The 57671-nt window shown below is 70.4% G+C and carries 49 protein-coding genes; 23 read left to right on the forward strand and 26 right to left on the reverse strand.

Translation table 11 applies throughout. From position 1 onward, the window contains the following. Window positions 1–68 precede the first annotated feature (68 nt). On the forward strand, window positions 69–830 hold the full coding sequence (locus tag VGS97_RS19405; protein ID WP_326855003.1) for a sulfotransferase family protein: 762 nt from the start codon (window positions 69–71) through the stop codon (window positions 828–830). 165 nt (window positions 831–995) lie between these two features. After that, complete coding sequence (locus VGS97_RS19410; RefSeq protein WP_326855004.1) at window positions 996–1745, forward strand: sulfotransferase family protein; 750 nt, start codon at window positions 996–998, stop codon at window positions 1743–1745. A gap of 121 nt (window positions 1746–1866) precedes the next feature. Here the strand turns inward: VGS97_RS19410 and VGS97_RS19415 are convergent, their stop codons facing one another. The 3 genes from VGS97_RS19415 to VGS97_RS19425 form a co-directional block, all read right to left on the reverse strand. Continuing rightward, on the reverse strand, window positions 1867–3255 hold the full coding sequence (locus tag VGS97_RS19415; protein ID WP_326855005.1) for an adenylyl-sulfate kinase: 1389 nt from the start codon (window positions 3253–3255) through the stop codon (window positions 1867–1869). A gap of 818 nt (window positions 3256–4073) precedes the next feature. After that, entirely contained in the window at window positions 4074–6245 is a 2172-nt protein-coding gene (locus tag VGS97_RS19420) for a cellulose binding domain-containing protein (RefSeq protein ID WP_326855006.1), read from the reverse strand. A gap of 442 nt (window positions 6246–6687) precedes the next feature. After that, entirely contained in the window at window positions 6688–7161 is a 474-nt protein-coding gene (locus VGS97_RS19425) for a hypothetical protein (RefSeq protein ID WP_326855007.1), read from the reverse strand. A 191-nt stretch (window positions 7162–7352) separates the two neighbouring features. Here VGS97_RS19425 and VGS97_RS19430 point away from each other — a divergent pair, with 191 nt between their 5' ends. Continuing rightward, window positions 7353–7736: an STAS domain-containing protein gene (locus VGS97_RS19430; RefSeq protein ID WP_326855008.1), complete on the forward strand. Its 384-nt coding sequence runs from the start codon at window positions 7353–7355 to the stop codon at window positions 7734–7736. Between the two features lie 11 nt (window positions 7737–7747). On the opposite strand, the gene VGS97_RS19435 is transcribed toward VGS97_RS19430, so the two are convergent. Beyond that, window positions 7748–9199, reverse strand: coding sequence for a condensation domain-containing protein (locus tag VGS97_RS19435; protein WP_326855009.1), 1452 nt, complete (start codon window positions 9197–9199; stop codon window positions 7748–7750). 109 nt (window positions 9200–9308) lie between these two features. Here VGS97_RS19435 and VGS97_RS19440 point away from each other — a divergent pair, with 109 nt between their 5' ends. The 3 genes from VGS97_RS19440 (at window position 9309) to VGS97_RS19450 (ending at window position 13278) form a co-directional block, all read left to right on the forward strand. Then, complete coding sequence (locus tag VGS97_RS19440; protein ID WP_326855010.1) at window positions 9309–10460, forward strand: Xaa-Pro peptidase family protein; 1152 nt, start codon at window positions 9309–9311, stop codon at window positions 10458–10460. A 94-nt stretch (window positions 10461–10554) separates the two neighbouring features. Then, entirely contained in the window at window positions 10555–12057 is a 1503-nt protein-coding gene (locus tag VGS97_RS19445) for a serine/threonine protein kinase (RefSeq protein ID WP_326855011.1), read from the forward strand. A 171-nt stretch (window positions 12058–12228) separates the two neighbouring features. Further along, the gene (locus VGS97_RS19450) at window positions 12229–13278 is read left to right on the forward strand and encodes an ATP-dependent DNA ligase (RefSeq protein WP_326855012.1); all 1050 of its coding nucleotides are present in this window, start codon (window positions 12229–12231) and stop codon (window positions 13276–13278) included. A 266-nt stretch (window positions 13279–13544) separates the two neighbouring features. Here VGS97_RS19450 and ligD read toward each other — a convergent pair whose 3' ends face one another. From ligD to VGS97_RS19465, 3 genes are all read right to left on the reverse strand, one after another. Beyond that, on the reverse strand, window positions 13545–14564 hold the full coding sequence (gene ligD, locus VGS97_RS19455; RefSeq protein ID WP_326855013.1) for a non-homologous end-joining DNA ligase: 1020 nt from the start codon (window positions 14562–14564) through the stop codon (window positions 13545–13547). A gap of 361 nt (window positions 14565–14925) precedes the next feature. Continuing rightward, window positions 14926–15654: an alpha/beta hydrolase gene (locus VGS97_RS19460; RefSeq protein WP_326855014.1), complete on the reverse strand. Its 729-nt coding sequence runs from the start codon at window positions 15652–15654 to the stop codon at window positions 14926–14928. A 372-nt stretch (window positions 15655–16026) separates the two neighbouring features. Next, window positions 16027–16368: a hypothetical protein gene (locus VGS97_RS19465; protein WP_326855015.1), complete on the reverse strand. Its 342-nt coding sequence runs from the start codon at window positions 16366–16368 to the stop codon at window positions 16027–16029. A gap of 246 nt (window positions 16369–16614) precedes the next feature. Between VGS97_RS19465 and VGS97_RS19470 the strand changes: the two genes are divergently transcribed. After that, window positions 16615–17109 (forward strand): PaaI family thioesterase, encoded by a 495-nt coding sequence (locus VGS97_RS19470; protein ID WP_326855016.1) that lies wholly within the window; start codon window positions 16615–16617, stop codon window positions 17107–17109. A 13-nt stretch (window positions 17110–17122) separates the two neighbouring features. Here the strand turns inward: VGS97_RS19470 and VGS97_RS19475 are convergent, their stop codons facing one another. From VGS97_RS19475 to VGS97_RS19500, 6 genes are all read right to left on the reverse strand, one after another. After that, window positions 17123–18127, reverse strand: a complete 1005-nt coding sequence (locus VGS97_RS19475; protein ID WP_326855017.1) for a sugar phosphate isomerase/epimerase family protein — start codon at window positions 18125–18127, stop codon at window positions 17123–17125. Window positions 18128–18158: 31 nt separating this feature from the next. Beyond that, entirely contained in the window at window positions 18159–19337 is a 1179-nt protein-coding gene (locus VGS97_RS19480) for a Gfo/Idh/MocA family oxidoreductase (protein ID WP_326855018.1), read from the reverse strand. 28 nt (window positions 19338–19365) lie between these two features. Next, window positions 19366–20466, reverse strand: coding sequence for a Gfo/Idh/MocA family oxidoreductase (locus tag VGS97_RS19485; RefSeq protein ID WP_326855019.1), 1101 nt, complete (start codon window positions 20464–20466; stop codon window positions 19366–19368). Next, on the reverse strand, window positions 20451–21116 hold the full coding sequence (locus VGS97_RS19490; protein ID WP_326855020.1) for a ThuA domain-containing protein: 666 nt from the start codon (window positions 21114–21116) through the stop codon (window positions 20451–20453). The genes VGS97_RS19485 and VGS97_RS19490 overlap by 16 nt, the downstream gene beginning before the upstream one ends. Before the next feature lie 208 nt (window positions 21117–21324). Continuing rightward, on the reverse strand, window positions 21325–21819 hold the full coding sequence (locus VGS97_RS19495) for an SRPBCC family protein (protein WP_349262194.1): 495 nt from the start codon (window positions 21817–21819) through the stop codon (window positions 21325–21327). Beyond that, entirely contained in the window at window positions 21803–22162 is a 360-nt protein-coding gene (locus VGS97_RS19500) for a metalloregulator ArsR/SmtB family transcription factor (RefSeq protein ID WP_326855022.1), read from the reverse strand. The genes VGS97_RS19495 and VGS97_RS19500 overlap by 17 nt, the downstream gene beginning before the upstream one ends. Window positions 22163–22483: 321 nt before the next feature. On the opposite strand from VGS97_RS19500, the gene VGS97_RS19505 reads away from it, so the two are divergent. Further along, window positions 22484–25738: a fibronectin type III domain-containing protein gene (locus VGS97_RS19505; RefSeq protein ID WP_326855023.1), complete on the forward strand. Its 3255-nt coding sequence runs from the start codon at window positions 22484–22486 to the stop codon at window positions 25736–25738. A gap of 18 nt (window positions 25739–25756) precedes the next feature. On the opposite strand, the gene VGS97_RS19510 is transcribed toward VGS97_RS19505, so the two are convergent. Continuing rightward, entirely contained in the window at window positions 25757–28171 is a 2415-nt protein-coding gene (locus tag VGS97_RS19510) for an ABC transporter permease (protein ID WP_326855024.1), read from the reverse strand. Then, window positions 28168–28896, reverse strand: coding sequence for an ABC transporter ATP-binding protein (locus tag VGS97_RS19515; RefSeq protein ID WP_326855025.1), 729 nt, complete (start codon window positions 28894–28896; stop codon window positions 28168–28170). The genes VGS97_RS19510 and VGS97_RS19515 overlap by 4 nt, the downstream gene beginning before the upstream one ends. A gap of 274 nt (window positions 28897–29170) precedes the next feature. Here VGS97_RS19515 and VGS97_RS19520 point away from each other — a divergent pair, with 274 nt between their 5' ends. Further along, window positions 29171–30472 (forward strand): sensor histidine kinase, encoded by a 1302-nt coding sequence (locus tag VGS97_RS19520; RefSeq protein WP_326855026.1) that lies wholly within the window; start codon window positions 29171–29173, stop codon window positions 30470–30472. A gap of 152 nt (window positions 30473–30624) precedes the next feature. Further along, window positions 30625–31311, forward strand: a complete 687-nt coding sequence (locus VGS97_RS19525; RefSeq protein WP_414641755.1) for a response regulator — start codon at window positions 30625–30627, stop codon at window positions 31309–31311. 16 nt (window positions 31312–31327) lie between these two features. Here VGS97_RS19525 and VGS97_RS19530 read toward each other — a convergent pair whose 3' ends face one another. The 3 genes from VGS97_RS19530 to VGS97_RS19540 form a co-directional block, all read right to left on the reverse strand. Beyond that, window positions 31328–31813 carry a hypothetical protein gene (locus VGS97_RS19530; RefSeq protein ID WP_326855028.1) on the reverse strand — a complete coding sequence of 162 codons (486 nt, stop codon included), beginning with the start codon at window positions 31811–31813 and terminating at the stop codon, window positions 31328–31330. 242 nt (window positions 31814–32055) lie between these two features. Continuing rightward, window positions 32056–33582, reverse strand: a complete 1527-nt coding sequence (locus tag VGS97_RS19535; RefSeq protein WP_326855029.1) for a CYTH and CHAD domain-containing protein — start codon at window positions 33580–33582, stop codon at window positions 32056–32058. A 129-nt stretch (window positions 33583–33711) separates the two neighbouring features. Next, window positions 33712–34500, reverse strand: coding sequence for an SAM-dependent methyltransferase (locus VGS97_RS19540; protein ID WP_414641756.1), 789 nt, complete (start codon window positions 34498–34500; stop codon window positions 33712–33714). 437 nt (window positions 34501–34937) lie between these two features. On the opposite strand from VGS97_RS19540, the gene VGS97_RS19545 reads away from it, so the two are divergent. Beyond that, the gene (locus VGS97_RS19545; protein ID WP_326855031.1) at window positions 34938–35675 is read left to right on the forward strand and encodes a PhzF family phenazine biosynthesis protein; all 738 of its coding nucleotides are present in this window, start codon (window positions 34938–34940) and stop codon (window positions 35673–35675) included. Window positions 35676–35691: 16 nt separating this feature from the next. On the opposite strand, the gene VGS97_RS19550 is transcribed toward VGS97_RS19545, so the two are convergent. Then, on the reverse strand, window positions 35692–37224 hold the full coding sequence (locus tag VGS97_RS19550; RefSeq protein ID WP_326855032.1) for a hypothetical protein: 1533 nt from the start codon (window positions 37222–37224) through the stop codon (window positions 35692–35694). A gap of 70 nt (window positions 37225–37294) precedes the next feature. Continuing rightward, window positions 37295–39688 carry a Tex family protein gene (locus tag VGS97_RS19555; RefSeq protein ID WP_326855033.1) on the reverse strand — a complete coding sequence of 798 codons (2394 nt, stop codon included), beginning with the start codon at window positions 39686–39688 and terminating at the stop codon, window positions 37295–37297. A 138-nt stretch (window positions 39689–39826) separates the two neighbouring features. Between VGS97_RS19555 and VGS97_RS19560 the strand changes: the two genes are divergently transcribed. From VGS97_RS19560 to VGS97_RS19575, 4 genes are all read left to right on the forward strand, one after another. Beyond that, window positions 39827–40399, forward strand: a complete 573-nt coding sequence (locus VGS97_RS19560; RefSeq protein WP_326855034.1) for a GNAT family N-acetyltransferase — start codon at window positions 39827–39829, stop codon at window positions 40397–40399. Window positions 40400–40543: 144 nt separating this feature from the next. Then, the gene (locus VGS97_RS19565) at window positions 40544–41848 is read left to right on the forward strand and encodes an ATP-binding protein (RefSeq protein ID WP_326855035.1); all 1305 of its coding nucleotides are present in this window, start codon (window positions 40544–40546) and stop codon (window positions 41846–41848) included. After that, window positions 41845–42903 (forward strand): tetratricopeptide repeat protein, encoded by a 1059-nt coding sequence (locus VGS97_RS19570; protein WP_326855036.1) that lies wholly within the window; start codon window positions 41845–41847, stop codon window positions 42901–42903. Before VGS97_RS19565 ends, VGS97_RS19570 begins: the two co-directional genes overlap by 4 nt. Window positions 42904–42955: 52 nt before the next feature. Beyond that, a complete protein-coding gene (locus VGS97_RS19575; protein WP_326855037.1) occupies window positions 42956–43891 on the forward strand; it encodes an LLM class flavin-dependent oxidoreductase in 936 nt (311 codons plus the stop codon). A gap of 31 nt (window positions 43892–43922) precedes the next feature. Here the strand turns inward: VGS97_RS19575 and VGS97_RS19580 are convergent, their stop codons facing one another. From VGS97_RS19580 to VGS97_RS19590, 3 genes are all read right to left on the reverse strand, one after another. After that, the gene (locus VGS97_RS19580) at window positions 43923–44624 is read right to left on the reverse strand and encodes a (Fe-S)-binding protein (RefSeq protein WP_326855038.1); all 702 of its coding nucleotides are present in this window, start codon (window positions 44622–44624) and stop codon (window positions 43923–43925) included. Window positions 44625–44750: 126 nt separating this feature from the next. Beyond that, a complete protein-coding gene (locus VGS97_RS19585; protein ID WP_326855039.1) occupies window positions 44751–45605 on the reverse strand; it encodes a GNAT family N-acetyltransferase in 855 nt (284 codons plus the stop codon). A gap of 94 nt (window positions 45606–45699) precedes the next feature. Next, window positions 45700–46695, reverse strand: coding sequence for an NAD(P)-dependent oxidoreductase (locus tag VGS97_RS19590; protein WP_326855040.1), 996 nt, complete (start codon window positions 46693–46695; stop codon window positions 45700–45702). A 358-nt stretch (window positions 46696–47053) separates the two neighbouring features. Here VGS97_RS19590 and VGS97_RS19595 point away from each other — a divergent pair, with 358 nt between their 5' ends. From VGS97_RS19595 to VGS97_RS19610, 4 genes are read left to right on the forward strand one after another with little or no spacing between them, the layout of a single operon-like run. After that, on the forward strand, window positions 47054–48184 hold the full coding sequence (locus tag VGS97_RS19595) for an ABC transporter substrate-binding protein (protein ID WP_326855041.1): 1131 nt from the start codon (window positions 47054–47056) through the stop codon (window positions 48182–48184). Between the two features lie 28 nt (window positions 48185–48212). After that, complete coding sequence (locus VGS97_RS19600; protein ID WP_326855042.1) at window positions 48213–49004, forward strand: ABC transporter permease; 792 nt, start codon at window positions 48213–48215, stop codon at window positions 49002–49004. Further along, a complete protein-coding gene (locus tag VGS97_RS19605; protein WP_326855043.1) occupies window positions 49001–49864 on the forward strand; it encodes an ABC transporter ATP-binding protein in 864 nt (287 codons plus the stop codon). The genes VGS97_RS19600 and VGS97_RS19605 overlap by 4 nt, the downstream gene beginning before the upstream one ends. Continuing rightward, window positions 49864–50991: a phosphotransferase enzyme family protein gene (locus tag VGS97_RS19610; protein WP_326855044.1), complete on the forward strand. Its 1128-nt coding sequence runs from the start codon at window positions 49864–49866 to the stop codon at window positions 50989–50991. Before VGS97_RS19605 ends, VGS97_RS19610 begins: the two co-directional genes overlap by 1 nt. Here VGS97_RS19610 and VGS97_RS19615 read toward each other — a convergent pair. Beyond that, window positions 50985–52409 carry a sigma-70 family RNA polymerase sigma factor gene (locus VGS97_RS19615; protein WP_326855045.1) on the reverse strand — a complete coding sequence of 475 codons (1425 nt, stop codon included), beginning with the start codon at window positions 52407–52409 and terminating at the stop codon, window positions 50985–50987. The genes VGS97_RS19610 and VGS97_RS19615 overlap by 7 nt on opposite strands. 203 nt (window positions 52410–52612) lie before the next feature. Here VGS97_RS19615 and VGS97_RS19620 point away from each other — a divergent pair, with 203 nt between their 5' ends. Both VGS97_RS19620 and VGS97_RS19625 read left to right on the forward strand, forming a co-directional pair. Then, window positions 52613–53020, forward strand: coding sequence for an SsgA family sporulation/cell division regulator (locus VGS97_RS19620; protein WP_326855046.1), 408 nt, complete (start codon window positions 52613–52615; stop codon window positions 53018–53020). Window positions 53021–53227: 207 nt separating this feature from the next. Next, complete coding sequence (locus tag VGS97_RS19625; RefSeq protein WP_326855047.1) at window positions 53228–54445, forward strand: D-alanyl-D-alanine carboxypeptidase; 1218 nt, start codon at window positions 53228–53230, stop codon at window positions 54443–54445. A 39-nt stretch (window positions 54446–54484) separates the two neighbouring features. Here VGS97_RS19625 and VGS97_RS19630 read toward each other — a convergent pair whose 3' ends face one another. Together VGS97_RS19630 and VGS97_RS19635 are read right to left on the reverse strand one after the other, a co-directional pair. Continuing rightward, window positions 54485–55228, reverse strand: coding sequence for a metallophosphoesterase (locus tag VGS97_RS19630; RefSeq protein ID WP_326855048.1), 744 nt, complete (start codon window positions 55226–55228; stop codon window positions 54485–54487). Next, window positions 55225–55857, reverse strand: coding sequence for an AAA family ATPase (locus tag VGS97_RS19635; RefSeq protein ID WP_414641757.1), 633 nt, complete (start codon window positions 55855–55857; stop codon window positions 55225–55227). Before VGS97_RS19635 ends, VGS97_RS19630 begins: the two co-directional genes overlap by 4 nt. A 175-nt stretch (window positions 55858–56032) precedes the next feature. Between VGS97_RS19635 and VGS97_RS19640 the strand changes: the two genes are divergently transcribed. Together VGS97_RS19640 and VGS97_RS19645 are read left to right on the forward strand one after the other, a co-directional pair. Continuing rightward, window positions 56033–56689 carry a ThuA domain-containing protein gene (locus VGS97_RS19640; protein WP_326855050.1) on the forward strand — a complete coding sequence of 219 codons (657 nt, stop codon included), beginning with the start codon at window positions 56033–56035 and terminating at the stop codon, window positions 56687–56689. Between the two features lie 215 nt (window positions 56690–56904). Next, complete coding sequence (locus VGS97_RS19645; protein WP_326855051.1) at window positions 56905–57615, forward strand: hypothetical protein; 711 nt, start codon at window positions 56905–56907, stop codon at window positions 57613–57615. Window positions 57616–57671: the final 56 nt, after the last annotated feature.

Here is a 57671-nt window from a genome sequence, read left to right on the forward strand (position 1 = left end):
TGGAGCCCGGTGATATCGGGCAAGGCCAGAGAAGTTGAGGCTCCTCACCCGCGCCTACTTTCACTGGCATGGAAGTAATTGGGGTCGGCATGGGTCGCACCGGCACGTTGTCGCTCAAGCTCGCGCTTGAGGAACTCGGCTACGGGCCCTGTTATCACATGAAAGAGGTGATGGGCCGGCGCGATCGGATCAAGACCTGGCGAAAGGTCACCGACGGCACCGGCATGCCCGACTGGGACGAGGTGTACAGCGGTTTCCGGTCGACGGTGGACTGGCCGGGCGCCGGCTACTGGCGGGAACTGGTGGACACCTACCCGAAGGCGAAGGTCATCCTGAGCGTCCGCGACCCGGAGGGTTGGGCGGACAGCATGTTCAAGACCATCATCCGTTTCCCGCTGCACCGCCTCTCCGGCATAGAGCGCTTCATGTACAACTTCATCAGCCTGATCAACCCGCCGGCCATGGCGGAGCCGCGGATGCTCGACAAGGTGTTCCGGCGGGTGTTCGGCGGCCACGAGTTCGGGCGCGACCGACCCGCCGACCGCGAGTACGCCATCGAGTCCTTCCACAAGCACAACGAGGACGTGAAGGCGTACGTACCCGCCGACCGGCTGCTGGTGCACGACGTCAAGGAGGGCTGGGAGCCGCTGTGCGCCTTCCTCGGCGTGCCCGTCCCGGAGACGCCGTTCCCGCGAGTGAACGACACCGAGGCCTTCCAGAAGGACATCGTCGCCCGCCGCAACAGGTCGACGTTCCAGGTTGTCGCCAGCACCACGGTGATCATGACGGCCGCCCTCGGGGTCGCTCTGCTGACGCATCTGCTGCCCTGACGCGCCCCTCCTGCAATCGTTTTCACCCTCGCATTCACACCATCGCGCCCGGCCGATCTCGTCATCGGCCGGGCATTGTGATCAAGTATGTGATAATCAGCTGTCGATGGATACCGGGCAAGCTCGGAGAAGGTCGAGCCCTGACCCGACCATAGCCTTGCGACCATGGATGTCATTGGGGTCGGCATGGGCCGGACCGGAACCAACTCGCTCAAGCTGGCGCTTGAGGAACTCGGCTTCGGGCCCTGCTATCACATGAAGGAAGTGCAGGACCACGCCGAGCGGCCTGCGGCCTGGATCCGCATCCTCGACGGCGCCACCCCCGACTGGGACGAGGTGTACCGCGGCTACGGGTCGACGATGGACTGGCCCGGGACCGCGTTCTGGCGTGAGCTGGTCGACGCCTTCCCGAAGGCGAAGGTCGTCCTGAGCGAGCGCGACCCGCAGCGGTGGGTCGACAGCATGGCCAAAACCCTCTTCCGCTGGCCGCTGCGCCGCCGCAACGGCTTCCAGCGCGCCATGTACCGCTTCTTGTGCGTGATGACCCCGGGCGCCGCGCGAGTGCCCCTGATGCTTGACAGGGTCCTGACTCGGACGTTCGGGGACGTCCACTTCAGCCGGCCCGGCGACCGCGACGTCGCGATCAAGGCGTTCCTCAAGCACAACGAGGACGTCAAGGCGTACGTACCCGCCGACCGGCTGCTCGTCTTCCAGGTCTCGGAAGGCTGGGAGCCGCTGTGCGCCTTTCTCGGCGTACCGGTCCCGGAAACGCCCTTTCCGCGCGTCAACGACACAAAGGAATTCCAGGACGACATCGCCGCCCGCACTCGCAGGGTGGCCATTCAGACTGTCGTCGAGATGACTTTGATCATGGCGGCCATCGTCGGGGCCGTCGCCCTCACCGGCGTGTTGTGACCACGAACGGCGTGAAGACAACGGCGGCCGGATCGTCAGAGGATCCGGCCGCCGTCCTGATTTGACACGGTGTCAGATCAATACCGGGTCAGATCGATGCCGCGTCAGGCTCGATACCGCGTCAGACCGGAACCGCCGCCGTCCACGGCGCGGCTTCGAGCCAGCCCCGGACCAACAGCTCGTCACGGATCCGCTGGATGGCCTGTTCCGGCGGGCTCTGGCTCAACCCGACGCGCATGTCAGCGTCAATCGGCTCTTCATAGTCGTCGTCGACGCCTGTCAGGCCGGACAACTTGCCCGCGGCGGCGGCGGCGTACAGGCCCTTCGGGTCACGACGCTGGCACTCCTCCACCGGGGTCGCCACGTGTACGAGCAGGAAGTCCGCGACGTCGTGGACGATGCGGCGGAACAGGTTGCGGCCCTGGGCGTGCGGCGCCACTGGGGCGCATAGAACGACGCCGCCGTGCCGGCAACACTCCGCCGCGACGGTGGCCAGGCGCTCCAGGTTCTTCAGCCGGTCGGCGCGGCTGAACGACAGGTCCGACGACAGCGTCGCGCGCACGATGTCGCCGTCGAGCAGCGTCACGGTGCGCGTGGTGCCCGCGACGATCCAGTCGCGCAGCCCGCGTGCGATCGTCGACTTGCCGGAGGCCGGCAGCCCGGTCATCAGCACCACTAGCCCGCGGTGGCCGCGGCCCGACGTGATCTCGGCGACCCGCTCCAGGCCGTCGGCCAGCGGGCCGGCGAGCCCCGGAAGCTGCGGACTGCGCATGATCCGCGCGGTGCCCGGCGCGATCGGCAGGTCGACGTGCTCCCGATCGACCAGCAGGGTCTCGACGCCGAAGGCGTGGGCCGTCTTCGCGGCGAGCCACAGTCCGGGCGGCTCGTCCAGTTCGTCCGGGCAGATCGGCAGGGCCGCGACCTCGACCCGGTCGCCCAGTGCTTCCTGCAACGCCAGCGTGGTCCGCGCGGCCGCCACGGTCGACTCGCCGTATCCGTACTCCCCCGCGCCCACCATCGGCATGAGCAGAAGCGGACCGCCGTCGTCGGCCGCGACCCGCAGCGCACCCGCCACCGCGGCCGGGGAAACCGGGCCGGCCACCGCCAGAGCCGTCCTCGACCCGCTGCCGGCCAGCGACGACGGCTCGCGGTGCATACCGCGGAACATCCCGGTCTGGGGAGCGCGGGCCAGCCGCACCTCGCCGGCGACGTGGTCCAGACCCGCCGCGCTCCACACCTCGGTGACGTCCGTCGTGCCGATCAGGTGGCCCTCGGGTTCACGCAGCTCGACGGTCTGGTTCGTGCCCACCGCGCCGTTGGGCCGCAGCACCCACGGCAACAGCCAGGGCGTGCCGTCCGCGAGCCGGCCCCGGCTCTGCACGCTGTCGAGGTCGGCGCGCGACAGGTAACCGCGTAACGGTTCCAGCCCGCCCCACCAGTAGATCTCGTGGGTATTGCATTCAGCCGGGGTCAGGCGCACCGTCGCCGGTTTGTCGCTGTCAGCGCGCACAGTCCACCGAACCCGTCAGCCGTGGTTCGCTAGGCGCGCGGAAGAAAGTGTGTGAATTCACGATGGCTCCTGGGTACTGGCTCGATGCGGCCGGACCTCGTGGGCGGCGAGCGCACCGGATCACGGTGCGCCGACCGCCTGACACGCGACGGCCGCAGGGTCGTCCCGCCTGGTCAGTGATGGTCTGCTATCGGCGTGCTTGATCAGTCCAGGACCTCGGGGTCGGTGGCCCGTCGTGGGCGCGCTCCATTGCGTTCTACCGCCACCGACAAGCCCCCTCGTAGTGTCATGGGTACCGAAAACGGCCGGTTCCGACGTCGGCCGCCACCGTCAATTGTGTTCCCACGGCCGCACGGCGGACGTCTTCTAGGTTGCTTAGTGCGAGATCAGCAGGGGTCTGAGATTTACGCTCTCAGTGCCCGTCTTGTGGCTGGTGGGGCGGGCGAAGGAGCATTTTCGGCCACGGCGATGTGACGAGAACATCACCCTCAGAGAACTGCTGTCACAGGCGCCGCTCACGGCGCCGCGCCCCGGCAACCGCGCCAGTGTGGCGCCACATTGGCGCGGTTGCCGTGAGGCGCCACGGTCGGCGGCAGCGCGGCCCGCAACCACGCCCCACTGCGCTCACCACGGTAGCGATCGAGACCGCGATCGAGACCGCGATCGCGGACTGGGTCACACGCCACGGCTTGGCGCGTTGGCGTGAACGCCAACCGGCTGGTCGGCACACTACTTCCAGTGCGCCGACCAGCCGGGACTGTCTGATGTTGCGTTGAACTAATACAGCATCGTCATTGATCTAATACAGCGTCAGTGCGTCAGTGCGCTGTGCAACTCAGGTTGGGGAGTGAAGCCGGTGTCGCGCCGTTTCCGTTGAGCCCGAACGTTGTCGAGCCGCCCGGCGACAACGCGCCGTTGTAGCTCATATTGACCGCACTGACCGCGGCCCCGGTTTGTGTGTCAGTGGCGTTCCAGATCTGCGAGACGGTCTGCGATCCCGGCCAGGACCAGCCGACCGTCCAGCCGGTCGTCGCCGCCGTTCCGGAGTCGGTGACGGTGAAGCCGAGTTGGAAGCCACCGCCCCACGAATTGACCAGCGACCAGCTCACCGTGCAGCCCGCGGACGAACCAGTAGCGCTCGCCGAGGGCGAGGCCGATGGGGACGCGGACGCCGAGTGCGATGGCGAAGCACTGGCGGAAGGCGAAGCGGAGGCCGACGCCGACGGGCTCGCCGAGGCCGAGTGCGACGGGCTGGCCGACGGGGACGGCGACGGTGAAGTGGAGGGAGAGATGCCGGTGCCGTTGGTCAGCACGACCACCGACTCGGCCGGGATCGACAGCGTGCCGCCGGTGAAGGTGCTCTGCGCGATCGTCGGGTTGGCCGCGCTGTACACGTACTCGGTCTCCGAGTTGCTGGTGATCCCGAGGCTGGACGTGCTCACCGTGTAAGCGTTCGACGGGTCCGCGTTCGCGAGCAGCACCGAGTAGGAGCCGCCCGGCTGGCTGGAGGAGTACCCGTAGATGTTCGGCGTCGAGACGTTCAGGGTGCTGACCTTTGCGCCGCTGACCGCGAGCTTCGAGGCCAGCGCGTAGCCGTAGTACGGCGCGTACGGCGTGTCCATCGCCGGCTCGCCGCTGCTCGCGGAGGAGAACATGCCGAAGTCGGCGGTCGGCGTGCCGTAGTTGTGCACGTCCCACCAGTCCACGCTCTGCGCGCCGTTCGCGAGCCACTCCAGGGCGTTGGCGGCCGAGAACAGGGCGCCGACCGGCTCCTCGTTCCACTCGTTCGCGGTCTGCGACATGTTCGTCTCGCCGACCACGAAGTACGCCTTCGGGTCGTAGGTGGTCAGCGCGGACTTCACCTCGGCTGCCGCGGCCGGGATGTTGTCGATCAGCTCCATGATCGACTGCACGCTCTCGGTCGGCACGCCGTTGATCGGGTACCAGTGCACGTCGGCGCAGTCGATATTGGCGGCGTCGGCCTGAAGGATGGTGCTGTTCCAGTTCTGGAAGTCGGTCACGCCGGAGCCGGGGGCCAGGCCGCCGTCCATCGCGTAGTCGTAGCAGACCTGCGCCTTCGGGTCGGCCGACTTGATCGCCTGCATGTAGGCCAGGCCGTTGCTGGCGTAGGCGGCGGCGGTGTGCGCCCCGGTGTGGTTGTCGGTCTCCCAGGACCCGTAGTTCTCGTTGGCGATCTCCCAGAGCGAGACGTTCTGGCCCGCCGTCGTCGCGGCCTGCTTCGCCCACGCGCCCGCGCTGGCCGCGGTGTCCTGGCCGTAGTTGACCGTGACGAACTTCTGCCCGCCGCTGATCGAGTCGACCTGGCTGGAGTACTGGGCGAAGTTCACCGGCTGGGTCTGGCCCTTGGCGGTGTTGGTCTGCCAGAAATACTCATCGGCCCACGAGCCGCCGGGATAGCGGATCAGGCCGGTGTGCGAGTTGTTCAGGTAGGTGGAGATCGCCGGGTCGACGAAGTTCGTGTCCCACGACGCGGTGTTGACGCCGAGCGGGGTCAGCGGGCCGGAGAGGGTGGCGCTCGCCGAGCCCTGGCTCGGCCCGGAGCAGGTGACCGTCGGCACCGGGTTCGACGTGCCGTTGTAGGTGGCGTGGAAGCCCCAGGTGGTGCTCGCGGCCGGGGCGAGCGTGGCGTTGTAGCTGCCGCCGGGGGTCGCCGTGACGGTCGTGCCGTTCTGCGTCACCGTCGCGCTGTACGGGCTGCCCGCGATGATCGACTGGCCGGCGGTGTAGTTCCAGGAGATCGTCCAGCCGGTGATCGGATACGAGGCGTTGTTGGTCACCGTGACGGTGACGCCGAAGTCGGGCGGGCTGTCGGACGGCGTCTGCCACCCGATGGTGTAGGCGGCGCTGCACGCCGCGCCGGTGTCGGCCGGGGCACTGGTCGCCCCCACAGTCACCGCCGCGACGGTGGTGGCCGCCGTCAGGGCGAGCGCCGCGGCGCTGCTGCCCCAGCGTCTGGATCGGATGGTCATGCAGAGCCCCTTTTAGAGTCTTCGGAGTCTTCACCGGACTGTGCCGCAGCCAACTTGACCGGTTAAGTTCGATCGCCGGAACATCGTGGGGAGCGGATGGCGGTCGAGACACAGCGATGCTACGTCGGGCGACATACAAGTCAAGGACCTGCGAAACTTTCATGACGCCGGGCCAGCCGGCGGGACCATTCCGGCTCTTGGCGTGAACTTGATGACCGCTGTCGGAACCACGGTCCCGATCGGTGCGAGCAAGCACCGGCGATCGGCCGGGACCAGCCACCATCGAAGCGAAATCCGCCTCGTGAGCTAGAACGCTGGCGGAGCGCCTGCCGGGCCGCACTCGCGCCCGGCACGCATGCGGCCAACACTTACGCACGGTCATCGAAGGCTTTTCAGCGGCCGACGCCGCCGAGTACCGGGACGCGCGAGGCGATAGCAGCGATCACGTCGGCCAGCAGTCCGCCCCTCCGCCGTCCGCCAGCGCGGGCAGCGTCCGGAGGTTGGCAGGGGACCGGTCGCGCGGCTCCATGAGCAGCACCCGGATCATGGTGGCCCGCTCGGGCGCCTGCTCCCCGGCGCCGAGCAGGCGCTCCGCCGCCAGCCAGACAGTAGGCGATCTGGTTGAAGATCGAGACAAGGTAATCCGTCCGGGTGACGAAGGCGACTCCCTGAGTCCAGGTGCGATGCTCGCAGTTCTTCTCGGACCAGTGCGCAAGTAGCCGACGCCGCAGGTGGCGTAGGCCACGGTCCCGCCCTCCAGTTCCAGGGACACCCGAAGGACGCCGTGGGCGGACGGATGCCGCGGCCCGAAGTCGACCACGAGCCGGTGCTCGCCACTCTCGTACAACCAGGCCGGGATCTCGTCCCAATCCCGGCCCGCACCTGCGACGACGTAATACTCGGATGTCGCTGCCACGGCACAAGCGCCTGCCTCGCGTACGATTTCGGTGGCGCTGTACCGGTGTACCCGCTGGCGCCGATACGTATCGGCCAACTGGGTGATAGCCCGGTCCTGGCTGATGCAGACTTTTGATTGACTGTTCACGGTCGGGACACCTAGCCTGTCGCTGTAGCCGATCAGGTACACACCGTGAACGAAGGGCCGCGATGACCAGACTGCTGGACGCCGACCGCTCGTTCATGGGCGCCTCGGGGCCGCCGATACTGAGCGCCGTCCCACGTCGGGGCCGCGGCGAGGCCGTGATAACGCTGAACGGCGAGATCGACATCGCCAGCGCCGGGCAGATACGCGCGGCCGTCATCGAGTGCCTGCGCAAGCCGCTGCCCAAGTCCCTCGTCATCGATCTGACCGCGGTGACGTTCTGCGACTGTTCCGGGGTCGAAGCACTCGAATGGGCGCATGGCCTGGCCCGCACCGGACGGATGACTTTCGGCCTCGACGGGGTCGACCCCAGGCTGCGGCGCGTCTTCAGCCTCGCCCGGGCCGACGGCCTGCTGAGCGCCTGCCGAACAGCTCACACGACGAACTGACGACGGACTGACTACCCGACGGCCGTGGCCGCTTTCGCATCCTCCACGGCTTCGACGAGTACGGCCTCGACGCCACGCAGCAATTCCTCAAGTTCAGCCGACGAAAAGTAGCGCGTGTCAGCGCGGGTCTTGAAGAGCACCCCGTCGGGATCATCCTCAACGTGGACGAAGAGACGTTCGCCGGACTGCTCCACCTCCGCGATCCACCGCAGCGTGCTGTCGCGGCGCAGGTCGCGTACCGCCTGCGCGGCAGCAGCCGTAGGGAGCACGCCCGCTACGCTGCTGTCGACGTCCGGGCCGCGCCGGTCGTTGAAGAAGCACGACAGGTCGATCTCCTCACCGCGTTCCCGTGCGATCGCCTCGACGAGCTCATCCCGGCGCGCCGGGTCATAGTACGCATGCTTGTACGCGTTCATCGAGGCGCGCGCCGCTCGCGCGATCGCGTCCTCGAAGCCGATGCCCGTGACGTCGATCACGCACAGCCCGGGTTGATTGACGGTGCTGACCGAGTCGGCAAAGCCGGGCCGGAAACGATTGCCCACCACGACGCGGGCCACGCTGGGATTGCGGCCGGTGACACGGGCCAGCGCCACCGCGTAGGCGGCCAGTAGCACCGAAGCGGTCCCCGTTCTGCTGCGCGCCGCGATCAGTGGCAGAGCGGCACGCACAGCGGGCGAAGTGAAGTGGGCATCCACGTAGCGTCCGGCCCTGTGATGACCAGTGCCCTGCGCACCGACGCTATCCCTCCCGACGCCGCGATGACCAGAATCGTGGTCGGCTGTCGTGGTGCGGAATCGCTGCGCCGGGATGGACCGCAGCATGCGTTCCCAGTAACGCAGCGCCGTGACGCTCTGCTGGCGCGCCGCCGCCGTGCCCTGATACGCGGCCTGCCCCAGCGGCGGCGTGCCGGTCACCAGGCGCGTCGCGAGCCCGGTGACAGGGTCGCGGTTCGCCAGGTCGGCCACAAGCGCGTTGAGCCCCGACTGATCGAGCGTGAGATGGAAGTACACAGCGACCATGTGGGTGACGGCCACGCCGTGCCGGATCACGGCGATACGTACCGGCCACTCCCGTTCGTAGTCGAAGTCCGTCGCGCTGAGACGCGCGAAGACGGCGTCGGCGGCCTTGGCCTGGTCGGCACCGAAGCCGTCCCCTTCCCCGTCTCCCGCCTCCCCCACGTCCACGATCTCCAGGCCGATCTCCCCACGATCCGCGACGACCTGCCGCACGTGGCCGTGCTCGTCGAATGTCAGCCGGGTGCGCAGCGCCTGGTGGCGGCCGATGAGGAACCCGAAACCGGCCGCGACCTCGGCCACGGTGATTCCGCCCGGCAGCCCGGTCACGCCGCCGAGCGACAGCGAGTTGCCATACCGCCGGACGGCCCGCCAGATCTCCTGCTGCCCCCAGCTCAGCTCCCCGACGCCGGAGCCTTCGCCTGCGAACCGGATCAGGACCCGACTCACGAGCCCCCTCCCACCCCTCGAATCGTCGGCGATGTTCTACCTAACAATCGAACTGTCGAACTGTCGAGTAGTGTCGTGACGACGACGAACGCCGACCGACGGAGCCTCGATGCGCGACCGGGCAATGGAGTCTGTTCAGGAGCCGACAGCGAGCGAGAGCCTCTATCCGGCCAGCCGGTTGGCCGCAGCACGCGAAGCCGCAGCACGCGCCGGGCTCGGCGCGCTGCTCGTCAGCCCGGGAGCAGACCTGCGGTATCTCACCGGCTACGAGGCCATGCCGCTGGAGCGCCTGACCTGCCTGGTGCTGCCGGTCGACGGCGATCCGGTCCTGCTGGTGCCGAAGCTGGAGCAGCCCGCGGCGCAGGCCTCCCCCGCCGGTCGCCTCGGCATCGAGATCTGCGCGTGGGACGAGACCGACGACCCGTACGCCCTCGCCGCCGCACACCTGCCGCCGGGGATCGCACGCGTCGGCGTCGACAACCACATGTGGGCCGAGAAGGTCATGGCCTTCCGCGCCGCGCTGCCGAACGCGCGACAGGAACTGGCCGGGGGCGTGCTCGGCGCGCTGCGGATGCGTAAGACGCCGCAGGAGGTTGCGGCGCTGCGTCAGGCCGGCGCGGCGATCGACCGCGTGCACGAGCGCATCGCCGAGTGGCTGCGGGCAGGGCGCACCGAGCGTGAAGTCGGACGGGACATCGCGGACGCGATCGTCGCGGAGGGCCACGTGCGCGCCGACTTCGTGATCGTCGGCTCGGGGCCCAACGGCGCGAGCCCGCACCACGAGGTGTCCGACCGGGTGATCGAGGCCGGTGACCCGGTGGTCGTCGACATCGGCGGCACCACCCGGGACGGATACTGCTCGGACTCGACGCGCGTCTACGCCGTCGGCGAGCCGCCTGAGGAATTCCGCCGACTGTACGACGTGCTGCGTACCGCGCAGATCGCTCAGACAGACGCAGTGCGGCCGGGTATCACCGCCGAACGCCTGGACGCCATCGGCCGTGAGATCATCGCGGACGCCGGGTACGGTGAGTACTTCATTCACCGCACCGGGCACGGCATCGGCCTCGAAGGGCACGAAGAGCCCTACATCGTCGCGGGCAGTGCGCTGCCGCTGGAGCCGGGCATGGCCTTCTCGATCGAGCCCGGGATCTATCTGCCGGGGCGGTACGGCGCACGGATCGAGGACATCCTCGTCTGCACGGACGACGGCGGCGAACGCCTCAACCTCACCGGCCGCGACCTCGTCATCCTGCCCTGACGATCCCGTACACCACGGCAGCTCGGATGGCGGCACGGATGTTCGTAGAATGCTCGGCATTCCGTGACAGGTCGGCGAGAGGACGAGGCGGCACGTGTCTGACCCCACATGGCGGCTCGGTGGTCGGTTCGACTTGTTCGACCAGCTGGGGGCGGGTGCGTCGGGAACGGTGTGGCGCGGCCGTGACGCAGCGGACGGCGGCGAGTACGCGCTCAAGCTGCTGCGGCCCGAACTGGTAGCAGACCAGGACGCGGTCGCCGAGCTCTACGCCGCGCTGAACGCGGTCTCCCGGCTCGGCCATCCGGGAATCGTCGCGGTGGACAACGCCGTACTGGCCGACGGCTGGCTCACGCTGCGGTCGCGGCTGGTCCACGGCGAGAGCTTAAGCGCGCTACTGGCGCGCCAGGGCACGATGGGACCGGCGCAAGCGGTCGGGCTGATCGCGAAGGTGTGTGACGCACTCGCTGCGGCGCACACCGTCGGCATCGCACACGGCAATCTCCACTCCGCGAACGTCCTCCTCCCATCCGGCCCAGGGGCTCCCGCGCAGCCCGTGCTCACCGATTTCGCTATGGCCGCCCTGCTCAACCGCATCGACGCCACACATGAACCGGCGAGCGCGTCCGCCGACGTGTACGCGGCAGGCGTACTCCTGTATGAGTGCCTGGCGGGCCACGCACCGTTCGCCGCATATCCGCCCACGCCGATTACCGGTATCACCGACTCCCTATGGCGGACAGTCGCCGCCTCCCTCGCAGACGACCCGCGATACCGGCCGAGCGCTGAGCAACTGGCCGCCGCCTTACGCAGCGAAGCGTCACATGACTCGACGCAGCTTCTGCCAGTCATCCCCGGCCTGTCCGCCGACGTCGTGGAAACGCGCGCGCACGGCAACTGGAGCGGATCCGAGTCTGGACCCCGATCCGGATCCGCCTCCGTCTCGGGAAACGCACGCCTTCCACGCGTAATCGCCGAGCACAAGACGGAGGCCGGAATCGCCGCAGCAGTCGTAGTCGTCAGCGCCCTCATCGCCGTCGCGATGTCGATGGGCCACGGCGGATCGACTGAAACCGCCGCCGCGAACCCGGCCAAGTCGGCGTCGCCGGTCGCCGCGACCAGCCCGACACCGCAGGCCGTCGTACTGCCCTCGGCACCAAGTCCCACCTCAAGCCCGTCGGCTTCGGCGACCGCGTCGATGCCGACAACCGGCGACATGGCATTCACCAACATATTGACCAATAAGTGCATGGATACAGCCGGTCGGATCTTCGCCGACGGCACGACAGAGGACATCTTCGACTGCAACGGCACTCCGGCGCAGGTCTGGACGGTCACGGCGGCCGGGCAGCTGACGCAGGACGGCGGCGCGTACTGCCTCGACGACCTCGGCTTCGGCAACACTCCGGGCTCCAAGGTCGCCCTGTGGAGCTGCAACGGCGGAGCGAACCAGCAGTGGACGTTCCATCCCGACGGTTCGATCACCAGCAACTACGCGAACCTCTGTCTCGACCTGACCGGCCAGGGCAGTTCGGACGGCACCCCGCTGGTCCTGTGGACCTGCGACGGAAGCCCGAGCCAGCAGTGGGCCCGCCAGTAACGCCACAGCACTCTTGATCTACCCCTTCCTGATCCATCACCGCATCCACCCCTCCGCACTTCCATCCATCACCCGTCCATCACTCATTCCGTCACTTGATCGGACCGTGAAAGCGTGCCCGCGCGCGGCGCTCGTGCTTTCCTGGAACCCGGCCCAATTCAAGGACAGATGATGAAGCTGCCGGTCATGCCACCCGTCGAGCCGATGCTCTCCAAGTCCGCCGCCGCCGTGCCCGTCGGCGACTACCTGTACGAGCCGAAGTGGGACGGTTTCCGCTGCATCGTGTTCCGCGACGGGCCGAAGATCGAGCTCGGCAGCCGCGGCGGCAAGTCGCTGACCCGCTATTTCCCCGAACTCGTCGCGGCCCTGGACAAGGCGCTGCCGCCGCGCTGCGTGCTCGACGGCGAGGTCGTGGTCGTCGCCGGCGGGCGGCTCGACTGGGACCGGCTCAGCGACCGGATCCACCCGGCGGACTCACGGATCCGGCTGCTGTCCGAGCGCACCCCGGCGTCGTTCATCGCCTTCGACGTGCTCGCGCTCGACGATTCGGACTTGACGTCACGTCCGTTCTCCGACCGGCGCGGCGTCCTGACCGCGATGTTCAGGAAGAGCGAACATGTACACGTCACGCGCGCGACGGACGACGCGAAACTCGCGCGGACGTGGTTCGAACGCTTCGAGGGGGCGGGCCTCGACGGCGTGATCGCGAAGCCGCTGGCCGGCACGTACCGGCCCGGCGAACGCGCGATGGTCAAGATCAAGCACGACCGCACCGCGGACGTGGTCGTCGCCGGGTACCGCCTGCACAAGAGCGGGCCGGTGGTCGGGTCGCTGATGCTCGGTCTCCACGGCTCGGACGGCGTGCTCAACTACGTGGGCGGCGCGAGCGCGTTCACGATGGCCCGCCGCGCCGCGCTGATCGACGAACTGGCACCGCTGCGGCTCGGCGAGGGCGATCCGCATCCGTGGCTCGGCGCCGATCAGGATGACGAGCATCGCAGGCCGGGCGCTCAGCACCGGTGGAATACCGGCAAGGACACGTCGTTCATTCCGCTGCGCCCGGAACGCGTATGCGAGGTGCAGTACGACCAGTTACAGGCGGACCGTTTCCGGCACAGCGCGCGGTTCCTGCGGTGGCGCCCAGACCGCGATCCGCTCAGCTGCCGATACGACCAACTGGACGTGCCCGCACCGTACGACCTGGCCGACGTGCTCGACTAACCGCAGGATTGTGTCCCGCCGAGCAGCGCAGCCGATCATGTGGAGAATGCGCAGTTCACAGCCACAGACCGCAGGCGATGCCCCCCGTTACCTGGTCGGCGTATCAGCCTACGATGTTCGCGCCCGAGGAACAGAGGAACATATGTCCCGGCCGGCGGGACCCAATGGGTCGACCCGGGGCGAGATCGGCAACCCCACGTAGCGGGACACCGTCAACCGCGGCAGCATCCAAGTCCATCAGCCGATCAACTCGACCCGTCAACTCATCAACCGGCCGGATCACGCTTGGCCTTCGACGGCTGAACACGCTTGGGCTCACCGGGCATCTTCGGGAAGTCCGGCGGATACGGCAGGTCACCGAGACCGTGATCGCGTTCGTCACGCTCAGCCATCTCCAGCAACGCGTCGAGCGTGAAAGCAGTCTTGTCGATGTCCTCGTGCGCATCGCCGCGTTCGGCGAGCAGCGCGGGCACTGTACGCGGCGTGAAGTCGTCGGGTACGACGTCAGGCAGTTCGTCCCAACGCACGGGCATCGAGACCGGCGCGTGAGGGCGGGCCCGCGTGGAATAGGCCGCCGCGAGCATGCGGTCGCGCGCCATCTGGTTGAAGTCCACGAAGACCCGCTCGCCGCGCTCCTCCTTCCACCACGAGGTGGTAACCAGATCGGGGCGCCGCCGCTCAAGCTCGCGAGCGAAGGCGATGACCGCGCGACGGGCCTCGATGAACGACCAACGCGGCTCAAGGCGTACGAGCAGATGAAGGCCCCGCCCACCGGTGGTCTTCACGAAGGGAACCATGCCGAGTTGGTCGAAGACCGCCTTCGCCTCCCGAGCCGCTTCCACCGCTTGGGTGAAGTCGGTGCCGGGCTGCGGGTCGAGGTCGACGCGCAGTTCATCCGGATGCTCGGTATCACTGCGCCGAACAGGCCACGGATGCAGTTCGAGCGTGCCCATCTGTACGGCCCACACAACGGTCGCCGCCTCAGTGATGCACACTTCGTTCCCAGTACGCCCGCTCGGGAACGTCACCCGCGCGGTCTGCACCCAGTCGGGTAACCCCTTGGGTGCATGCTTCATATAGAACGACGACCCGTCCAACCCGTCGGGATACCGATTCAGCGCCACGGGCCGCCCGGCGAGCGCGCGGAAGACTCCGTCGGCGACCGCGGCGTAGTACGTGGCGAGGTCGAGCTTTGTGATGCCGACGGCCGGGTAGCAGACCTTGTCCGGCGACGAGATACGCACAGACCGCCCGGCAACTTCGACGAATGCCTCACTGCTGGCCATGCTGGCAGGTTATGCGCATTCACCGTTGGCCGCGCGCGAGCCAACGGTTTCGTTGGGGTCCGAGACCGGGATCGGTGCCGGGCGATAGGTGCGAGCACGGCAGGGACCGCAAGACGCGTCCGCAGCGCCAAGTACGGGACGAGATCCGTCGCCCAAACCCATTGCTGCACGACATGGGCGACTGCTTCCCGCCTACGTACCGCCCCGACCGGTCGGTGCCGCAGATGGCCGGAACGGCCGCGATCGGGGCGGTTGTGCATCTGCCGCAGCCACCGCCATCGAGGAGGGCCGGGACCTGTCCTCGATGGCGGTGGCCTGGCCGAGACCGCCTACTGTCTGCTGTCGTCCTGACGGCCCGGCCTCACTTCAGGTGCCGCGCGAAGAACCGGTTCCCGTCGTCCCCTTCGAACCGCGGGACGCCGGTGTGCCCGCCCATATTGGCGTGCAGCGTCTTCTCCTTGCTGCCGAAGGCGTCGAACAGGTCCAGCGCCGACTGCCGGTCGTTTCCTTCGTCATCCCACTGCAACAGGACCAGCAGCGGAATGGCGACCTGCCGGGCCTCCTCGAACATGATTCGGGGCACGAAACTCCCGGCGAACATGACGGCGGCCGCGATGCGCGGCTCGACCACCGCCAGCCGGATGCCGATGGCGATCACCCCTCCCGCATATCCGATCGGGCCGCCGATCTCAGGCAGCGAAAGGAGGGCGTCCATGGTGATCCGCCATTCCGGGACCACCTTTTCGACCAGCGGGAGGACGAGCCGGTCGACGATCTCGTCGACCGGCTCGCCGGCCTCCAGCGCCCGGCGCAGGTCGGCGCGGGCCTGCTCGGCGACGGCGGAACGGGGCCGCTCCCCGCTCCCGGGCAGCTCGATGGTGGCTGCGGCGAAGCCCTGCGCCGCGCAGGCCCGGGCCCGGGCGGCCAGTCGGGGGTACATCTTGTGCAGTCCGCCGGGGTGGCCGAGCAGGACCAGCGGGGCCGGTGCGGACATGGATCCGGGCGTCCACAGGATGCCGGGGAACTCGTCGAGGGTGAATTCGCGTTCGAGGACGCCGTCGTCGAGGCGCTGCTCGGAAGTGAATCGCATGATCGTACCTTTCGGGAGTGCTCTTGAACGGCGCTCCCGGACGACCTACCGCCCGACCGTGACCCCGGAGGGGAGCACCCATGTCGATACGTTCACGGGTACCACCTCCTCGTTCTCTCGCACGGCCTCCGGAAAGCTAGCAGTGCCGGCCGTGGTACGCCAACAGGTTTTGGGGTTTCGCGCAGGCTCCGAGGTCCGCCGCGAAGTCGGTCAGCGCAGCCGGCAGGATCCAACGGATTCGCAGTCGCTCGCTTCGCAGGTGCGGGGAAGCTTCGAGATACGCAAGGTATCCAGTCGGACGCCAAGGCTCAGTTGTAGCCGTTCGACCGGCGCGCCACGAGCGGTACGGCTGTCGCTCTCGCGATCCCGAGCTCAGGCCTCGCCGCTGGGAGGCACGGCTGCGTCCAGGAGCGGATCGCTGATCCGGATCGGCACGCCGCGCGAGTCCCGGCGGTACACACGCGCCGCGTTCCTCGTCATCTTCCGCTCGATCGCCGATTCCAGGTCAACCCCGGTCATCTCGGCGATCGCGACCAGAAACAGCGCGACGTCCGCGAGTTCCTCACCGAAATCCGGAAGGTTCCTGCGCCACGCCGTGAACGCCTCGCCGACCTCCGCGGTCATCAGAGCGAACTCCAGCGGCACGTCGGTGATGTTGAACCCCTTCTCGACCTTGTTCTGCCAGGCAAGGCGCTGGACATCACGGATGTGCAAGATCCCTCCGCGCGGGGTGATGGAGCAGAGTGGGTGCGGACCGAGCCTACCGAGTGCCGACCTCTGGTCTGGCCGGTGTGTATCCGCCGTTTGTATGTCCGCCGTCCAGGTTCCGTGCGCGGGCGGGCCAAGATCCGCGCGAACTGCGTCAGCCTGCCACGCGCGTCGGGCGGCCGCTACGGAGAGTTGAAACGCTCTGCGACATGGCGCGGCCGGATGGATGGTGCAGCCGAATAGAGTGCGGCCATGTCTCGCGAAACCGGCAGGATCTCCGTAAGTGACGGCATGGAAATCCTGACCGGCGGTCTCGCGCCATGGGTCCGTGACCTCGGTCTGGTCGTGGAGGAGGTCGGCGACTCCCACGCGGTGCTGCGCCTGCCGTGGTCGACGCGCCTGGCTCGCGAGGGTGGTGCGATGTCGGGCCAGGCGCTGATGGCCGCCGCCGACACCGCCACGGTCGTCGCGGTCTGCGCGGCGCGAGGCGGCTACGGCCCGATGACGACGGTTCAGCAGTCGACCACCTTCCAGCGCGCCATCGTCGGCTCCGACGTCCTGATCACCGCCCGGGTGACCAAGATCGGCCGAAGTCTCGCATTCATCGACGTGACCATGACCGCCGAGTCCACCGAGGCCGCGGGCACTCCGGCTCCCGCCGCGCATGCGTCTACGGTTTACGCATTGCAGCCGTTACCCGAGCACGTTACGCAGGAGGTTGGCCCCGGCCCAGACCAGGCGGCCTGATGCCGACGGTGAATCAGGACGAGGCGAAAGCGGCGTCGAAGGATGCCGCCGGCGGCTCGATGCGCGTCAGGGCACGTACGTAAGCGAGGGCGTCGGGGGCGCCGACCAGGCGGTCCATTCCGGCGTCCTCCCACTCGATGGAGATCGGGCCGTCGTAGCCGATGCTGTTGAGCATCCGGAAGCAGGCTTCCCAGGGGACGTCGCCGTGGCCGGTGGAGACGAAGTCCCAGCCGCGGCGCGGGTCGCCCCACGGCAGGTGGGAGCCCAGGCGCCCGCCGCGGCCGTCGAAGCGCTTGACGGACTCCTTGCAGTCCACGTGGTAGATCCGCTCTCTGAAGTCGTAGAGGAAGCGGACCGGGTCCAGGTCCTGCCAGATGAAGTGGCTGGGGTCGAAGTTGAGGCCGAACGCGGGGCGGCGGCCGATCGCTTCGAGCGCTCGCTCGGTGGTCCAGTAGTCGTAGGCGATCTCACTGGGATGCACCTCGTGCGCGTAGCGGACGCCGGCCTCGTCGAAGACGTCGAGGATCGGGTTCCAGCGCTCGGCGAAGTCGGCGAATCCGCGGTCGATCATGGCGGGCGGGACGGGCGGGAACATCGCGAGCGTGTGCCAGATCGACGAGCCGGTGAAGCCGACCACCGTGTTCACGCCGAGTGTGGCAGCCGCACGGGCGGTGTTCTTGATCTCCTCGGCCGCTCGCCGGCGGACGCCCTCGGGCTCGCCGTCGCCCCAGATGCGGGCGGGCAGGATGCCCTTGTGCCGCTCGTCGATCGGGTGGTCGCACACGGCCTGGCTGACCAGGTGGCAGGAGATCGCCCAGACACGCAGGTTGTGCCGCTCCAGCGTCTCGTGCAGCCGTGGGATGTACGCGTCGTCGGTGAGTGCTGCCTCGACGTCGAAGTGGTCGCCCCAGCAGGCGATCTCCAGGCCGTCGTAGCCCCAGCCCGAGGCGAGCTCGCAGACCTCGGTGAAGGGCAGGTCGGCCCACTGTCCGGTGAAGAGGGTGACGGGGCGGGGCATGAGGCCTACCTCCGATGGTGGATACGGCTGCTTACACGGAACCGGGTACGGGGACTTGCACGCCGTTCGCGTGGGCGCTGGCCTCGACCGCGGCCAGGACGCGCTGCACCTGGAGGCCGTCGGCGAACGACGGGCTTGGCGCCTCGCCGGACGCGACCGCCATGACGAAGTCGCGCACCTCGTGGGTGAAGGTATGTTCGTACCCGATGATGTGCCCGGGCGGCCACCAGGCGTCCATGTACGGATGGCCGGGCTCGGTCGCCAGGATGCGGCGGAATCCGGCCTGGTCCGGATCCTCGGCGGCGTCGTAGAAGGCGAGTTCGTTCATTGACTCGAAGTCGAAGGCGAGGCTGCCCCGAGCGCCGTTGACCTCGACGCGCATGGCGTTCTTGCGTCCCGACGCGAAGCGGGTGGCCTCGAAGATTCCGATGGCGCCGCCCGTGAAGCGTGCGGTGAACAGTGCCGCGTCGTCGACCGTGACCCGGCCTCGGTCCGTGCCGGCGGCTCCCGCCGCGGACAGGCCGCTTGAGGCGGCCGGGAGCGGGCGTTCGGCGACGAAGGTCTTCAGCAACGCGCCGACGCTCTCAATGTGCTGCCCCAAGAGGTACTGTGCGAGGTCGACGATGTGCGCGCCGAGATCGCCGAGCGCGCCGGAGCCCGCGTTCTCCCGGCGCAGCCGCCAGACCAGCGGGAACAGCGGGTCGGTCAGCCAGTCCTGGAGGTACTGCGCGCGCACGTGGCGGATCTCGCCGAGCCGGCCCTGCCCGATCAGCCGCCGCGCGAGTGCCAGTGCCGGGACGCGGCGGTAGTTGAAGCCGACCATCGAGTGTCCGGTGGCCTTCTCGGCGGAAGCGGCCATCGCCTCGGCTTCGGCGACCGAGTTCGCCAGCGGCTTCTCGCAGAGCACGTGCTTGCCGGCTTCCAGCGCCGCGATCGCGATCCCGGCGTGGCTGTCACCGGGCGTGCAGATGTCGACGACGTCGATGTCGTCGCGCTCGATCAGGGCACGCCAGTCGGTTTCGTGGGAGGACCAGCCCAGGCGGGCGGCGGCCTGCCGCACCTGGGGTTCGGAGCGTCCGCAGAGCGCTGTCATCTCGATGCCGGAGGGCAGGTCGAAGAAGCGGCCGGCGGTGCGCCACGCGTGGGAGTGCGCGGCGCCCATGAAGGCGTATCCGACCATGCCGACTCTCAGCGTTCTGCGCGGGGCCATCGGAACTCCTTACGCTCCTTGCCGTTGCTCACGCCTCGTCGGGCCGGACGCCGAGCGGGACCGGGGCGGGGCGCGCGCAGCTGCTCGTGATCTCGACGGCGAGGCCGGCCTGCGCCGAGGCGAGCATCGACTCCATCACGTCGAGGACGTGGTAGGCGAGCTCGCCCGCGGCGCGGTGCGCGGTGCCGCCGGCGATGGCGCGGGCCATGTCCGCGACACCGTACCCTCTCGCAGCATTCTGGTAACCACCGCGCTCGGGAAGATCGCTCCACGCGTCCTGCCGGGCACGCGCGATGCGGACGGTCCCGGCGAAGCCGTTCGGGTCCGGCACCGAGAGGCTGCCCTCGGTGCCGTAGACCTCGATACGGGGCAGCCGGGCGTGCCAGACGTCGAAGCTCATCATCAGCGTGGTGAGCGCGCCGCCGGTGTGTTCGAGCACGCCGGTGACGTGCGTGGGCACCTCGACGGCGAACCGCTCCCCCGCGCGCGGCCCGCTGCCGACGAACCGGGTCTCGTGCGCGGCCGCCGACATGCCGATCACCCGGCGGACGGGGCCGAGCAGCGTGACGAGCGCGGTGAGGTAGTAAGGGCCCATATCCAGCAGCGGCCCGCCGCCGGGCTGGTAGTAGAACTCCGGCGCGGGATGCCAGAGCTCGTGTCCCGGGGTGGTCATGAACGCGGCCGCCGCGACCGGCAGGCCGATCTCGCCCGCGTCGAGCGCCGCGCGCGCGGTCTGCACACCGGTGCCCAGCACCGTGTCGGGTGCGCAGCCGATCCGGACGCCCGCGTGCTTGGCGGCGGCGAGGAGGTCACGCGCCTGGCTGGTACCGAGGGACAGCGGCTTCTCGTTGTACACGTGCTTGCCCGCGGCGATCGCGTCGAGCGCCACCTGTGCGTGGGCCTTGGGTATGGTCAGGTTGAGTACGAGATCGACGTCGTCCGCGGCGTAGAGCTCGCCGGGCATCACGGCGACGGCGCCGGGCACCTGTCGTGCGGCGGCGCGGGCGCGCTCGACGTCGATGTCGGCGATCCTGGTCAGCGCGAGACCGGGGAGCCGTGGCAGCGTACTGAGGTAGGCGCCGCTGATCCTGCCGACGCCGACGAGGCCGACCCTCAACGCGTCGCCCATATCAGCCCCCTGGTGATTGTTTCGTGGGTCTGCGGCACCGTGAGGTCGTCCGGCTTGTGGCCGAGCGTGGTGACGAAGACGCGTCCCTCGCCCCAGTTCCTGGTCCACACGACCGGCATCGTGGTCCCGGCGGCGCCGGGCGCGTCCGGGTCGTCGACGTAGTCGGTGACGGCGAGCACGTCGACGGACGGGTCGACGTGCACGTAGTACTGCTCGGTGTTCACCGGGTAGCCGGTGAGGCCGTCGACCAAGGGGTGCGATTCGCGTTCCGGGGCGGGGCGGACCCTGTAGTCCACGAAACCGCGCGGGTGGTGGACGAACTGGCCGCCGGTGATCAGCTGGTAGCCGGGGGCGTTGCGGAAGGCGTCGATCATGCCGCCGTGCCAGCCAGCGAAACCGGTCCCGGCCCGGACCGCCGCGGACAGTCCGGCCAGTTGCTCGCCGGTGATCGTGCCCATCGTCCAGGTCTGCACGATCAGGTCGGTCTCGGCGAGCGCCGCGGCGTCGAGGTAGCTGTCTAAGGATTCTGATTTCACGACCCGGTAGCCGCGGCCTTCGAGTACCGCGGCGTAGCGGTCGGTCGCCTCGATCGGCCAGTGGCCCTTCCAACCGCCGCGCACCACCAGTGCCGTCTTGCGTGTTCCCGTCATGGACCGCCCTCCGGGGGTTGCGAGGCCCGCCAGCACAGGGTCGCACGTTGTCGGCTTGGATTCTCGTGCGCCGACGCCAGGCGACGGCAACACGGCGACAAGCAGCGCGAGCACGCGTCGGGCGGGCTGCTCAGACTGAGCGGCCCGCCCGACGGCGCGTTTCAGCTGCCCACACCGGCTGTGCGCCGTCACCCCTGGCAGCCACCTCTCACAGCAGCGAGACCGCGACCTGCTCCAGCTTGTCGAAGGCCTCCTGCATGCCGCCTTCCATGCCCGAGTCGATGTGCATGTCGCGGTTCTGCTGATTCTTGTGCTGCACAAGCGTCGAGAGCAGCGTGTGCCCGTCCTTCTCCTCGAAGGTGACGGTGACCGTCGCCGCGGCCTCGTCGGCGTCGGGAATGCCCTCGTAGACCTCGGTGTGCACGATGCGCTCGTCCGGAACGATCTCCAGATACTCGCCGTGGAAGGCCACCTCGAACCCGGCGTTCGCCGTCATCACGTACCGCCACCGGCCGCCGACCCGCAGGTCGACCTCCGCGAGCGTCATCTCGCCCCGCTCCCCGCTCCACCAGCGCTTGATCAGCTCGGGCGTGGTGCTCGCCCGGTAGACCAGGTGCCTGGGCGCGGCGAACTCGCGCGTGATCAGGATTTGCGTGTCCGTCGGCAGCGTCACCACCGCGGTGTGGCTACTCGTCGTCATCATCCGTGTCCTCCGATTCCAGTTCCTTGAGCTCTTCCAGTACGACATCCAGTCGCGCGAAGCGCTCGGTCCACAGCTGCTCGTAGCTCTTGACCCACTCGTGGATCGGCCTGAGCGGGCCCGCGTTGAGCCGGTACAGCCGCTGCCGCCCCTCGTCGCGCACCTCGACCAGACCGACCTGCCTGAGCACCCGCAGGTGCTTGGAGACCAGCGGCTGTGGCAGGCCGAGGGCCGCCACCAGGTCGTTGACAGGCCGTTCCCCGTTGGCGAGCGCATCGAGTATCTGCCGCCGCCGGGGCTCAGCCACCGCGTTGAACGCGTCCGTAGTGGTCGCCGCTCGTGCCATGCCGCCATCGTATTCCCATATGGGAATGTGTCAAGCGACCCAATTCACAGGAGTCATCTGGCGTTTCATCAGACTCGCTGCGGACGTGACGATGCGCGAGTACATTCACGTCTGTGTTAGGCCGGGCGTGGGACGCTCGGCCACTTAAGGGTGGGGGATACGGCCATGCGTGCCGCCATGGATTCACGGCTCAGACTTGGGATTATCGGTTTATCCACAGCGGCGCTGGCCGCGGTCGGATTGTGGGGTATCACTACGACCGCACACGCCGCGGGGTCGCCACCGGCCTTCGTGCAGCAGGCGGTGGCTCACCACTCCGCGGTGGCATCCACCAGCGTGCCGACCACGTCGCCGGTCACGAGCGGCAACCGGCTGATCGTCGAGGTCGCCGTGTGGAACTCGCAGTCCGCGACGACGAGCGCGGTGACCGACTCGGCCGGGAACACGTACACCGAGCTGACGCACTTCACCGCCTCCGACCACACCGAGATGAGCGTGTGGAGCGCGCAGGTCAACGCGGGCGGCGGTGCGGCGGCGACAGTCACCGCGAAGGCGACCTCCGCCGCGGACATGGCCGTGGCCGTTCTGGAGTACTCCGGGCTCGCCACCGCCTCCGACGCCTCGGTGGTGGACGTGCAGGCGCACGCGATCGGCAGCTCACCGGCCTCTTCCACGACGGTCGCGTCCGGTGCGACTCCGCCGACGACGGCCGGCAACGAGCTCGCGCTCGGCTTCTACGCCGACTCCGGCTTCCGGGACGCGCTGTCGGCGGGCACCGGATTCACCCAGCGGTCGAACATCTCCGGCGCGTCGGACATGGAACTGCTGGTCGAGGACCAGGCAGCGACGCAGGGCGCCGCACCGAACGCGACCTTCGGCACCGGAGCGACCACGGTGTGGCTCGCGGCGGCATTGGTGTTCAAGGGCGCGTCGTCCGGGTCGACGCCGACTGCGCCGGGCACGCCGAGTTCCGTGACCGCGACGCCGGGCAACGCCTCCGCGACGGTGTTCTGGTCGGCTCCGCCGGATGGCGGCGCGGTCATCTCCTCGTACACGGTCACGCCTTACGCCGCCGGGGTCGCGCAGCCCGCGACGACGGTCACCGGCACCCCTGCCCCGGCTTCAGCCGTGGTGGCCGGGCTGACGAACGGCACGAGCTACACGTTCACCGTCAGCGCGACGAACGCCATCGGCACGTCACCGGCGTCCGCGGCGTCGAACGCGATCGTGCCGAGCCCGAGCCCGCAGGGCCAGTGGGGCCCGCTGACCACGGCGCCGATGGTCTCCATCCACACCGTGCTGCTCGACAGCGGCAAGCTGCTGCAATGGGACGGCTGGAAGACTCCGACGCAGACCTACCTGTACGACCCGGCCGCCGGTTCGTACTCCGAGATCGATGCGCCGTCGAGCATCTTCTGCGGCGGCAACGCGAAGCTGCCGGACGGCCGAGTGCTCGTAGTCGGCGGCTTCGGCGTGGCGGTGACCGGGATGCTCGGCATCGTGGACGCGAACATCTTCGATCCGGCCACCAACACGTGGACGAAGATGGCCAACATGCACCTGCCGCGCTGGTACCCGGATCTGACCGAACTGCCGGACGGACGGTACGTGGCGATCAGCGGCAACTCCACCAACGCCACCACCTGGGCCGACACACCCGAGCTGTATGACCCGGCAACCAACTCCTGGACGCTGCTGTCGGGCATCAGCACTGCGCAGGTGCACGAGGAGGAGTACCCGTTCTCATACCTGGCGCCGAACGGCAAGGTCTTCACCATCGGGCCGTCCGAGGACGTCTCGTACTGGCTTGACGCGAACGCGCAGACCTGGACGCCGGTCGGGCCGAGCGGCGTGGTGAACGGCTCGTCGGTCATGTACCGGCCGGGCAAGATCCTGTACAGCGGCGGCGCGGCGAGCGTGACGTCGAGCCAGCCCGCGCAGTCGAACACCTCGGTGATCGACCTGACTTCGCCGGCTCCGGCCTGGCACGCGACCGCGGCGATGAACTACCCGCGGATCTACCACACGCTGACCATGCTGGCCGACGGCCGGGTGCTCGCGGTCGGCGGCGGGAACACCTCCGACCAGATGCAGATCACCACCGGCGTGCTGCCTGCGGAGATCTGGGATCCAGCCACGCAGCAGTGGACCACGATCGGGTCGATCGCCGCCGCGCGCAACTACCACTCGACCGCGGTGCTGCAACCTGACGGCACGGTGCTGGTGTCCGGCGGCGGGCACCCGGAAACGCTCAACGACCCGGGTGAGTTCAACGCGCAGGTGTATTCGCCGTCTTATCTGTTCAACGGACCGCGCCCGACGATCTCCTCGGCGCCGGCCAGCGCGCAGTACGGCTCGACGATGACCATCGGCACCCCGGACGCGGCGAACATCGGCTCGGTGAACCTGGTCTCGTTCGGGGCCGACACGCACCAGTCCGACATGGACCAGCACTTCGTGCCGCTGTCGTTCACCGTGGGTTCAGGAACAGGCGGCTCGGGCACGCTTTCCGTGCAGGCGCCCGCCTCCGGAGCCATCGCGCCGCCCGGCGACTACATGCTGTTCATCCTGAACAAGGCGGGCGTGCCCTCGATGGCCGCGACGGTGCACATCACCGCCGCCCCGCCGACCGCTCCGGCCGCGCCGACCGGCGTGACCGCGACGGCGGGCAACGGCTCGGCATCGGTGACGTGGACCGCCCCGGCGAACGGCGGCTCGCAGATCACGTCGTACACCGTCACGCCGTACGCAGGCAACACGGCGCTGACTTCGACGACGGTGGTCGGTAACCCGGCAGCAACCAGCACAACCGTGCCCGGCCTGACCAACGGCACCAGCTACACGTTCACCGTTACCGCGACGAACGCGATCGGTACGTCGCCAGCGTCCGCAGCGTCGAATGCGGTAACGCCGACGAGCGTGGTAACGCCGGTGTTCGTGCAACAGGCGTCGACGCATCGCGCCAACGTACCGTCAGCCTCGGTCACACTGGGGTCGCCGATCACCGTCGGCAACCGTGTCATCGTCGAGGTCGGCACATGGAGCTCGGGATCGGCCACGGCCAGCGGCGTGACCGACTCCGCCGGGAATGCGTACACGGAACTGACTCACTTCACCGCCTCGGACCATACCGAGATGAGCGTGTGGAGCGCGCCGATCGGCGCGGGCGGAGGTGCCCCGCTGACAGTCACCGCGAGCACGACGGCGACGGCGGACATCGGCGTGGCCGCGCTGGAGTACTCCGGCCTGTCGGCGGCGACCGGGACCGGCGCGCTCGACGTGCAGGCCACCGCGACGGGCAGGACCACCGGGGCGGCCACGGTCGCCTCCGGCCCGACTGCGGCGGCCGGCGCGGGCAGCGAACTGGCGCTCGGCTTCTACGTCGACTCGGGGTTCGGTGACACCCTCGGCGCCGGATCGGGCTTCACGCAGCGCGTCAACATCTCGACCACCTCGGACATCGAGCTGATGGCCGAGGAGCAGTCCGCCGCGCTGGGCGGCACGCCGAGCGCGACCTTCACCAGCAGCGCGGCCACGGTCTGGCTGGCCGCGATGCTGGTGTTCAAGCACGCGTAAGGCGTATCAGCAGGTCACTCACTCGGTACGCAGGGCGGCGGCGGTTCGTGTCGCCGCCGCCCAGCTGGCCGGGAGCATCGCGCCGCCGAGCGCGATGGCCAGGCCGCCGAGCCCGAGCAGCACGGTCTCGACGCCGCTGTAGACCGTCAGGATGGAGTGCGGCAGGTTGGTGCCCGCCGCATGCCCCATCACCGGCAGCACGTAGTCGTGCAGCGCGATGCCGACGGGCACGCCGACGATCCCGGCCAGCAGGCCGATCGGCGCCATGGAGCTGAGCACCATCGCGATGGTCTGCCGCAGCGTCATCCCCACCGCCTTGTAGACGCCGAGGTCGTGGATGCGCTCGCGGGTCTCCAGGACGGCCGTGTTGAGCACGGCCAGTGCGGCCACCACGACCAGCAGGCCGGTCAGGATGGCGATCATCCCGTCGAGCAGGACGAAGATCGCGTCCTTGGAGCGGATCGCGTTGTCCTGCGCGTGCCCGCCGATCGGGTCCAGCACGTTGTTCAGTGCGCTGACGTAGGCGGCGTGGCCGGTGCCCGGCTTGAGCATGACGTCGAATTCGTGCGACTGCTTGGCCGGATCGACCGCGGAGACGGTGCGCAGGTCGGTCACCACGTCCATGCCCTGATCCGAAGTGTCGAAGACCTCTCCGACGATCCGCACCGGGATCGCCGTGCCCTTGTCGGTCAGGGTGATCGTCGAGCCGATGCGGGTGCCGGTGACTTCGAGGAAGCGCGTCGGCACGACCGCCTGTCCCGGGCCGGTGAACCAGGACCCGGAGATCAGCTCGTACCGGTTCGACGAGTCGCCTTCCAGCAGTTGCACGCTCGTCGCTCCGGAGACGCCGGAGACCGTGAGCTCGTAGCGCGAGACACCAGACCACGAGCGCGTCCCGGGCTGCGCGGCGATGGCCGCCGCCACGGCGGCGGAATCCGCTGCCGCAGGCGCGGTGCCGCCTCCCTTCGGCCCTACGGTGGTCGTTCCCGAATCCGGGCCTCCGTCGGAGAGAAACACGTTGACGTCCGCCGACCCGTCGCGCGAGATGCCGGCGTGCACCCGCTGCAACGACGTGGCCAGGCCGAAGGCGAAGGTCACAGCGGTGGCCCCGAACACGACCGCGGCGGCGACCGCGAGCGTGCGCGCCGGGCGGGTGAAGGGGCTGCCCAGGCCCAGGCCGACCGCGCGCGGCAGCGGCAGCCGACCGAGCACCCGGCGCGCGAAGCGGCCACGTCCCGCGCGCGGGGTGCGTCCCATCGCGATGGCGTCGACGGCGCGCAGCCGCCCGGCGCGCAATGCGGGGGCGAACGCGGTGGCCGCGACGATGACGAGCGCCGCGCAGACCGCCGCCACGTCGATCCAGGGCGCGACGACCTGCGGTGGCGTGCCGAACACCTCGTCCTCGCGGCGCAGCAGCGGGACGGCGAGGACGTTGCCGAGCACGACGCCGAGTCCGATGCCCACGGCCGACGGGATCAGCGCCTGCGCGAGGTAGGCGCGCACGACCTGCGACGGGGTGAATCCCAGGGCCTTGAGGATGCCGATGCGGCGCAGCGAGGCGCCGACCGAGCCGCTGACCACGTTGCCGACGATGAGCACCGACATGACCAGCCCGAGCACGCCGAAAGCGACCATGAACGGCACGATCGGCGCGGTGCTCGACTCCGCGCTGAGCTTGGCGTTGAGATAGGACAGCGATCCGGTCAGCGCGCCGGCCGGCAGCGCGTCCGCCAGGGTGCCGCGGTCCGCCACGATCTGCGCGTCGGTGCCGGCGCTCGCGAAGCGGTAGAGCATCTGGAACGTCGGTGCCGCGCCCGCAGCGCGCAGCGCCGGGACCTCGGCGGGCTCGACCCAGGCGTCGGCGGTGCCGGTGACCGACTGTGCGACCCCGACGATGGTCAGGTTCGGGCTGCCGGGCAGTTGCGGGAACGACAGAACGGCGCCGACCAGTTGGTTCGGCCCGAAGACGTCGGCGGACAGGACGGCCTGCCCCGGCCCGGTGACCCAATGCCCGTCGAGCAGCGTCAGGTCGTCGACCGGCCCGCCCGGATCCGCCCGGCCGGCGATGGACATCGGCGGCAGGCCGACGTCTCCCCCGAGCGCCGTGCTGTTCACGTGGCCCTGGTCGACGGTCACGGTCGGATAGGGACCTGACGCGGCGGTGACGCCCGCGGCGTGGCCGGTCGCGGCGATCTGCGTGCTCGTCGCCTTCGTGCCGTCGAACTGCGCGGCCAGGTGCGCGCCGTGCTGCCCGGAGAAAGCGTGGTCGAAGGGTGCCCGCGATGCCGCGAGCAACCCGATGGCGAGCACGGCGGACGTGACGGCCATCATCGTGGACAGCACCAGCACGAGCGTCTGGACTCTGCGGCGGCCGACGCCCGCGCGCACCACGCGGCCGAGCGCTCCGCCGAAGCCGAAGCCGATCCGGCTCATCGCGCTCCCCCGGCCGGCCCGGCGACGCTCGGCACCGCGCTGTCGGAGGCGATCCGGCCGTCGACGAGCCGGATGGTGCGCGTGGCGCAGGACTCTGCGAGCTGGATGTCGTGGGTGACCAGCAGGATGGTCTGGCCGTCCTGGTTCAGCTCGGACAGCAGTTCCCTGACGTCGCGGCCGGAGGCGGTGTCCAGGGCGCCGGTCGGCTCGTCGGCCAGCAGCAGCGCCGGGCGGTTGATCAACGCCCTGGCGACGGCGACACGCTGACGCTCGCCGCCGGACAGGCGCCCGGGGTAGGCGTGCGCGTGCCGGTCGATGCCGAGCGTTTCGAGCAGTTCCGCGGCCCGGGCGCGGGCCCGCGCGCGAGGCATGCCGCTCAGCTGCGCGGGCAGCATCACGTTGTCCGCCACGGTCAGGTCGTCGAGCAGGTTGAAGAACTGGAAGACCATGCCGATGCGGTCCCGGCGGTACTTCGCGGAGCCGCTCTCCCCGAGCCCGTCCACGCGCAGGCCCTCCACCAGTACGCTGCCGGCCGTGGGCCGGTCCAGCCCGGCGATCATGTTCAGCACGGTGGACTTGCCGCTGCCGGACGGCCCGAGGATCGCCACGGCCTCGCCGCGCTCCACCGACAGGGACAGGTCGTCCACGGCGGGCGGCCCGTCGTCGTATCTCTTGCTCACCTGGCGCAGTTCGATCAGCGGCGCGTCCACGCCGGTCTCCTTCATCCGAGTTCCACAGGCATCCAAAAACACAGGCACCAACAACACGGGTTCCAACAACTGCGTCACCCCTGGCGGGGTCGAAGGTAGGCGCCAGGCAGGTGCGCGCACGTCGGCCGCCCGGCCGAGATCTGCTACCGCGCCGGACGCATGGGCGCACGCGTCATCCCGTGGATGTATTCGCGGGATGTACGGTCTCAACCTGCGGGAGGGATGTGCGCATCGACCCGGCGAACGACAATGACCCCGTGACGGTGACGGTGGTGGCGAGGATGAAGCGATGAAGATCAGGGCCGGCGTCACGCGGATGGCCGGCGGCCTGCGGCAGCAGGCGGGCGAGGTGCTGCGCCCGACCCGGCCGCTGCCCGCGCCGACGCTGAGGATGTGGTACTTCGACGCGGCGCTCGCCTTCGTGCTGGCCGCGATCGCCGTGCGCTCCGTCGAACTCCAGCAGCAGCGCGGCATGGTCGCGTTCCCGTCGCCCGACGGCGGGATGGTCGTCTACCCCGCCATGTCGTCCGGCGCGTCGATCTCGTCACTCGTGCTCGCGATGCTGGCCTCGGCGACGCTGGTACTGCGCCGCAGGTACCCGTTGCTCGTGTTCTGGATCGTGCTCGTGTCGACGCTGAGGCTCGACAACGCGCCGACGGTCCTGTTCTTCACCGTCATCATCGCTGCGTACACGGCGGCGGCGTACAGCCCGTACCGGACGGCCGCGATCGGCAGCCTGATGCTGGCCGCGGTGATCGTGGCGAGCACGCTACGGTCGACCCTCCCGCAGATCCCGAATGCGCTCGGGCCGTTCCTCATCCTGCTGCCGATCGCCTGGGTGGCGAGCACGATGCGCAGCTGGAAGCAGCAGGCAGCCGACAGCCTGGCCCGGCTGCGCGCGGTGGAGGCGGGCCAGGAGCGGGCGACGCGCGAGGCGGTGGAACTGGAGCGCGCACGGATCGCGCGGGAGCTGCACGACGTGGTCACGCACAACGTCAGCGTGATGGTGGTGCAGGCCGGAGCGGCGCGTAAGGTCATGGACGCCGAACCGGAGCAGGCCACGCAGGCACTGCTGGCGGTGGAGGCCAGCGGACGCACCGCGATGGCCGAGCTGCGCCAGGTGATGGGCCTGCTGACCAGCGCGGCGAGTGGGGCCGACGGCGCGGACTGCGGGCTCGACGGGGAGGCGAAGCTCACACCGCAGCCCGATCTCGACCAGCTTGAGGCCCTGGTCGGCCGGGTGCGCGGGACCGGCGTGCCGGTCACCCTCACGTTCACCGGCACGCCGCAGCCGCTGCCGCCTGGAGTCGGGTTGGCCGCCTATCGGGTGGTGCAGGAGGCGCTGACGAACACGGTCAAGCACGCGGTCGGCGCGTCGGCACAGGTCACCGTCGACTATGAGGCGCAGCGGCTGCGGCTGGAGATCGCCGATACCGGGGGCGTGCCCCGTGAGCCGGCCGCGGCCGGAAACCGCAGGGGCCTGATCGGGCTGCGGGAGCGGCTGGCCGTGTACGGCGGGAGTCTCGAAGCGGCGCGGCGGCCGACCGGCGGATTCCGGGTCACCGCGGTCATCCCGCTGGAGGCCCAGTGACCGCGAGCGGATCAGCGGCCGAGAGAGACGCGGCGCTCCAACGAGACGCGGTGCTCCAGCGAAACACGGGGGTCCGGCGAAACACGGCGTCCGATGCTCCATTGCGAGTCGTGATCGCCGATGACCAGGCGCTGGTGCGCACCGGCTTCCGGATGATCCTCGCGGCCGACGGGATCGAAGTCTGCGCCGAGGTGGCGAACGGTCTTGAGGCGGTCGAGGCGACCCGGCGCACCCGTCCCGACGTGGTGCTGATGGACATCCGGATGCCCGGATTGGACGGCCTTGAGGCGACCCGGCGGATCATCGGCAGTTCCGGGCCGCGCAACCGAGAGACAGGCGGCCGAGAGGCAGGCGACCGGGAGACGGACCACCGGCCACGTGTCATCATCCTGACGACGTTCGACCTCGACCGGTACGTGTACGAAGCGCTCAACGCCGGAGCGAGCGGTTTCCTGCTCAAGGACGTGACACCGGAGCACCTGGTCAGCGCGGTGCACCTGGTGCGATCCGGAGACGCGCTGCTGGCGCCGTCGATCACCCGGCGGCTGGTCGAGCGTTTCGCGCGGCCCGACGCGCAGACGCGGGCGCACACGCCGCACCGCGACCTCGCCGCACTCACCCCGCGCGAGCTGGAGGTGCTGCAACAGCTCGGCAGGGGCCTGAGCAACGCGGAGCTCGCGGCGCGCTTCCAGTTGAGCGAGGCGACGGTGAAGACGCACGTGGCGCGGATCCTCGCCAAGCTCCAGCTGCGCGACCGGGCGCAGGCGGTGGTCGTGGCGTACGAAAGCGGCCTGGTCCGTCCCGGCGACGAGGATCAGGTGCCGGAACGGACCAGGTAGTCGGACCGAGCGGGAATCAGGCGCGGCTCGGGACGGATTCGCGGCGCGCGGGGCGGGCGACCGCGACCAGTGCCGCGGCGGCTAGGACCATCACGGCGACGCCGTATTCGCGCCCCGCTGGGAGCAGACCGCCGTGCACGATGAGGAAGCCGCCGATCACGGCCGGCAGGCCCAGGGCGAGGTAGGACGCGACGTAGACCGTCGAGAGCAGTCCGGAGCGCTCGTGCGGCGCGGCCAACGGGACGACCGTGCGGACCGTGCCCTGGAACCCGGAGCCGAAGCCCGCGCCCGCGACGACCGCGCCGGCGAAGAACACCAGGCTGGACTTTGCCTCCATGCCGAGCAGCGTGACGCCGACGCCGACGAACAGCGAGGCGGTGCCGAGCAGCATCACGGTGCGCGGCCGGGCGTTTCGCAGCAGCAGCACGGCCAGCGCGCCGCTGCCGGCGAGGACGAACAGCGACAGCCCGCCGAGGACCGGCGAGCGCGATCCCGTGACCACGCCGACCACCGCCGGGCCGACCGAGGCGTAGAACCCGCGGCGCCCGGGAGTGCGCTAAAGATCTTGGCTGACCAGTGCGATGGCCATCCGCACACAGAGGACAAGGCGCCGGGGCGCCCTCAGGAGGCCTGCGGGCGCCCGGTACCACAGCCAGCCGGCTGCGTTCGATCAACCGCTGTGTTCGATCAACCGCGTGGGGCCAACCGCACCCGGCCAGGACCTTCAGCGCCCGCCCAAACGCGCTAACGCATCCAGGCGGTGTGTCGGGCGTTGTCCGCCTGCTTCCAGGCCTTGCGAGCTTGTTCACGCGACTCGTCCGCACGCTCGGCTTCACGGCCGTACAAGAGGCCGTACGTGAAGGCGTTCTCGCGGGAGGAGTTCGCTTGGAAAGCGAGCTGACGGACGGCCTGACGCGCGATCACCGTGTCCTGATGGTCGCCTAACGTCGTCTGGACGTTCTTTAGCGCCTTCACCGTGCGCCGCGCCTCCTTCCCCACCGCAGGAGCCACAGTCTCGACGGCGTAACGCGCCCGCTTGGCGGCCTTGCGCGCCTCGTGCAACGCGATGTCCTGCGGCTCACCTTCCGGGGCAGCGTGCGCGTCGTCCATACGGCGGCGCGTGCGCCGGAAGACGCGCTGGACCAGCGGCGGTAGGACAGCGGCGGCCTTCCGCCCGGCGGCCAGGGTCAGCGCGGCAGGGGTCGTCAGCCGGTCGAGGCTGTCCAGCAGCGCCAGGTAGCGGTCCGAGCCGAGCGCTTCGAGCAGCAGTTCGCGGGCCTCGGCCTGGCGTGGCGCGAAGTGGCCGTCGATACGGCGGCGTACCGGTTCCACGGCCAGCTCGGCCGGCAGCGAGTCGAGGCCGGCCGTCAGGTGCTCCCGCAGGACCTCGTCGTCGCGAGCCCGGCCCAGCACTTCGCCAAGCCACCGCAGCTCGCCGATCAGCGGCTCGGTCTCCTCTTGGCGCAGCAGCCCGCGGAAGGTCTGCAATGCGCTGCGCAGCCGGCGGGCGCAGACCCGCATCTGGTGGACCGAGTCCGGCAGGTCGCGGCGCACCATCGGATCCCAGGAGAGCAGCGCCTCCACCTGGCCGCGCAGATAGGCGAGCAGCACCTCCCCCGCCGACGACGAGCCGGTCGGCTCCCGCTCGACGGCCGTGGCGGGGAGCCGGTCGGAAAGCACGGCCTCCAGTTTGGATGCGTGCCGCGAGCGGCGCAGGCCACTGCGACGCAGCCGCCGGTCGGCCGCCTTCAGCAGTCGCAGCCCGCCGTCGCCGCCGCCGTCGGCGAGTTCCACCTCGACCTCGTTCCAGCTGACCCGCACTGCGGGCTCACCGATCATGGTCTGCGCGACCACCTGGTCGACGACCACCTCGGCCAGCGCCACGCCGCCCCGGTCGCGCAGCCTGCTGCTCTGCCGGGTCGTGGTGATCCGCGCGACAGGCCGCACCGGACGCCCGCGCAGCCGCGCGGTCAACAGCGTGGTGAACTCGCCCGGTATCTGCTCATCAGGCGGCAGCCGCAGCTCCGCGCGACTGCCGGAGCCTTCCGGCAGCTTCACGTGCCAACCCGCGTCGTCGCCACCGAGCCGCCGGCGCATGGTGATGCCGACCCGCGCCAGGTCGAGGGCGTCGGTGTCGTAGTACGTCGCCTCCAGGATCTGCTCGTCGGGCTCCGACTGGGTGTCGACCTGCGGCAGGCCGGTCAGATCGGGCAGCGGCGCCCCAGGGGCCGCATCGTACTTCCATTCGATCTCGCGGATTTCGGTGGCCATGAATACTGGCCTACCCGCCTGTGCGTGCCCCATCCGCAGAAACTCACGTACGGCGCAGCGCAGTGCACCCGCGGGGCGCAACGCGCCGGGCCCAGCCCGGATCAGCCCGCCTCGGCGCGGCTGATACGGTCAGGGGATGCGGGCGAGCCCGCCGTAGTGCGGCAGCCGCAGCTTCACCGGCGTGTCACCGGACTCCGGATGCCACCCGGTGACGACCACCACGCCGGGCTCGACCAGTTCGAGGCCGTCGAACCAGGAGGTGATCCGCTCCCGGCTGCGGGAGGTGATCGGACTGGTGGAGGAGTTGTAGACCTTGTAGACCGAGTCGGTCTCGGTGTCGTCGAAGTCCTCCACGCTGCCGTGCGAGATCGTCAGGTAGCTGCCGGAGGGCAGCGCCGCGCGGTACCGGGCCACCAGCCGGTCCGGGTCGTCGTCCTCCGGGATGTACGGCAGCACCGAGGCCATGATCAGGCCGAGCGGCCGGTTCAGGTCCAGCAGCGCCTCGACCTGCCGCGCGCTGAGCACCGCGTCGGCGTGCCTGATGTCGGCGTGCACAATGTCGGCGCCGGGGTTGTCGGCGAGCAGCGCTTCGCTGGCGTGCACGGCGACCGGCTCGGCGTCCACGTACACGACGTGCGCACCCGGGTTCGCGGCTTGCGCGATCTCGTGCACGTTGCCTGCGGTGGGCACCCCGGAACCCAGGTCGAGGAACTGATCGACGCCCTGCGCGACCATGTACCGTACGGCGCGGCGCAGGAAGTCGCGGTTGGCCCGCGCCGAGGCCCGCACACCGGGGAACGCCGCCTCGGCCGCCTCGGCGGCCTCGCGGTCGGCCTCGAAGTTGTGGAAGCCGCCCAGGAAGTAGTCGTACATCCGGGCCGGGTTCGGGCGCTGCGGGTCGAGCTCATGCGCGTGCAGGGCGTTGCCTCCTCGACAACAAGGACTGTATGCGGGACCACAGTACCCGCTGTTCGTACCATGAGGCACACCCCCTGGACGCAGACGGCCCGCAGACTGCTTCCCTGCCGGAGCTCCCGGGCTCGGCGTCGCGACGACGACGAGCCCGGAGTCTGCTCCGGCCGGGCACCGGGGACGATGCCGGTGAGCCTGCGGGCCGGGTGACTGCTTGAATTCGCCCGCCGCCCGAATCCTGTCGGGGGAGACCGGCCACCGGCCGGAGGCTCCGTCGCGGGCCGGGCGGCTAGCGGACAGCCACCTCACGCGTCCTGGCGTTACTCAACTCAGGATCACCTCCTTTCGGTGTGGCGATCACGCTATGACGGGCCACGTGATCGCGCAATGGAATTACGCCACGCACGGTGGCGCGGCGGTGATCGGTAGGTACTGTGTTCGTCATGACCACGGCGCTCGACGTTCAGATCCTGCGGGTCTTCACCGATCCGGACGGCGGCCACGGCAACGCGCTCGGCGTCGTGTTCGACGCCGCCGGCCTGCCGACCGGGCTCGGGGTGCGGCTGACCGCGCAGCTCGGGTTCAGCGAGACGGTGTTCGTGGACGACGAGGAGCGGGCCGCGTTCCGGATCTTCACGCCCACGGCCGAGGTGAAACTGGCCGGGCACCCGACGGTCGGCACCGCGTGGGTGCTCGGCCAGCGGGCCGGGAAGGTGCCCGAGGCGGTGCGGCCGCGCCTGGCCTCACCCGTGGCCGCGTGGTCGGCGGACGGCCTGGCCTGGATCCGCGGCGCGATCGCGGAGGCGCAGCCGTGGGAGTTCGTGCAGCTGCACGAGCCCGCGCAGATCGACGCGCTGGCCGTGACGCCGGACCCGGACGCCGCGCAGTCGGATCCGCTGGCGCAGCGGGGCCGTCACGAGTTCTGGGCGTGGATCGACGAGGCGGCCGGGATCGTCCGTGCCCGCACGTTCTGCCGGGACTTCGGCATCCCCGAGGACGAGGCGACCGGCTCGGGGGCGATCCACCTCACGGGCCGGCTCGGCAGGCCGCTGACGATCCGGCAGGGACGCGGCTCGGTCATCCACACCCGGCCCGCCGCGGCGGCGGGATGGGTCGAGGTCGGCGGCGCCGTCGTCGATGACGGCTTCCGCACGGTGACCGTCGAGGGCGGCGGCTATTGAGGGACGGTGATCGCCGTCAGCAGCCCGGGTTCGTGCTCTGCGTCGAGGTGGCGTCGCCGGAGGTCGCCTTGAGCGTGAACACCTCACCGCAGTAGGAGTCGGTCGGGATCGAGTTGCCGATGGAGTACGCGGTCTTCCCGCTGAGCGTCCACGACGCCGTGCGCTCGCCGGTCCGCTTACCGTCCTTCGTTCCGTAGTAGTCCACGCTGACGGTGACCTGACCGGTGCCGGAGGTGTTCACCGCGAGGATCATGCCGATCTGGTGCACGGTCGGGCTGCCGCCGAGCAGTTGGACCTGAAGCGCGGTCACGTCGGCCGCGTTCGGGGGCGGGGGCTGGGTCGGCGGCGTGGTGACCGGTGTCACGCCCGACGGACTGCTCTTCGCGGCGGGCGCGGAGGTCGCCGGGTGGGCCTCAGCCGAATTCGAGGCACCCGCGCCGGTTCCGGGGGCATGTGCGGCGTGCGAGGCACTCGGTGGCGGGGCCGCGGCCGGGTTGCCCGCCGAGTTGGAGCCGAGGTGCAGGCTGGTGGCGGCCCACCAGGACAACGCGGCGACCGCGCCGAGGATGCCGACCGCCTGGATGACCATGCCAGCGTGTGGGCCGCGCCGCTCACCGCGCACGATCGGTGCGTAGTCGTCCTCGTCCTCAAGCCGGTCGTCGTCCTTGCCCCAGACGATCGGGCGGGAGAACGCCGGAGGCGGCGGGTTGCCGGGAAGGGGCTCCCCGCGCGGCGGCGTGCTCTTCGGGATGCCGGGCCCGGCGCCGACGCCTGACGCGGCGTAGGCGGAGGGCGGACCGAAGAGCGGCGACGAAGTCGGCCCGGTGGCCGCGCGAGGCGGCTCCTGCGGCCGGAACAGCTGCTCAAGTTCGGGTTCGAGGTCGTCCGGCAGCTGCGGCGGAGCCTGGTGCTGCGGCGGGACGTGCGCGGGCGGGGTGAACGTGGGGCCCGGCTGGTTCGACGGGAGTTCGTGCTCGACCGGCGCCTGCGGCCCGGCGCCCGGCGCGTCGAAGGACTCGAACTCGTAGGCCGGCCTGCGGTGCCGGCCGGAGTTGGCCAGCGGGTCGACGATCGCCGTCGCGGGCACCGAGCCGAACGCGGCGGCGACCCGCGGAGCATGCGTATGCTGCGGCGGCCCCTCGGTCACCGCGCTGGGCGGGGCGGCCGCCGGGTTGGGCACCGCGGGCGCGAACTGGTCGAGGATGCGCGCGCCGGCCGAGGCTATTCGGGCCAGGTCGGCGGACAGGTGCGCCTGGTGGTTCAGCGTCCAGTCCAGATCCACGTCGTCGAGCACGGGGCGCCACCAGTCCAGCGCGAAGCCCGCCTGCGCGAGCAGCGCCTGGACCTGACCGTCCCACGGAGTCTCGTCGCCGGACTGCTCCCCGGCCAGTTGCGAGACCCGGGAGGCCACCGTCGAGAGCTGATCGAGGGCGACGCGGGCGTCGGCATCCGTCCGGGGCAGCGCCCAGCGCAGCCCCAGCAAGGCCTGAACGAGTTCGTCGCGCGGATCCGTCGGCCGGTCCGGACCCGGCGTCCTCCAATCGGTCACCCTTGGTTGGTACCCCCGCTTCCTGATACACAGTGCTGCCGGGTGGTTACGATTTCGTGCCCGTGGTTGCTTATTTAACCAAACCGGCGCGCCGTAGCGCATCAGCAAGTGCGGTATCGGCCGATCCGCCGGAAGTCCCGGCGCCGCGGCCGCGATCGCCGCGCTGCCGCTCACCCTGGCCGCGCGCGTCGCGATCACGGTTCTGATCTGCGCGGTTGCGCTCGCCGCGACCCTGCTCGGCACGGTTCTGGCCGCCGCGCGAACGCTGCGGCTCGTCGTCGAGGCGCAGGGTGAGCGAGATGCGCTGCCGCGGCAGGTCCACGTCCAGCACCTTGACACGCACCACGTCGCCGGGCTTGACCACCTCGCGCGGGTCCTTGACGAAACTGCGCGACATTGCCGAGACGTGCACGAGCCCGTCCTGGTGCACGCCGACGTCCACGAACGCCCCGAAGGCCGCGACGTTCGTCACCACGCCTTCGAGCAGCATGCCGGGTTGCAGGTCCGAGGGCTTCTCCACGCCCTCCTTGAAGGCGGCGGTGCGGAACGCGGGGCGCGGGTCGCGGCCCGGCTTCTCCAGCTCGCGCAGGATGTCGGTGACGGTCGGCAGCCCGAAGGTGTCGTCGACGTAGTCGGCGGGCCTCAGCGCGCGCAGCGCGGTCGCGTTGCCGATCAGGCTCCTGATCTCCTGCTTGGTCGAGGTCAGGATCCTGCGGATCACCGGATAGGACTCCGGGTGCACGCTGGAGGCGTCCAGCGGATCGTCGCCGCCGGGGATGCGCAGGAAGCCCGCGCACTGCTCGAAGGCCTTGGGGCCGAGGCGGGACACGCTCTTGAGCGCGCCGCGGGTGCGGAACGGGCCGTTGGCGTCGCGGTGCGCCACGATGTTCTCGGCCAGGCTGTCGCCGATGCCTGAGACGCGGGCCAGCAGCGGCACCGAGGCGGTGTTGACGTCCACGCCGACGCCGTTGACACAGTCCTCGACGACGGCGTCCAGCGAGCGGGAGAGCTTGAACTCGGAGATGTCGTGCTGGTACTGGCCGACGCCGATCGACTTCGGGTCGATCTTCACCAGCTCGGCCAGCGGGTCCTGGAGCCGGCGCGCGATGGAGACGGCGCCGCGCAGCGAGACGTCGAGCTCGGGCAGCTCCCGCGCGGCGTAGGCGGAGGCCGAGTAGACCGACGCGCCGGCCTCGGAGACAAGCACCTTGGTCAGCCGCAGGTCGGGGTGGCGGGCGATCAGATCGAGGGCCAGCTTGTCCGTCTCCCGCGAGGCGGTGCCGTTGCCGATGGCGACCAGGTCGACGTGGTGCGCCGCGGCCAGCTTCGCGAGCACGGCGATCGACTCGTCCCAGCGCTGCTGCGGCACGTGCGGGTAGATCGCGGTGGTGGCCACGACCTTGCCGGTGTCGTCGACCACGGCGACCTTGACTCCGGTGCGGTAGCCGGGGTCAAGGCCCATCGTGGCGCGGGTGCCGGCCGGTGCGGCGAGCAGCAGGTCGCGCAGATTGGCGGCGAACACGCGCACCGCCTCGTCCTCGGCCGCCTGACACAGCCGCATCCGCAGGTCGACGCCGAGCTTGATCAGGATGCGGGTGCGCCAGGCCCAGCGCACCGTGTCCAGCAGCCAGTGGTCGGCGGGGCGGCCCTGGTCCGCGACGTCGTAGCGGGCGGCGATGCGCACCTCGTAACCGGTGCGGACCGTGGCGCTTTGAGCCGCCGCGGCCTCCGGTCCGGCCTCTTCGGGCTCGAAGACGAGGTCGAGCACCTCTTCCTTCTCGCCGCGCAGCAGGGCCAGCACCCGGTGCGAGGGCAGCGTGGTGAACGGCTCGGCGAACTCGAAGTAGTCGGAGAACTTCGCCCCGGCGTCCTGCTTGCCGTCCCGCACGCTGGAGACGACCCGGCCGCGCTCCCACATCCGCTCGCGCAGTTCGCCGATCAGGTCCGCGTCCTCGGCGAAGCGCTCGACCAGGATCGAGCGGGCACCGTCGAGCGCCGCCGCGGCGTCGGCCACGCCGCGGTCCGCGTCCACGTACGCGGCCGCGGCGGTCTGCGGGTCCTGCGACGGGTCGGCCAGCAGCAGGTCGGCCAGGGGTTCGAGCCCCGCCTCGCGGGCGATCTGCGCCTTGGTGCGCCGCTTCGGCTTGAACGGCAGGTAGATGTCCTCAAGCCGGGCCTTGGAGTCCGCGGCGTTGATCTGCGCCTCCAGCGCCTCGTCGAGCTTGCCCTGGCTGCGGATCGACTCCAGGATCGCGGCGCGGCGCTCCTCCAGCTCGCGCAGGTAGCGCAGCCGCTCCTCCAGGTTGCGCAGCTGCGTGTCGTCCAGCGCCTCGGTGGCCTCCTTGCGGTACCGGGCGATGAACGGGACGGTCGCCCCGCCGTCCAGCAGCTCCACCGCCGCCGTGACCTGGCGCTCGCGCACACCCAGCTCTTCCGCGATCCGCTGGTTGATCGGCACCGTCATCGTCTTCCGCCCTGCCCGCCTGTTGACTGGTCCTCGTCCTGTGCACGCGCCGTGCACAGACATATTGGCAGAACTCGGCGCGGCGGATCGCAGAAAACCGCTGGAGGCCGCCACCCGCGATCCAGCATGATCGCGGGTATGGAAAGCAGTGATCACAGCGGCTGGGAAGTCCGCAGAGTCCGCGCGGACGAGTGGCGGGCGCTGCGGGACATCCGGTTGGAAGCGCTCAAGGACACGCCGATCGGCTTCGGCGAGCGCTACGAGGACGCGCTCGCAAAGCCTGACGACGACTGGCGCGAGCGGGCGCGGCGCGACGCCGAAGCCGCGCACACGGCACTGTTCGCGGCCTTCGACCCGAGCGGGCGGATCGTCGGCACCACCGGAACCTTCACGAAGGCGGACTCGGTCCTGACCGACGGCCGCGAGCTGGTGATCTACGGCGTTTACGTGACGCCGGGGCAGCGCGGCGCGCGGCGCGGCGTTGATCGGCACAGTGTTGATCAACCCGGCGTCGCCTCGCTGTTGTTCGACGCGGCGATCGCGTGGGCACGGGAGGCCGGTGGCGCGGACGTGATCACGTTGTCGGTGCACGAGCGCAACGAGCGGGCACACGCCTTCTACCGCCGCTACGGCTTCGCGGACACCGGCGTACGCACCCCATACAACCTCGACGAGACGGCGCTGTTGATCGAGATGCGCTTCGAGGGCTGACAAAGAGCACGACACACCGTGGCCGCCGCGTGACGTCCAGACACGTGCCGGGATCGAAGATCCTGGTGGCACCGTCAACAGACAGACCGCGCCCATACACTGGTGCCCCCGGCTTCGAGCCGGGATCGCATCGGGGAGGACGCCGTGGACGGTTCGCCGCTCATCGACAGCCTGCGCAAGGCGGTGGAAGCCGCCCCGCGGGACGTGCCGCTGCGCCTGCACCTCGCCGGTCTGCTGCTCGATGCCGGAGCGACGGCCGAGGCGATCAGCCACCTCGGGCTGGTGCTCGCCGCCGAGCCGACTTCCACGGCCGCCCTCGCGCTGATGCAGCGCGCAGTCGGCGGCTCCTCCCCCGCGCCCGGCGCCACGCCTCAGGCCGCGCCGATACCCGGCCCGTCCGTCTCCCCGGATTCGCTGCCGGACGCGATACCCCCGGCGCCTGGCGCTCCCCCTACCGGCGGCTTCGGCGAACCGGACTTCGAGGGCTTCGACTGGGACGCGGCGGCCCGCGACCTCGGCGAGGCGCTGCCGCCGATGTTCGTCGACGGCGACGAGGAGCTGACCGAGCCGGCCTTCGACGTGGAGTCCAGCACGGTGCGGCTGGCCGACGTCGGCGGCATGGCGCAGGTGAAGAAGCGGCTTGAGGCCGCGTTCCTGGCACCGATGCGCAACCCCGAGCTGCGCAAGCTGTACGGCAAGTCGCTCAAGGGCGGGCTGCTGCTCTACGGGCCGCCCGGCTGCGGCAAGACCTTCCTGGCCCGCGCGATCGCGGGCGAGCTCGGCGCGGCCTTCTTCTCGGTGACGCTCGCGGACGTGCTCGACATGTACATCGGGCAGAGCGAGCGCAACCTCAGCGAGATCTTCGCCACCGCCCGGCGCAACGCGCCCTGTGTGCTGTTCCTCGACGAGGTGGACGCGCTCGGCCAGCGCCGCAGCCAGCTGCGGTCCAACTCGATGCGCGGGACCGTCAACCAACTGCTGGCCGAGCTCGACGGCGTCGGCGCGCAGAACGACGGGGTCTTCGTGCTCGCGGCGACCAACGCGCCGTGGGACGTGGACGTGGCGCTGCGCCGGCCGGGGCGGCTGGACCGCACGGTGCTGGTGCTGCCGCCCGACCAGCAGGCGCGCGAGGCGATCCTGCGTCACCATCTCAAGGGCCGCCCGGTGGCGAAGATCGACCTCGGTGCGACGGCGAAGCGGACCGAGGGCTACTCCGGCGCGGACTTGGCGCACGTCTGCGAGACTGCGGCGGAGCGGGCGCTGCTGGACTCGGCCGTCACGGGCAACGTCCGGATGATCGAGATGCGGGACATCGAGGCCGCGCTGGGCGAGGTGCGCCCGTCGATCGGGCCGTGGCTTGAGTCGGCGCGCAACGTGGCGATGTTCGCCAACGAGGCCGGTGCCTACGACGACCTGCTGGATTACCTCAAGAAGCGCAAACTGCTGTGACCGGCCCGGACACGCGGGACGAGCTCATCCGCGCCTCCACGCTGCTCGACCTCGGCCGTCCGGGCGAGGCACGCACCCGGCTCGGCGTGGTGCTGGCGGCGGATCCCGGCAACGCCTTCGCGTTGCGGCTGCTGGCCCGCTGCCATCACGCGACCGGGGAGATGGGCCAGGCGATCGAGACGGCGAAGGCCGCGGTCGCGGCCGATCCCGGCTCGGAGCACGGTCACCGGATCCTGGCCAACGCGTACAACGCGGCGGGCGATCGCCCGGCGGCGACGGCCGAGGCGCGGGAGGCGCTGCGGCTGGCCCCGGAGGAGTGGCGCTGCCACTGGCTGCTGGCCGAGTGCCTGCGGCACAGCGACCCGCACGCCGCGCTGCCCCCGGCACAGCGCGCCCGGGAACTGGCGCCCAACGAGGCCGACGTGCACGTGCTCTACGGCGTCGTGGTCAAGCAGCTCGGCCGGTCCGAGGAGGCCCGCGCGGCCTACCTGCACGCGCTGAGCATCAATCCGAACCTCGCCACCGCGCACAACAACATCGCGGTGCTGGACCGGGCGAACGGCAGCTGGGCACGGGCGCTGGCCGGTTTCCGCACCTCGCTGCGGCACAATCCGCAACAGAAGCTGGCCCGGGAGAACCTGGCGAACACGATCGTGCTGCTGCTGCGCCGCCTGTGCGGAGCGGCGTACGCGGCGACGTTCCTGGTGCTGGTCGTCTCCGACCTCACCAGCGCCGCACAGCTGCGCGTGCTCGGGGCCGCGGTCGCGCTCGCGATGCTCGGCGGGCTCGCGTGGATCATGTTCATCGCCCGACGCAGCGTCGGCACGTTCGCGAGCACGGTCGTGCGCACCGACCGGCGCGCCGTCACGGCCCTGATCGTGTTCGGCGGCGCGTTCGTGGTCACGGTGGCGCTCGCGGTGGTGCAGGTCGTCCCGCTCAGGCTCGTGCGGTCGACGTTCGGCGGGATCGGGCACAACGGGCACCTGCTCACGGCCATCGGCGTCGGCTCGATCATCGCCGCGCGCGGCACCACCAGGAAGCGGAAGAAGAAGTAGCCGGCCCGGGCGGCGACGGATCGGTGTCACTGCGCCTCAGTAGCATGGCGTCGTGATCGAGACTTCGGATGGCGAGACCTCTACGGCGCCGCGCCGGATCGGCGTCATGTACGACCGCGACCTGCCGCCGGAGGGCCTCGCCGACTTCGCGCGCGAGGTCGAGGCGGGCGGCGCCGACGACCTGTGGCTGGTCGAGGACCTGCGGTGGGCCGGCTCGATCGCCTCGGCCGCCACCGCCCTGGCCGCGACGCGGATGCTGCGCGTCGGCATCGGGATCACGCCCGCGCCGCTGCGCAATCCGGCGCTGCTCGCCATGGAGCTCGCGGCGCTGGCCCGCATCCATCCGGGTCGCCTCGTCGCCGGGATCGGGCACGGCGTGCCGGAGTGGATGGAGCAGGTCGGGGCGGGCACGCCGCACCGTCTGGCGCTGTTGAAGGAGACCATGGACGCGGTGCGGGCGCTGCTGCGCGGCGAGGAGGTGACGCTGCACGGCCGGGTCGTCCACCTCGACGGCGTGCGGCTGGTGCATCCACCGCGTGAGGTGCCGCCGGTGATCGCCGGCGTCATCGGCCCGCGGTCGCTGGAGCTGTCCGGCCGTGTGGCGGACGGCACGCTGATCGTCGAGGGACGCGGTCCGGATGAGGTGCTCGGCATCCGTGCCCTGATCGAGAAGGGCCGCGCGGACGCGGACACCGGCGCGGGCGTGGCCGGCGAAAAGCCGCACATGCTGCTGATCTTCACTCATCTGTGCATCGACGAGGACACAGAGAAGGCACGCGCGGCCTTGGCGCCGATCGTCGCCGACTACTCCGAGCTGCTCGGCATCGCGCCGCAGGACGTCTTCACGGTCTCGGGCAGCCCGGCGGACGTCGCCGCACGCGTCCGGTCGCTGTGGCAGGCCGGGATCGACACGGTGATCCTGCGTCCGGTGGGCGAGCGCCCGGCGCAGCAGTTCGTGAGGGCCGTCGCCGCCGTTCGCGAGCACTGACGACCCGTCTGGCCCCGTCCATCGGCCCGGATCAACCGGCGCGCGTCGCGGCGAGCACTTCGGCCAGGTGGATCGTCTTGATCGGGGCCTGCGAACGCCGGGCGATCCCGCCGATGTGCATCAGGCACGAGTTGTCCGCGGCCACCAGATACTCCGCCGCGCTGCTCACCGCGTTGGCCACCTTGTCCGCGCCCATCGCCGCCGAGACGTCCGGATTCTTCACCGAGAAGGTGCCGCCGAAGCCGCAGCACTCCTGCGCCCCCGGCAGTTCCTCCAGTTCGAGGCCCGCCACCGCGCGCAGCAGTCTGGTCGGCCGGTCGCCGACGTTCAGCAGCCGCAGTGAGTGACACGTCGGGTGATACACGACCCGGTGCGGAAAGTACGCGCCCACGTCCTCGACTTCGAGGACGTCGATCAGGAACTCGGACAGCTCGTACACCTTCGGGATGGCCACATCCCGGACAATCCTCGGATGAATGTCGCGGACCATCGCCGCGCAGGAACCCGAAGGGGCGACCACGTACTCGTACCCGCCGAAGACCTCGGCGAAGTTGCGGGCCAGCGGCTCGGCATCGCGCTGATATCCGGTGTTGTAATGCATCTGGCCGCAACAGGTCTGCGCCATCGGGAAGTCCACGGTGACGCCGAGCCGCTCAAGCAGCCCGACCGTCGCCTTTCCGGCGTCGGGGAACAGCGCGTCGTTCAGGCAGGTGATGAACAGCGCGGCGCGCACGGATCAACCCCTTCGTCGGCCGGCAGAGATCCGATCACATCATGCTGCGCCGGACGCCCGAACAGCAACATGAGCAGCCGGTGGCACCCGTGGACCGTACGAACGCGTCGGCCGCGCGGAACCGGTTCATCGCCCGATGAAGTCGATCACCACGCGGTCTTCGACCTGCCGGAAGCCCAGCCGCCGGTAGAGCGCGTTGCTCGTCGGGTTGGCCAGGTCGGTGAACAGCGAGACCTCGCGGGCGCCGCGGTCGAACGCGAGCCGGCAGGCCGCAGCCGTGGCGGCTGCCGCGTATCCGCGGCGACGCAGGCCCGGGGGCGTGTAAACCGGACCGACCCGCATGCCGCCGCCCTCCAGCAGAAGGCTGATACCGGCCATGGAGACCGGGGCGCCGTCGGCCTCCCACAACAGCAGGGTGCCGTTCTCGACGCGGTCGCCGACGACGCGCTGCGCGTTGAGCACCGGGTCGCCGACCTCCTGTGCGAAATGCGCGTACCAGGCCGACGCCAGGTCGAGGTCGGCGGCGGTGGCCAGGCGGGACGTGCCGCGCGGCGCGGGCGTCGGCTCGACCAGCTCGCCGAGCAGGTAGAGCCGGTTGCGCATCCGTACCTTCGCCGACGTTCCGGTAGCGGCGCACCAAACGGCGGCGACCGCGTCGGCCGTGGCCGAGGGCGCGTTCACACCTGACAGCCGCCAGTTCGCGGCGAGCAGCGCGTCGACCAACGGGGCCGCGGCGCCGTCCGGCAGTTCGGAGAGCAGCGCCGGGTGCGGCGGCGTCTGCACGAGGGCCGCGCCGACCTTGCCGTCCACGTCCTCGTACCAGCCGAAGCGGGGCGGCTCGTTGCCGAAGGCGAGCGGCCCGCGCTGGCGCAGGACGCTGGGGATCGAGAGCAGCAACGTGTTGCGGGTGGGCTCCGCCGCGACGAAGGCGCCCGCGGCCTCGTCGAAGGCGGCGATGTCAGCAGTAGTTCGCCAAGCCATACCGCAGTCTGGCACCGGCTCGGCGCCGCCCGCATCCGGGTTTCCCGCCGCCGGCCTTCCGGGGCGGGCGACCCGGATGCGTGGTAAGGGCCTGTCAGTGCGTGGCGCCGCCCTCCGGCCGCAGTTCGAAGCCCGCGGCGTGTGCCTGAAGTTCGAGCAGCGCGGCGAAGTCCGCCTCACGGAAACCCGAGGTCACCGCCTCCTGGATGCGCTGATACGCGGCGCCGGACACGGGCATCGGGGTCTCCATCACCCGGGCGGCGGCGAGTCCGAGGTCGAAGTCCTTGCGCAGCAGCTCCATGGTGAAGGTGGGCGCGAAGTCCAGCGAGAGCATCGCCGGGGTCTTGTACCTGGTGAAGTCCGAGGCGAGGACCGAGCCGTTGAGGAACTGCATCAGCGCCGTGCGGGTGACGCCGTAGCGCGCGGCGAGCGTCGTCACCTCGGCAAGGGTCTGCGTCATGACGCCGAGCAGGATGTTGTGGCAGAGCTTTACCACGCGCGCCGCGTCGCCCTCCCCGACGTAGCTGACGGAGCGTCCGAGTATCTCAAGCAGGGGCAGAACCTGCTGGTAGGCGTCCTGCGGGCCCGACACGCAGAACGAGGCGGTGCCGCCGGTCACGGCACCGGCGTTGCCGCTGATCGGAGCGGCCAGCACCGCCGTGTCCGTCTTGGCGGCCAGTTCGCGCAGGGTGCGCGCGGCCGGGGCGTCGACCGTGGAACAGTCCACCACGGTGCGCGGGCCGCTCGAACCGCCGAACAGCGCGGTCGCCACGGTGACCAGGCTGGCCGGGGTGTCCACGGTGATGAAGACGATACGGCAGTCGGCCAGGTCGGCCGGGCCGTCCACCACGGTGGCACCGAGCGGGGCCAGTTCCTCGGCCTTCACCCTGGTGCGGTTGCACACCGTCACGTGCTGCCCGGCGCCCAGCAGCCGGGTCACCAGCGCGGTACCCATGTGGCCGGTGCCGATCCACCCGATGCTGTTGCTGACCACGCTGTTGGTGACCGGCGTGGTAGAGGTCACCGGACTGTCCGCCGCCGCGCTGTGGCCGGCGACGGTACTTCGCGAGCTGTCGTTGTCCGCAGCCATGCTTGTTTCCCCCTTGTTGGTCGCGGCTGAGGCTGTCAACCTTCGCCGCCCATCTGGTACATCTATCCGATTGTCGTACGCCATAACAGAATCGGACCCACCAGGGGTCGCCGATACCCGGCAATTCGGGGATGAAACAGCCGACCCGCAGGGTGTCGGTGCGAAGACGACGCCCGCAGCACAATCTGACTCGTCCGAAATACGGACCCCGGGTGTGTACGCGATATGATGATCGAAGCTGGATCAGCCACAGCCGGCCTCGCTCAGCACACGGGTCGGCACCGGCTCGACACGGTACGCCGCGCCGCCGTGTCACCGCCGAGCGGCAGCGCGCGCGTCCGGTAGTTCCCCAAAACAGATGAAGGCCAGCAGCATGCGCCGCACAGCTTCTCGCATCGTGCTCACGTCCGCCCTGACCGCAACGCTCGGCGCCGCGGCGGCATGCTCCTCGTCAGCGCCGTCCTCGGCGGCGGCGCCCGGCGCGGGCGGCGGTCCGGGCGCGGCGCCGGTCACGGTGACCCTCGCCCTGGACTGGACGCCCAACACCAACCACACCGGCATCTTCGTCGCCCAGCAGCTCGGCTACTTCAAGGCCGCCGGGATCGACCTGAAGATCGTGCCGTACGGCTCGACCGCGCCGGAGACGCTGGTCTCGACGCACAGGGCCGACTTCGGGATCTCCTACCAGGACGGGCTGACCGAGGCGGTGGCCACCGGCGGCGACCTCACCTCGGTCTTCGCGATCACCCAGAAGACCGACGTGGTGATCGGCGTGCGGGCGGACAGCGGGATCAGCTCGCCCAAACAGCTCGACGGCAGGACCTACGCCGGCTACGGCTCACCGCTCGAAGTGCCGATGCTCAAGTACGTGATCAAGCAGGCCGGCGGCACCGGCTCGTTCAAGGACGTCACGCTCAACACGGACGCGTACCAGGCGCTCTACGCTGGCCAGGCGGACTTCGCGCTTCCCGAGCCGACCTGGGAGGTCATCCAGGCCAAGCTGGTCGGCAAGTCGCTGAACACGTTCGACCTGTCCGTATACGGATTCCCGGCGATCTACTCGGCGCTGATCGCGACCTCGCACCAGTACCTCAACGCGCATCCGGACACCGCGCGCAAGTTCCTGGCCGCGGTGCTGAAGGGCTATCAGTACGCGACCGCGCACCCGGCGCAGGCAGCGAACCTGCTGATCCAGGCGAACCAGTCGGTGCTCGGCGCGCAGCGGGAACTGGTGGAGCAGAGCGCCGCGCTTGAGGCGGCGCAGTACTACCAGGATTCGAACGGTCAGATCGGCGTGCAGAGCGAGGCGCGGTGGAAGGCGCTGACCGACTTCCTGTACGCCAACGGGATCCTCGCCGACGCCTCGGGCAAGAAGTCGACCGCCGAGCCGGACGTCTCGACCCTGTACACGAACGCCTATCTGCCGACCGCAAGCCCGGCTGCCGGCCAGCCCAGCTCATCCATGAGTACCGACTCCGGCATGCCATGAACCCCGCAGCGCTGAACCCGGCCGCACCGTGAACATCACCGCGAAGGTCCTCGCCGTGTCGCGTGCGCTCTGGCCGCCGCTGCTGCTCGCCGCCGCGCTGATCGGCGGCTGGCAGGTGGCCGGGCAGTTCGGCGTGCGCGATCCGCAGGTGCTGCCCACGCCGTCGCAGGTCGTCTCGGCGGGATGGGAGCAGCGGGCGGCGCTGTGGCAGAACACCGTGCCCACGCTGGAGGAGACCGCGATCGGTTTCGGGGTCTCGTTCGCGCTGTCCTGGCTGATCGCGACGGCGATGGACTTCTGCGCCGCGGCCCGGCGGGCGCTCTACCCGCTGCTGGTGGCCTCGCAGACGGTGCCGATCGTGGCGATCGCACCGCTGTTCGTGGTGGTGTTCGGGTTCTACCTGCTGCCGAAGGTGCTGCTGGTGGCGCTGGCCACCTTCTTCCCGCTGACCGCGTCGCTGGCCGAGGGCTTCGCCACCGCCGACGGGGACGCCATGCGGCTGCTGCGCTCGATGGGGGCGAGCCGGTGGCAGGCCTTCGTGAAGGTCCGGGTGCCCGGCGCGCTGCCGTTCTTCTTCGCCGGGCTGCGCGTCTCGATCACGTACGCGATCGGCGGCGCGGTCTTCGCCGAATACGCCGGCGCGGTCGACGGCCTGGGCATCTACATGCAGCAGATGCAGCAGGTGTTCCGCACGGATCTGGTCTTCGCCTCGATTCTGGTCATCGCGCTGTTCAGCGTGCTGCTGTTCGCCTCCACGTACCTGCTGGAGCGGCTGGTGACGCCGTGGCGCCGGTTCGCGGCGAAGGACGACGCCGCGTGACCCGGCCCGGCTACCGGCTCGAAGTCAGGGGCCTCACCCAGCAGTTCGCCCGGCCCGGCCGTGACCCGCTGCGCGTGCTGGACGGCCTCGACCTCGCGGTGCGGCCGGGCGAGTTCACCGCGATCATCGGCCCGAGCGGCTGCGGCAAGTCCACGCTCTTCAACATCGTCGCGGGGCTCGACCGCCCGACCCGCGGCGAGGTGCGCATCGACGCGGCGGCGGCGACCGGCGACCGTCATCAGGTCGCTTATATGCCGCAGAAGGACCTGCTGTTTCCGTGGCGCACGATCGAGGACAACGCCGCGCTCGGCCTGGAGGTCCAGGGCACGCCGCGGCGCACGGCACGCGCCGCGGTCCGGCCGCTGTTCGCGGAGTTCGGGCTCGACGGCTTTGAGCGTTCGTACCCCGGTCAGCTGTCCGGCGGCATGCGGCAGCGGGCCGCGCTGCTGCGCACCGTCGCGATGGGGCGGCACGTGTTGCTGCTCGACGAGCCGTTCGGCGCGCTCGACTCGCTCACGCGCACGCAGATGCAGCTGTGGCTGGCCGAGACCTGGCAGCGGCACGCGTGGACCGCGCTGCTGGTGACGCACGACATCCGCGAGGCGGTGTTCCTCGCCGACAGCGTGCACGTGCTCTCGCCGCGCCCGGCGCGACTCGCGGCGCGCGTCGAGGTCGATCTGCCGCGACCGCGCACCACGCAGACCTTCCTGCTCCCCAAGTTCGGCAAGCTTGAGCAGGACGTGCTGACCGCGCTCGGCCTGCCCCCGGCCGAAACGCGGCCAAGCGGCGCCGGCCGGGGCCGCACTTCAGGCGATCCGGGCGGCCCGGGCGCTGCGGGCGACCCGGCGGAAGCACACTGATGTCGATCTCTCATCTCGTGCACGGTCTTGGTACGACGAGCGTCGTCCCGCACTGGCCGCCGCTGACCGTCGCGGAGGCCGACGCCGCGCTGCGCCGAGTTCCGGAGGCCGGCGGCGCCAGGGCTCTGATCTGGCGCTCGCCGCGACCGCTTTCCGCCGCAGGTCTGGTCGAGACGGCACGTGGCGGGTCGGTGTTCGTCAAGCGCCACCACAGCTCGGTGCGCTCGATCACAGGGTTGCGCGAAGAGCACGACTACCTCGCGTACCTCAGGAAGAACGGCGCGCCCGTCGTCCGCCTGCTGGAGGATCGCGACGGACGCACGGCCCTGGCCGCCGGCGAGTGGACGTACGAGGTGCATACCGTCGGCGAAGGCGACGACCTGTACCGGGACGCGATCTCCTGGTCGCCGTTCACCGGGCTCGGCCATGCCCGCGCCGCGGGCCGCGCCCTCGCTCTCCTGCACGAGGCTGCCCGCGGATACGACGCCGCGCGCCGCGCGCCGCAACCACTGATCGCAGGGTTCGAGGTTTTCGCCGTGGACGACCCGCTCGCGGCCGTGCAGTGGTACGCCGCCACACGGCCGGCGCTCGCCAACGAGCTCGCGTCGCGTCCATGGCGCGAGGACGTCGAACGCTGGCATCTGCCCCACCACGAGCGCGTACTGCCGCGCCTTGCGGCGCTGGAACCGTTGTGGACGCACAACGACTTCCACGCCTCGAATCTGCTGTGGCGCGGCGGGCAGGTGGCCACGGTACTGGACTTCGGCCTGTCGCAGCGGGCGTTCGCGGCGCACGACCTGGCCACGGCGATCGAGCGCAACGCCATCGAATGGCTCGAACTCGACGCGAGGGGCCCGGCAGCGGTCCATCTCGATGCCGCGCTCGCGCTCGTCGGCGGTTACGAGGAGATCCGGACACTCACCGACGCGGAACGCGCCGCACTGCCCGACCTGCTCGCGCTCTGCCACGCCGACTTCGCCCTGAGCGAGATCGACTACTTCGGCGGCGTGACCGGCTCACCGCAGAACACTGGGCTGGCGTACCGCTACCTGGTGGATCACACGGCCTGGTTCAGCGGTCCTCTCGGCGCCGGCTTCCTGCGCGGGCTGCGCTCGGCGATTCAGTGAGCTGTGACCGTCAGGCAAACGATGACCAAGTTGCCGAAGTGTATGCACGTCGGTTCCGGTGACGGCGTCGGGCTCTGACTCGGCGAGGGCGAGAGGCTCGGCGTAGGCACTGGCGGCGGCGTCTGCGTCGCGGACGGGCTCGGCGAGGGCGACACGGCAGGGGGCGGTGCGCTCGTCGTGACCGGATACGTGGGCGCAGCGGACGGAACCTGAGCGCCGGCTTGCGTCGGCGTCAGATTGGCGGCAGGCGGTGACGTGTATGGCGCGATCACGGCCCGTGGCGCGCTGGACTTGCTCGCTTTCGGCTGTGGGCTCGACGAGGCCGGCACGGCCTGAGAGACCGGCTGCGCCGTCTGCGGCAGACTCGGCGCGGACGGCGCCTGCGACGCGGGCAGCGCCCGGTGCGCAGGCGCCGGCGAATCCGATCCGGTCACCGCGAACGCGATCGCCGCAACCGCCGCCACGACACAGGCCGCCGCCACGGTGACGCCGACGGGTCCGGTCACCCCCGACGATCCGCGCCCCGCCGAGGCGGCGCCCTTGGCTCCAGTGGCGGCCGCGGCCTTGGCGCCGGCCGCGCCCGCTGCCGTCGCCGTGGCCGTGCCGCCGAGCACGGGCAGCAGGAAGCGCAGGGCGCCGGTCCCGGCCAGCGCGAGCAGCGCCGGGCCGAGCAACAGCGGCAGCCGCCGGTTGGCCAGTTCGAGCCCTGCCAGCCGGTCCCGGCAGTCCGGGCACGAGGTGGTGTGCGCGGCGAGCGTCGCGACGCTGCGCGGACCGGCGGCCCCGCGCACGTAGGCAGGCATCCGCTCCCAATGCTGCGCGCATGCGGGGTCGGCCGGGGCGCCAGGCTGCGAGCGCAGGAACGCCTGCCGCATCCCCTCGCGCGCCCGGTGCAGCAGTACCGCGGTCGCGTTGGCGTTCGAACCCATCCGCTCGCCGACCTTGGCAACCGAGAGATCCTCCACCTCCGCCAGCCACAGCGCCTCGGCCCAGCGGTCCGGCAGCTGCTTCATCACCTCGGCGAGCATGTCGACGTACGCGACGTGCTGCTGCGGGTCGGCCGTGGCGGCGGCGCTCGTCCCGTCGGCCCAGCGCCACGCCTCGTCCGGCTGCTGCGGCAGTTCACGGGGCGCGCGGCCCACGGTCGCGGCGAGGTTGCGGATCGTCGTGGCCAGATACGCGGCCGGGTCGTCCACCCGGTGGCCCGCCGCAATGCGCCGCCAGACCCGGAAATGCGCCTCGGCCACCAGGTCCTCGGCCAGCCAGGAGTTGCCGGTCAGCGAACGCGCGTAGCCGACGAGCCGCGCGTGATGTTCCTGGTAGACCCGGGTGTATTCGGCGATGCGGGGGTCCTGTGCCGCGGTTGTCCGCTCCACCGAGACCCCCACCGTCCAGCCCGACTCCGACACGTCCGACACGTCTGCCCGATCCTGTCGCAAGAGCTCGGGTTCCGCCGGATTTTCCCCTTTCTAACAGTGATCAGCGGCTGATTTCCACCTACTGTGAGGGATGTGGCCCAGATCACATCGACCCGGTGGCGAACCCGCGTAATGAGGCCGGGGGTTCGCGGGTCCTTGCTGCGAGTAGTTCGTACCGGACCCGAGTGGAAGGAGCGGCGACCATGCTCGCCACCGTCGACCAGGCCCTGATGGGCCGTCTCGTGATCAGCCCGTACGTGTCCCGTGGGATCCACGCCAACCTGCGTTATCTGCGCGACGACCCCTACGCCGTGCACCTCGCGTTCCCGGCCGCGATCAGCCTGGAGGGCGGGGACGTCGAGTGGGTCTTCGCCCGCGAGTTGCTGGACGACGGCCTGTACGCCCCCACCGGCGAGGGAGATGTGCACCTGTGGCCGTGCGGTCCGGGCCGGGTGATGATCGAGTTCGCGTCGCCGCACGGCGTGGCCGCGGTCGAGTTCACGGCCGCCGACGTGCGCCGGTTCTTGCACTGGTCGTACCGCGCGGTGCCGGCGGGCCAGGAGCTGCGGCATCTGGATCTCGACGCGAGCCTGGACGCGCTGCTCGACTGATGACGGTGCCCGACGGCTGTGCTCCATGACTCTGGCCGATAACTCCGGCTGATGGCAGCGGCCCGACGATACCGCCACGACGCCTACGACAACCAAGTGCGACTGTCCGATTGCAAACGGCAGTCCCCCTCCAATGGCGTGGATCGCAAGGACGCGCCACGCGCGCCGTACGAAGCGGATTCCCCGCTTTGGCATAGTTTGCTCCGCGTGAGACGAGGACGTGTCCGCCCGCGCCGGACGCCGCGCACCCGGGTCGAGTTCGGGCGACCCGGTCAGCAGCGGCCGCGAGTGCTGCTCTGGCTGGTGTTCGGGCTGCTCGCGGTGGCTCTCGGCGGGGCCATCGCGGCCTTCGCGTCGTCGGCGTGGGTACCGCGGGTCGTGCAGGAGGTACCCGCGACGTACGTCTTCCCGGGCACGCCGCCGACGATCCCGTGGCCGCAGTCGGGACAGGCCGCGCTCACCGTGTCGGGCCTCGGCGGGCTCGGCACGTCCGGGCAGGTGGCCACCGCGGTGCCCATCGCGAGCGTCGCGAAGGTGCTCACCGCGTACCAGATCCTCACCGACCATCCGCTCGCGGCGGACGCACCGGGACCGTCGATCACCGTCTCGCGTGAGGATGCGGTCGCGTATGGCCGGCAGCTCGCCGAGCACGAGTCGCTCGTGCCGGTCGTGAGCGGCGAGGCGCTGACCGAGCGCCAGGCGCTTCAGGCGCTGCTGCTCGCGTCCGCTGACAACATCGCGCAGTTGGCGGCGCGGTGGGATGCCGGGAGTGTTCCCGCGTTCCTGACCCGGATGAACAAAACCGCCACGCGGCTCGGGATGACACATTCCAGGTACACGGACCCCTCGGGCCTCGACCGCGGCACGGTGTCCACGGCTCCGGACCAGTTGCTGCTGGCTGCGGCGGCCATACGCGACCCGACGTTCACCGAGATCGTGGGCGAACGCAGCGCCGTCATCCCGGTCGCCGGGACGATCCGCAACTACAACGCGCTGCTCGGCCGGGACGGCGTGATCGGGATCAAGACCGGCTCGACACTGGCGGCCGGTGGCTGCCTCATGTTCGGCGCGGACCTGTCATCGGGGCCGGACGGTCGGCCACGGCGCGTCTACGGCGTCGTACTCGGCCAGCCCGGAAGCGCGTCAACGATCCTGCCGCACGCGCTGGCCGCCGCGCGGCGCCTGATCGAGTCGGCGCAATCGGTGCTGGCAACGGCCACGGTCGTGCCGGTCGGGTACCGCGTCGCGGTGGTGCACGAGGCGCTGCGCTCGGACCGCGTGCTGACGCCGCAGGCCGACGTCGGCGTGGTCGGGTGGCCCGGCATGCGATACACACTGCGCGTGTCGGGGCCGCCCGAGAACGTCACCCTGACCGTGCAGAGCCAGGCGGAGCCCGGGTACCAGGTCGTCAGCTCACTGAAATAGCGGATGTGACAGAAGCCGGCCGAAAGCCGCAGGGCACTGTCACAGGATCACGCGGAAGTGCGTGGTGAGCCGCCGCTCGTCGTCGAGGATGTGGAAGGCGAGCGCGGCGGGCGCCTCGTTGTCCATGATCTCGTCGCCCTCCCACGGAAGCAACACCGTGGAGATCACCGAAGGCGCGATCACCAGCGGCAGTCCGGCGAACATGGTCGCGGCCGGCGTGTGCACGTGGCCTGCCAGGATCGCGACGACGTTGTCGTGCCGGCCGAGGACGGCGGCCAGCCGCTCGCCGCCGGTCTGCATCATCCCGTCGAGGAACGGCACGTATGTCCGCACCGGCGGATGATGGAAGCACACGAAGACCGGTGCCCCCGCCGGAGCGTCGGTGAGCGTACGGTCCAGCCACTCCAGCGTCTCGTCGGCCAGAAAGCCGCCGGGCTCGCCGGGGACCGTGGAGTCACAGAGGGCGAAGACGGCGCCTGCCGCGCTCTGGACCTGGTTGATCGGCCCCTCGGGCTGTTCCGAGCCGAGCAGGATCCTGCTGTACGCCGCGCGGTCGTCGTGGTTGCCCGGGCAGGTGAACACCGGGAACGGTTGCGTGGCGAGCGCGGCCCGGGCCTTCTCGTACTCCGCCACGGCGCCGTGGTCGGCGATGTCGCCGGTGATCACGAGCGCGTCCACCGGCCGGTGCAGCGCGGCGAGCCGCGCGAAGAGCCGGTTCGCCCGGTCCTCGTTGCGCTCCGAGGTACCGAAGTGGACATCACTGACCTGCACCACGGTGATCATGAGTGCGCTCCGTTCACTGTCTCACCAAGTGGCCGACTTGTCCGCACCAACTGCTCGATCTGATCGATCAGCGCGTCCGCCGTGCCATCCTGGACGCGGTCCTTCGCGTTGTGGATCGCGACGTGCGGGACCGGCGGCGGCTCGTCAGGACGCATACGCTCGACGAACCGCGCGTAAGCGGCGAGCTTGGCGCCGTCGCGTTCACTGCCCCGAGCGATCAGCCGCCTGCGTAGAACTTCCGCGTCGCAGGACACCCACACCAGGCGCACGTCTCCCCCACCGAGCCCCGCACGCCAGGCCTCCCAGACGGCGGGATCGCGGATCTGCCCGGTGAACGGCCCGACCAGCAGCACCGGGCAGCCGTGGTCGCGGATCTCGCGGGCCGTGTAGGTCAGGCCCTGATATTCGTGGACTTTGACATTGTCGTCGTACCACGCGCCTTCGCGCTCCCCGGGTTCGCGCCCGGCCGAGGCGAGGACCGCCGCGACGAAGGAGCCGTACACGGTGTCCTTGTCCAGCACGGCCGGATGCGGCGTGAGACGCTCGGCCAGCAGCCCGGCGACCGTGGACTTGCCTGCGCCCGGCGCGCCCGCGACCACCCACACCGGTGCCGGGACGACCGGCGGCACAGCGCCGTGCGCGCCGTTCGACACTGCGCCGTCGTGATCAGCCACGACCGGAATCATCGCACACGGCTTGGTCGAGTCGGGAGATCCCCGGGATCGGCTGACGTCGCTTCACCAGGGGTTGGTCGAAGATGCGGCGTTCGGCGTGGCGGCCGACCCACCGCTCTACGATAGGCCGATGCAGCGCGCACTGGTGTACACGCGGACCACGCGGTACCGGCACGACTCGATCCCGGCCGGGATCGCCGCGCTCCGCGAGCTGGGCCGGGACGCCGGCCTCGCGGTGGACGCGACCGAGGAGCCCGAAGCCTTCACGCCGGAGAATCTGGGCGGCTACCAGGTGGTGGTTTTCCTCTCGACCAGCGGCGAGGTGCTTACCGACGGGGGGCGCGCCGCGTTCAGCGAGTGGGTGCGGGCCGGCGGCGGCTTCGTCGGCGTCCACCTCGCCGCCGGGACCGAGCCGGACTGGGGCTTCTTCGGAGAACTGGTCGGCGCGCGCTTCACCCGGCACCCGCACTTCCAGCCCGCCGTGGTGACGGTGGAGGACCAGCGTCATCCGGCCACCTCGCACCTGCCCGCGCAGTGGATGTTCGATGACGAATGGTATGAATTCGACGCCAACCCCCGTGGAATGGCACGTGTACTGGCATCCGTGGACGAACGCTGCTACGAGGGCGGAACCTCGGGACTCGATCATCCGCTGGCCTGGTGTCACGAGCACTGCGGCGGCCGATCGTTCTACACGGCGCTGGGCCACGCCGAGGCCGCGTATGCCGACCACCGGTTCCGCGCACACCTTGAGGGAGCCCTGACATGGGCCGCCCGGCTGGACTGACGACCGGCTCGACGGCCGGTCCGGCAAGCAGTGCGGAAACCGGTCCGAACGTATGAACACGGCAAGGGCGGCAGCGCGGCGGACTTCTCGCGCCCGCCGGTGAATACGCGCCCGTGACTTTCCATCGCCGCGCATCTCGACTTGACGCATTTCGACTCGATATCGTCGGCCGGACTTCTCGCCGACTTGACACGCATCCGACAGAATCGGTCTCCATGAAAAGCGACAGGACGTACTACGCCGATCCCGAACTCGGTCCCGCGCGGCGGCTGCAACGTGCCGGCGATTGGGACGGCGCGCTGCGTCTCGTGCCGGACAGCACGCCGGGCGCGGTCCTGCGCGCCGAGATCCTGGTGGATCGGCACACCTGGCGCCTCGACCCGGTGACCGGGGCGACGGCCGCGATTCACGCGATCGAGGACCGCGAACCGGACGACGCGGCCTTTCTGACCGCAGTGCTCGAATACTGGCGCCAGCTGCTCAAGTCCGGGGACACGCCGCTGGGACCGGACCCGGTGACCGAGTTCGCTCGGCTCGACGTGAAGACGCCCGGCTGGGCGACGTTCTGGCACGGCGTGTCGACGGAAAACCTGCGCGGGGACGACGAGAGCGCGCAGGCGCTGTACCGGCGGGCGCTCGGCAGCGCGCTCGACGAGGAGGACCTGCTGCTCGAATCGTACGTGGTGCGGCATCAGGGCTTCCACATGCTCGGCCAGGACCGGGACACGGGGCTGGCCCTGCTGCGCCGGTCGCTGGACCTGCGCGCGGCCTGCGGCGCTCGTCCGCACGTCGCCGCGGCACAGGCCGGGCTGGCCGAGGCACTCGGCGTCGGACCCGAGTCGGTGCTGCTGAGCCGGCTCGTGGCGCACAGCGCGCAGGAGCTGAACCTGGCCTGGCTCAAGGTCGAACGGGAGTCGGTCATCTGATTCAGAGCGACCGAGGATCGGTGGCCGGGCTTGCGGGCCGATGGCCATCGCCTGGC

Source organism: Actinocrinis sp. (genome assembly GCF_035946395.1).
Taxonomy (GTDB): Bacteria; Actinomycetota; Actinomycetes; order Streptomycetales; family Catenulisporaceae; genus Actinocrinis.

What these genes read in the sequence shown, in the direction of transcription:
- VGS97_RS19405 (WP_326855003.1), top strand. Translation starts at nt 69, where the DNA reads ATGGAAGTAATTGGGGTCGGCATGGGTCGCACCGGCACGTTGTCGCTC.
- VGS97_RS19410 (WP_326855004.1), top strand. Translation starts at nt 996, where the DNA reads ATGGATGTCATTGGGGTCGGCATGGGCCGGACCGGAACCAACTCGCTC.
- VGS97_RS19420 (WP_326855006.1), bottom strand. Translation starts at nt 6,245, where the DNA reads ATGACCATCCGATCCAGACGCTGGGGCAGCAGCGCCGCGGCGCTCGCC.
- VGS97_RS19430 (WP_326855008.1), top strand. Translation starts at nt 7,353, where the DNA reads ATGACCAGACTGCTGGACGCCGACCGCTCGTTCATGGGCGCCTCGGGG.
- VGS97_RS19440 (WP_326855010.1), top strand. Translation starts at nt 9,309, where the DNA reads ATGCGCGACCGGGCAATGGAGTCTGTTCAGGAGCCGACAGCGAGCGAG.
- VGS97_RS19450 (WP_326855012.1), top strand. Translation starts at nt 12,229, where the DNA reads ATGAAGCTGCCGGTCATGCCACCCGTCGAGCCGATGCTCTCCAAGTCC.
- ligD (WP_326855013.1), bottom strand. Translation starts at nt 14,564, where the DNA reads ATGGCCAGCAGTGAGGCATTCGTCGAAGTTGCCGGGCGGTCTGTGCGT.
- VGS97_RS19460 (WP_326855014.1), bottom strand. Translation starts at nt 15,654, where the DNA reads ATGCGATTCACTTCCGAGCAGCGCCTCGACGACGGCGTCCTCGAACGC.
- VGS97_RS19470 (WP_326855016.1), top strand. Translation starts at nt 16,615, where the DNA reads ATGTCTCGCGAAACCGGCAGGATCTCCGTAAGTGACGGCATGGAAATC.
- VGS97_RS19475 (WP_326855017.1), bottom strand. Translation starts at nt 18,127, where the DNA reads ATGCCCCGCCCCGTCACCCTCTTCACCGGACAGTGGGCCGACCTGCCC.
- VGS97_RS19480 (WP_326855018.1), bottom strand. Translation starts at nt 19,337, where the DNA reads ATGGCCCCGCGCAGAACGCTGAGAGTCGGCATGGTCGGATACGCCTTC.
- VGS97_RS19485 (WP_326855019.1), bottom strand. Translation starts at nt 20,466, where the DNA reads ATGGGCGACGCGTTGAGGGTCGGCCTCGTCGGCGTCGGCAGGATCAGC.
- VGS97_RS19490 (WP_326855020.1), bottom strand. Translation starts at nt 21,116, where the DNA reads ATGACGGGAACACGCAAGACGGCACTGGTGGTGCGCGGCGGTTGGAAG.
- VGS97_RS19495 (WP_349262194.1), bottom strand. Translation starts at nt 21,819, where the DNA reads ATGATGACGACGAGTAGCCACACCGCGGTGGTGACGCTGCCGACGGAC.
- VGS97_RS19500 (WP_326855022.1), bottom strand. Translation starts at nt 22,162, where the DNA reads ATGGCACGAGCGGCGACCACTACGGACGCGTTCAACGCGGTGGCTGAG.
- VGS97_RS19510 (WP_326855024.1), bottom strand. Translation starts at nt 28,171, where the DNA reads ATGAGCCGGATCGGCTTCGGCTTCGGCGGAGCGCTCGGCCGCGTGGTG.
- VGS97_RS19515 (WP_326855025.1), bottom strand. Translation starts at nt 28,896, where the DNA reads ATGAAGGAGACCGGCGTGGACGCGCCGCTGATCGAACTGCGCCAGGTG.
- VGS97_RS19520 (WP_326855026.1), top strand. Translation starts at nt 29,171, where the DNA reads ATGAAGATCAGGGCCGGCGTCACGCGGATGGCCGGCGGCCTGCGGCAG.
- VGS97_RS19525 (WP_414641755.1), top strand. Translation starts at nt 30,625, where the DNA reads ATGATCCTCGCGGCCGACGGGATCGAAGTCTGCGCCGAGGTGGCGAAC.
- VGS97_RS19535 (WP_326855029.1), bottom strand. Translation starts at nt 33,582, where the DNA reads ATGGCCACCGAAATCCGCGAGATCGAATGGAAGTACGATGCGGCCCCT.
- VGS97_RS19545 (WP_326855031.1), top strand. Translation starts at nt 34,938, where the DNA reads ATGACCACGGCGCTCGACGTTCAGATCCTGCGGGTCTTCACCGATCCG.
- VGS97_RS19555 (WP_326855033.1), bottom strand. Translation starts at nt 39,688, where the DNA reads ATGACGGTGCCGATCAACCAGCGGATCGCGGAAGAGCTGGGTGTGCGC.
- VGS97_RS19560 (WP_326855034.1), top strand. Translation starts at nt 39,827, where the DNA reads ATGGAAAGCAGTGATCACAGCGGCTGGGAAGTCCGCAGAGTCCGCGCG.
- VGS97_RS19585 (WP_326855039.1), bottom strand. Translation starts at nt 45,605, where the DNA reads ATGGCTTGGCGAACTACTGCTGACATCGCCGCCTTCGACGAGGCCGCG.
- VGS97_RS19590 (WP_326855040.1), bottom strand. Translation starts at nt 46,695, where the DNA reads ATGGCTGCGGACAACGACAGCTCGCGAAGTACCGTCGCCGGCCACAGC.
- VGS97_RS19595 (WP_326855041.1), top strand. Translation starts at nt 47,054, where the DNA reads ATGAAGGCCAGCAGCATGCGCCGCACAGCTTCTCGCATCGTGCTCACG.
- VGS97_RS19610 (WP_326855044.1), top strand. Translation starts at nt 49,864, where the DNA reads ATGTCGATCTCTCATCTCGTGCACGGTCTTGGTACGACGAGCGTCGTC.
- VGS97_RS19620 (WP_326855046.1), top strand. Translation starts at nt 52,613, where the DNA reads ATGCTCGCCACCGTCGACCAGGCCCTGATGGGCCGTCTCGTGATCAGC.
- VGS97_RS19630 (WP_326855048.1), bottom strand. Translation starts at nt 55,228, where the DNA reads ATGATCACCGTGGTGCAGGTCAGTGATGTCCACTTCGGTACCTCGGAG.
- VGS97_RS19640 (WP_326855050.1), top strand. Translation starts at nt 56,033, where the DNA reads ATGCAGCGCGCACTGGTGTACACGCGGACCACGCGGTACCGGCACGAC.
- VGS97_RS19645 (WP_326855051.1), top strand. Translation starts at nt 56,905, where the DNA reads ATGAAAAGCGACAGGACGTACTACGCCGATCCCGAACTCGGTCCCGCG.